Origin of the sequence: Halomonas salipaludis (assembly GCF_002286975.1) — a bacterium.
Classification (GTDB): domain Bacteria; phylum Pseudomonadota; class Gammaproteobacteria; order Pseudomonadales; family Halomonadaceae; genus Franzmannia; species Franzmannia salipaludis.
Genome location: NZ_NSKB01000011.1, coordinates 56196 through 112024 on the forward strand (window position 1 = coordinate 56196; position 55829 = coordinate 112024).

The 55829-nt window shown below is 66.8% G+C and carries 54 protein-coding genes (2 of these 54 cut by a window edge); 30 read left to right on the forward strand and 24 right to left on the reverse strand.

The features are described 5' to 3' along the window. Positions 1-380 carry the 3' portion of a response regulator transcription factor gene (locus CK498_RS22770; RefSeq protein ID WP_095623155.1) on the forward strand. It extends 292 nt beyond the left edge of the window, so the window shows 380 of its 672 coding nt (coding positions 293-672); its start codon lies beyond the left edge, outside the window; the stop codon is at positions 378-380. Continuing rightward, the gene (locus tag CK498_RS22775) at positions 380-1801 is read left to right on the forward strand and encodes a sensor histidine kinase (protein WP_095623156.1); all 1422 of its coding nucleotides are present in this window, start codon (positions 380-382) and stop codon (positions 1799-1801) included. The genes CK498_RS22770 and CK498_RS22775 overlap by 1 nt, the downstream gene beginning before the upstream one ends. Here the strand turns inward: CK498_RS22775 and CK498_RS22780 are convergent. The 4 genes from CK498_RS22780 to CK498_RS22795 are packed head-to-tail and all read right to left on the reverse strand — an operon-like array spanning position 1731 to position 5793. Next, positions 1731-2774, reverse strand: coding sequence for an AbrB family transcriptional regulator (locus CK498_RS22780; protein WP_095623157.1), 1044 nt, complete (start codon positions 2772-2774; stop codon positions 1731-1733). The genes CK498_RS22775 and CK498_RS22780 overlap by 71 nt on opposite strands. Then, positions 2761-4278 (reverse strand): tripartite tricarboxylate transporter permease, encoded by a 1518-nt coding sequence (locus CK498_RS22785; RefSeq protein WP_095623158.1) that lies wholly within the window; start codon positions 4276-4278, stop codon positions 2761-2763. The genes CK498_RS22780 and CK498_RS22785 overlap by 14 nt, the downstream gene beginning before the upstream one ends. A gap of 12 nt (positions 4279-4290) precedes the next feature. After that, positions 4291-4740 (reverse strand): tripartite tricarboxylate transporter TctB family protein, encoded by a 450-nt coding sequence (locus CK498_RS22790; RefSeq protein WP_095623159.1) that lies wholly within the window; start codon positions 4738-4740, stop codon positions 4291-4293. A gap of 54 nt (positions 4741-4794) precedes the next feature. Continuing rightward, entirely contained in the window at positions 4795-5793 is a 999-nt protein-coding gene (locus CK498_RS22795; RefSeq protein WP_095623160.1) for a Bug family tripartite tricarboxylate transporter substrate binding protein, read from the reverse strand. Positions 5794-6043: 250 nt separating this feature from the next. Here CK498_RS22795 and CK498_RS22800 point away from each other — a divergent pair, with 250 nt between their 5' ends. Genes CK498_RS22800 through CK498_RS22815 form a run of 4 tightly spaced genes read left to right on the forward strand, consistent with a single transcriptional unit; the run spans position 6044 to position 9192 of the window. Then, on the forward strand, positions 6044-6964 hold the full coding sequence (locus CK498_RS22800; RefSeq protein ID WP_095623161.1) for a BKACE family enzyme: 921 nt from the start codon (positions 6044-6046) through the stop codon (positions 6962-6964). Next, on the forward strand, positions 6961-7917 hold the full coding sequence (locus CK498_RS22805) for an L-carnitine dehydrogenase (protein WP_095623162.1): 957 nt from the start codon (positions 6961-6963) through the stop codon (positions 7915-7917). The genes CK498_RS22800 and CK498_RS22805 overlap by 4 nt, the downstream gene beginning before the upstream one ends. After that, positions 7917-8372: a thioesterase family protein gene (locus CK498_RS22810; protein ID WP_095623163.1), complete on the forward strand. Its 456-nt coding sequence runs from the start codon at positions 7917-7919 to the stop codon at positions 8370-8372. Before CK498_RS22805 ends, CK498_RS22810 begins: the two co-directional genes overlap by 1 nt. Before the next feature lie 4 nt (positions 8373-8376). After that, a complete protein-coding gene (locus tag CK498_RS22815) occupies positions 8377-9192 on the forward strand; it encodes an alpha/beta hydrolase fold domain-containing protein (protein WP_095623164.1) in 816 nt (271 codons plus the stop codon). 25 nt (positions 9193-9217) lie between these two features. Here CK498_RS22815 and CK498_RS22820 read toward each other — a convergent pair whose 3' ends face one another. Continuing rightward, positions 9218-10162 (reverse strand): ABC transporter substrate-binding protein, encoded by a 945-nt coding sequence (locus CK498_RS22820; protein ID WP_095623165.1) that lies wholly within the window; start codon positions 10160-10162, stop codon positions 9218-9220. Between the two features lie 158 nt (positions 10163-10320). Between CK498_RS22820 and CK498_RS22825 the strand changes: the two genes are divergently transcribed. After that, positions 10321-11304, forward strand: coding sequence for a GlxA family transcriptional regulator (locus CK498_RS22825; protein WP_095623166.1), 984 nt, complete (start codon positions 10321-10323; stop codon positions 11302-11304). A 78-nt stretch (positions 11305-11382) separates the two neighbouring features. Further along, positions 11383-12609: a TauD/TfdA family dioxygenase gene (locus tag CK498_RS22830; protein WP_095623167.1), complete on the forward strand. Its 1227-nt coding sequence runs from the start codon at positions 11383-11385 to the stop codon at positions 12607-12609. A gap of 54 nt (positions 12610-12663) precedes the next feature. Here CK498_RS22830 and CK498_RS22835 read toward each other — a convergent pair whose 3' ends face one another. The 3 genes from CK498_RS22835 to CK498_RS22845 all read right to left on the reverse strand — a co-directional run bounded on the left by CK498_RS22835 (position 12664) and on the right by CK498_RS22845 (position 15522). Next, complete coding sequence (locus CK498_RS22835) at positions 12664-14100, reverse strand: Fic family protein (protein ID WP_095623168.1); 1437 nt, start codon at positions 14098-14100, stop codon at positions 12664-12666. Then, a complete protein-coding gene (locus CK498_RS22840; RefSeq protein WP_217987842.1) occupies positions 14097-14345 on the reverse strand; it encodes a type I restriction-modification system subunit M N-terminal domain-containing protein in 249 nt (82 codons plus the stop codon). The genes CK498_RS22835 and CK498_RS22840 overlap by 4 nt, the downstream gene beginning before the upstream one ends. A gap of 172 nt (positions 14346-14517) precedes the next feature. Next, complete coding sequence (locus CK498_RS22845; RefSeq protein ID WP_095623169.1) at positions 14518-15522, reverse strand: GlxA family transcriptional regulator; 1005 nt, start codon at positions 15520-15522, stop codon at positions 14518-14520. A 114-nt stretch (positions 15523-15636) separates the two neighbouring features. Between CK498_RS22845 and tmpA the strand changes: the two genes are divergently transcribed. From tmpA to CK498_RS22895, 10 genes are all read left to right on the forward strand, one after another. Further along, entirely contained in the window at positions 15637-16749 is a 1113-nt protein-coding gene (gene tmpA, locus CK498_RS22850; RefSeq protein ID WP_095623170.1) for a 2-trimethylaminoethylphosphonate dioxygenase, read from the forward strand. Then, positions 16746-17339, forward strand: coding sequence for an HD domain-containing protein (locus CK498_RS22855; RefSeq protein ID WP_095623171.1), 594 nt, complete (start codon positions 16746-16748; stop codon positions 17337-17339). Before tmpA ends, CK498_RS22855 begins: the two co-directional genes overlap by 4 nt. A gap of 1 nt (position 17340) precedes the next feature. Further along, the gene (locus CK498_RS22860; protein ID WP_095623172.1) at positions 17341-18951 is read left to right on the forward strand and encodes a 5-guanidino-2-oxopentanoate decarboxylase; all 1611 of its coding nucleotides are present in this window, start codon (positions 17341-17343) and stop codon (positions 18949-18951) included. 21 nt (positions 18952-18972) lie between these two features. After that, positions 18973-19911 carry an ABC transporter substrate-binding protein gene (locus CK498_RS22865; protein ID WP_095623173.1) on the forward strand — a complete coding sequence of 313 codons (939 nt, stop codon included), beginning with the start codon at positions 18973-18975 and terminating at the stop codon, positions 19909-19911. Beyond that, positions 19908-20642, forward strand: coding sequence for a class II aldolase/adducin family protein (locus CK498_RS22870; protein ID WP_095623174.1), 735 nt, complete (start codon positions 19908-19910; stop codon positions 20640-20642). The genes CK498_RS22865 and CK498_RS22870 overlap by 4 nt, the downstream gene beginning before the upstream one ends. Positions 20643-20664: 22 nt before the next feature. Continuing rightward, the gene (locus CK498_RS22875; protein WP_095623175.1) at positions 20665-21882 is read left to right on the forward strand and encodes a pyridoxal phosphate-dependent aminotransferase; all 1218 of its coding nucleotides are present in this window, start codon (positions 20665-20667) and stop codon (positions 21880-21882) included. After that, complete coding sequence (locus CK498_RS22880; protein ID WP_095623176.1) at positions 21879-22670, forward strand: ABC transporter ATP-binding protein; 792 nt, start codon at positions 21879-21881, stop codon at positions 22668-22670. Before CK498_RS22875 ends, CK498_RS22880 begins: the two co-directional genes overlap by 4 nt. A 34-nt stretch (positions 22671-22704) precedes the next feature. Then, entirely contained in the window at positions 22705-23478 is a 774-nt protein-coding gene (locus CK498_RS22885; RefSeq protein WP_095623177.1) for a transporter substrate-binding domain-containing protein, read from the forward strand. Between the two features lie 76 nt (positions 23479-23554). Further along, complete coding sequence (locus tag CK498_RS22890) at positions 23555-24262, forward strand: ABC transporter permease (RefSeq protein WP_095623178.1); 708 nt, start codon at positions 23555-23557, stop codon at positions 24260-24262. A gap of 1 nt (position 24263) precedes the next feature. Next, positions 24264-24989: an ABC transporter permease gene (locus CK498_RS22895; protein ID WP_095623179.1), complete on the forward strand. Its 726-nt coding sequence runs from the start codon at positions 24264-24266 to the stop codon at positions 24987-24989. Here the strand turns inward: CK498_RS22895 and CK498_RS22900 are convergent. Genes CK498_RS22900 through CK498_RS22910 form a run of 3 tightly spaced genes read right to left on the reverse strand, consistent with a single transcriptional unit; the run spans position 24986 to position 27821 of the window. Beyond that, complete coding sequence (locus CK498_RS22900) at positions 24986-25981, reverse strand: GlxA family transcriptional regulator (RefSeq protein ID WP_095623180.1); 996 nt, start codon at positions 25979-25981, stop codon at positions 24986-24988. The two genes, CK498_RS22895 and CK498_RS22900, sit on opposite strands and share 4 nt — an antisense overlap. Positions 25982-26015: 34 nt before the next feature. Further along, on the reverse strand, positions 26016-27587 hold the full coding sequence (locus CK498_RS22905) for a phospholipase D family protein (protein WP_229359192.1): 1572 nt from the start codon (positions 27585-27587) through the stop codon (positions 26016-26018). A gap of 6 nt (positions 27588-27593) precedes the next feature. Beyond that, positions 27594-27821: a hypothetical protein gene (locus CK498_RS22910; RefSeq protein WP_095623181.1), complete on the reverse strand. Its 228-nt coding sequence runs from the start codon at positions 27819-27821 to the stop codon at positions 27594-27596. Between the two features lie 124 nt (positions 27822-27945). Here CK498_RS22910 and CK498_RS22915 point away from each other — a divergent pair, with 124 nt between their 5' ends. After that, positions 27946-28746 carry a TlpA disulfide reductase family protein gene (locus tag CK498_RS22915; RefSeq protein ID WP_095623182.1) on the forward strand — a complete coding sequence of 267 codons (801 nt, stop codon included), beginning with the start codon at positions 27946-27948 and terminating at the stop codon, positions 28744-28746. A 136-nt stretch (positions 28747-28882) separates the two neighbouring features. Continuing rightward, positions 28883-31831 carry an RNA polymerase-associated protein RapA gene (gene rapA, locus CK498_RS22920; RefSeq protein ID WP_095623183.1) on the forward strand — a complete coding sequence of 983 codons (2949 nt, stop codon included), beginning with the start codon at positions 28883-28885 and terminating at the stop codon, positions 31829-31831. A 17-nt stretch (positions 31832-31848) separates the two neighbouring features. Here the strand turns inward: rapA and CK498_RS22925 are convergent, their stop codons facing one another. Continuing rightward, entirely contained in the window at positions 31849-32769 is a 921-nt protein-coding gene (locus CK498_RS22925) for a TIGR01777 family oxidoreductase (protein WP_095623184.1), read from the reverse strand. Positions 32770-33136: 367 nt separating this feature from the next. Between CK498_RS22925 and CK498_RS22930 the strand changes: the two genes are divergently transcribed. From CK498_RS22930 to CK498_RS22960, 7 genes are all read left to right on the forward strand, one after another. Then, positions 33137-34048, forward strand: coding sequence for a MerR family transcriptional regulator (locus CK498_RS22930; protein ID WP_095623185.1), 912 nt, complete (start codon positions 33137-33139; stop codon positions 34046-34048). A 69-nt stretch (positions 34049-34117) separates the two neighbouring features. Further along, positions 34118-35530, forward strand: coding sequence for a deoxyribodipyrimidine photo-lyase (gene phrB / locus CK498_RS22935; protein ID WP_095623186.1), 1413 nt, complete (start codon positions 34118-34120; stop codon positions 35528-35530). A gap of 34 nt (positions 35531-35564) precedes the next feature. Beyond that, the gene (locus CK498_RS22940; RefSeq protein WP_095623187.1) at positions 35565-36011 is read left to right on the forward strand and encodes a nuclear transport factor 2 family protein; all 447 of its coding nucleotides are present in this window, start codon (positions 35565-35567) and stop codon (positions 36009-36011) included. 90 nt (positions 36012-36101) lie between these two features. Then, the gene (locus tag CK498_RS22945; RefSeq protein WP_095623188.1) at positions 36102-36902 is read left to right on the forward strand and encodes an SDR family NAD(P)-dependent oxidoreductase; all 801 of its coding nucleotides are present in this window, start codon (positions 36102-36104) and stop codon (positions 36900-36902) included. Continuing rightward, the gene (locus CK498_RS22950; protein WP_095623189.1) at positions 36899-38206 is read left to right on the forward strand and encodes an NAD(P)/FAD-dependent oxidoreductase; all 1308 of its coding nucleotides are present in this window, start codon (positions 36899-36901) and stop codon (positions 38204-38206) included. Before CK498_RS22945 ends, CK498_RS22950 begins: the two co-directional genes overlap by 4 nt. Continuing rightward, positions 38203-38964 (forward strand): DUF1365 domain-containing protein, encoded by a 762-nt coding sequence (locus CK498_RS22955; RefSeq protein ID WP_095623190.1) that lies wholly within the window; start codon positions 38203-38205, stop codon positions 38962-38964. Before CK498_RS22950 ends, CK498_RS22955 begins: the two co-directional genes overlap by 4 nt. Next, positions 38961-40271, forward strand: a complete 1311-nt coding sequence (locus CK498_RS22960) for an SAM-dependent methyltransferase (protein ID WP_095623191.1) — start codon at positions 38961-38963, stop codon at positions 40269-40271. Before CK498_RS22955 ends, CK498_RS22960 begins: the two co-directional genes overlap by 4 nt. A 26-nt stretch (positions 40272-40297) precedes the next feature. Here the strand turns inward: CK498_RS22960 and CK498_RS22965 are convergent, their stop codons facing one another. Then, positions 40298-42127, reverse strand: coding sequence for a putative bifunctional diguanylate cyclase/phosphodiesterase (locus CK498_RS22965; protein ID WP_095623192.1), 1830 nt, complete (start codon positions 42125-42127; stop codon positions 40298-40300). A 226-nt stretch (positions 42128-42353) separates the two neighbouring features. Between CK498_RS22965 and fabA the strand changes: the two genes are divergently transcribed. Together fabA and fabB are read left to right on the forward strand one after the other, a co-directional pair. Continuing rightward, positions 42354-42869 (forward strand): 3-hydroxyacyl-[acyl-carrier-protein] dehydratase FabA, encoded by a 516-nt coding sequence (gene fabA / locus CK498_RS22970; protein WP_095623193.1) that lies wholly within the window; start codon positions 42354-42356, stop codon positions 42867-42869. 12 nt (positions 42870-42881) lie between these two features. Then, the gene (fabB, locus tag CK498_RS22975) at positions 42882-44099 is read left to right on the forward strand and encodes a beta-ketoacyl-ACP synthase I (RefSeq protein WP_095623194.1); all 1218 of its coding nucleotides are present in this window, start codon (positions 42882-42884) and stop codon (positions 44097-44099) included. A gap of 76 nt (positions 44100-44175) precedes the next feature. Here the strand turns inward: fabB and CK498_RS22980 are convergent, their stop codons facing one another. The 4 genes from CK498_RS22980 to CK498_RS22995 all read right to left on the reverse strand — a co-directional run bounded on the left by CK498_RS22980 (position 44176) and on the right by CK498_RS22995 (position 47876). Beyond that, positions 44176-44934 (reverse strand): lysophospholipid acyltransferase family protein, encoded by a 759-nt coding sequence (locus CK498_RS22980; RefSeq protein ID WP_176475887.1) that lies wholly within the window; start codon positions 44932-44934, stop codon positions 44176-44178. Further along, complete coding sequence (locus CK498_RS22985) at positions 44931-45803, reverse strand: sugar nucleotide-binding protein (RefSeq protein ID WP_095623195.1); 873 nt, start codon at positions 45801-45803, stop codon at positions 44931-44933. The genes CK498_RS22980 and CK498_RS22985 overlap by 4 nt, the downstream gene beginning before the upstream one ends. Positions 45804-45805: 2 nt before the next feature. Then, a complete protein-coding gene (gene ssb / locus CK498_RS22990) occupies positions 45806-46423 on the reverse strand; it encodes a single-stranded DNA-binding protein (RefSeq protein WP_095623196.1) in 618 nt (205 codons plus the stop codon). A gap of 67 nt (positions 46424-46490) precedes the next feature. Then, the gene (locus CK498_RS22995) at positions 46491-47876 is read right to left on the reverse strand and encodes an MFS transporter (protein ID WP_095623228.1); all 1386 of its coding nucleotides are present in this window, start codon (positions 47874-47876) and stop codon (positions 46491-46493) included. Positions 47877-48056: 180 nt separating this feature from the next. On the opposite strand from CK498_RS22995, the gene uvrA reads away from it, so the two are divergent. Then, on the forward strand, positions 48057-50927 hold the full coding sequence (uvrA, locus tag CK498_RS23000; RefSeq protein ID WP_095623197.1) for an excinuclease ABC subunit UvrA: 2871 nt from the start codon (positions 48057-48059) through the stop codon (positions 50925-50927). Positions 50928-51245: 318 nt separating this feature from the next. Here the strand turns inward: uvrA and rplQ are convergent, their stop codons facing one another. The 7 genes from rplQ to secY form a co-directional block, all read right to left on the reverse strand. Next, complete coding sequence (gene rplQ, locus CK498_RS23005) at positions 51246-51632, reverse strand: 50S ribosomal protein L17 (protein ID WP_076749583.1); 387 nt, start codon at positions 51630-51632, stop codon at positions 51246-51248. Between the two features lie 39 nt (positions 51633-51671). Beyond that, positions 51672-52670 (reverse strand): DNA-directed RNA polymerase subunit alpha, encoded by a 999-nt coding sequence (locus CK498_RS23010; RefSeq protein ID WP_095623198.1) that lies wholly within the window; start codon positions 52668-52670, stop codon positions 51672-51674. Positions 52671-52751: 81 nt separating this feature from the next. Next, complete coding sequence (gene rpsD / locus CK498_RS23015) at positions 52752-53372, reverse strand: 30S ribosomal protein S4 (RefSeq protein ID WP_095623199.1); 621 nt, start codon at positions 53370-53372, stop codon at positions 52752-52754. A 12-nt stretch (positions 53373-53384) separates the two neighbouring features. Next, a complete protein-coding gene (gene rpsK / locus CK498_RS23020; protein WP_011505752.1) occupies positions 53385-53771 on the reverse strand; it encodes a 30S ribosomal protein S11 in 387 nt (128 codons plus the stop codon). 39 nt (positions 53772-53810) lie between these two features. Then, the gene (rpsM, locus tag CK498_RS23025) at positions 53811-54167 is read right to left on the reverse strand and encodes a 30S ribosomal protein S13 (RefSeq protein WP_095623200.1); all 357 of its coding nucleotides are present in this window, start codon (positions 54165-54167) and stop codon (positions 53811-53813) included. Positions 54168-54434: 267 nt separating this feature from the next. After that, positions 54435-54548 (reverse strand): 50S ribosomal protein L36, encoded by a 114-nt coding sequence (gene rpmJ, locus CK498_RS23030; RefSeq protein ID WP_009099023.1) that lies wholly within the window; start codon positions 54546-54548, stop codon positions 54435-54437. A 28-nt stretch (positions 54549-54576) separates the two neighbouring features. Then, positions 54577-55829, reverse strand: partial view of a preprotein translocase subunit SecY gene (secY, locus tag CK498_RS23035; RefSeq protein ID WP_095623201.1) — the 3' portion only. 79 nt of this gene lie beyond the right edge of the window; only the last 1253 of its 1332 coding nucleotides appear in the window; its start codon lies beyond the right edge, outside the window; the stop codon is at positions 54577-54579.

Genomic DNA, 55829 nt, shown 5'->3' on the forward strand with positions numbered 1-55829 from the left:
ACCTCTGCAAGCCCTTCTCGCTGGACGAGGTGGCCGCCAGGGCCAAGGCGCTGGTGCGTCGCGCCAAGCAGTTCGGCGGCGACACTCTGCGCAGCGGTCGCCTGGAGTTCCACCCCGATGCCATGGAGCTGCGCCTCGACGGCGAGCCGGTGGCACTGCACCGCCGCGAGTTGGAGGTGATGGAGTATCTGCTGATCAACCAGGGCCGCCTGGTCAGCAAGGGGCAGATCGCCGATCGCCTCTCCACCACCGACGACCCGGTCAGCCACACAGCAGTGGAGACCTATGTGTCTCGCCTGCGCAAGAAACTCGGCGTCGATGTCGGTCTCAAGACGGTGCGCGGCCTCGGCTACCTGCTCGACCCCCAGGATGGCGGCTGATGCGTTCGATTCGTGCCCGCCTGCTGATCTGGATCGGCCTGCCCTTCACTGGCCTGGCCCTGTTGGCCCTGCTGGCCAGCCACTACCTGCTGTCGCGCCAGATCAACGAGACCTTCGACGACATGCTGCTCAACGCCGCCGAGCGGGTCGAGCGGCGTATCCACTCGGTAGATGGTGAGCTGCGTATCAATATGCACTATTTCAGCATCAGCACCTTAGGCAGTCGCGGCGACGGCAAGATCTTCTATCGCATCCAGGAGGTCGATGGCAGCATGCTGGCCGGCTTCGCCGGTCTTCAAGGTCCGACTACCGGGCTCGACCAGCCGCTGTTCTACGACGTCGACTATGCCGGCAACGCCCTGCGCGCCGTCGCCCTGACCTTCCCACTGACCCGCGCCAACCAGTCCCGCCAGATCGAGGTGATCGTCGCCGAGTCCACCGAGCCGCGCCGGGCTCTGATCAGCGATTTCATGCTTACGCTGAGCAGCCTGATGGCGGTGGGCGGCCTGCTGGCCATCTCCATCGCCCTGCTCGCCATCCACAAGGGCCTGGCACCGCTGAATGCCATCCGCCGCGCCCTACACCGCCGCTCACAGCATGACCTGGAGCCGTTGGTTGGCGAGGTGCCACGGGAAGTCGCGCCGCTGATTCAGAGCATCAACCAGCTGATGGAGCGCATGCGCCTGAGCATCCAGAATACCCAGCAGCTCAATGCCGATGTCTCGCATCAACTGCGCACGCCGGTCTCGGAGATTCGCGCCCTGAGCGAACTTACCCTGACGCGCAGCGACGAGCCTGAGACCCGCGCCAACCTCGGTGAGATCAGCCGCATCGCCGAGCACGCCGGCCACACCGTCGAGCAGCTGCTCAGATACGCCAAGACGCGCCATGAGCTTGTCGACAGCGCCACCCTGGCCAGCGTCGACCTGGTCGCCATCTGCCGCGACGCCTGCAGCCAGGCTGCCGCAAGCGTCTATCAGCGTGGCCAGGAGCTGGCCCTGGAAGCCGACGAGTCCTCACCGCCGCTACTTGGCGACCCCATCATGCTGCGCTGGATGGTGCAGAACCTGATCGACAACGCCAGCCTCCACGCCGGTGGCGAGCAAGCCTACCGCGGCAGCATCCAGGTCGCCGTCGAGTGCCGTGATGGCCGCTGCTCGCTGGCCGTGCGCGACGACGGAGTAGGCGTCGCTGAGGAGCGCCTGATACGTCTCACTGAGCGCTTCTATCGCGCCGATACGCGTACCCAGGGCAGCGGCCTCGGGCTGGCCATCGCCGAGCAGATCGCCCAGGCCCATGGTGCCCGGCTGATCCTGCGCAACCGTGAGGCGGGAGGGCTCGAGGCCCTCGTCAGTTTTCCGGCCCTGGCTGCGCATAGTGCGTCCGCACCCAGCGCAACATCCACGGCGTCAGCGCGATAAGCAGCAGCAGGCGAAGTACATGGTGTGACACCACATAGACCGGGTCGACGTCAACGGCCACGGCGATGACCGCCATCTCGCCCACCCCGCCGGGCAGCAGCGCCAGCAGCACCGCGACGAAGCTCAGCTCGGTGAGGAATGCCACCAGCAGTGCCACCCCCACCGCCAGGACCACGGCAAACAGTGCAAACAGCAGCCCAACGCGCCCCACCGTCACCACGCGACGCCACGAGGTGGCCGAGAAACGCGAGCCGATGGAGCTGCCGAGGATCAGGAAGGTGGCCAGTAGGCACACGCTGGGCAGCGCCAGCGGCACACCGAGGCTGGTGAGCAGCGCACTCACCAGCAGTGGGCCGAGGAACTCGGCCAACGGCAGCCGCAGGCGACGCCCCAGCCACCAGCTTGCCGGCGCCAGCAGCCACCAGAGTAGATCGAGGGTGAGCCGCCCGGCGTCATCCGCCATGCCGACTTCATCGACCAGCAGCGCCGCCATCAGCGCGGCCGACGACACCACCACCGCCAGGCGCATGGAGTGAGAGATGGCGATCCAGCGCACGTCACCGCCGGCGCGCTCGGCCAGCACCAGGGCCGTATTCATGCTGCCCGGGAAGGCGCAGAACAGGGCGTTGAGCGGGGCGACACCGCCGCGCAGGAAGAGCGCACCGCCGCCGACCAGCAGCAGCACCATATAGAGCAGCATGGCGATCACGCTGGGATACCATGCCGCCAGCTGCACCAACTCGCCGGCATCGACGCGCTGGCCGATGAACACTCCCAGCGTGGCGATGGCCAGGCGGTGCAGCCGCGTGTCCACCGCGGTGGACACCCCCAGCAGCGACACCGCCAGCACCATGAACAGCGCCCCCAGCATCCATGCCAGGGGCAGCGACAGCAGGCTGGCAAGCGCGCCGCCCAGGGCGCCAAGGGCCAGGGTCCGCCCGGTCAGCGGCCGGATCTGCTTAACTCGATGCATCGGTCGAGGTGCGGCGCGTGCGCCCCAGCCGCGCCATCAGTGGCCGACCGAACAGCGACACCAGCATCAGTACCAAGATGCCCATCGCCACCGGTCGCTCGAACAGATAGGTGATGTCACCGCCGCTGATCTGGTGGGAGTGCAGCAGCGATTTCTCGGCCATCGCCCCCAGCAGCATGCCGATCACCATCGCGGGCACCGAGTAGCCGTAGTGGCGGAACAGCCATCCGACCACGGCGAAGATCAGCACCGTCGCCGGCCCGGTCATGTTGCCGGTGAGGCCGAAGGAGCCCATCACCGCCAGTACCAGCACCGACGGAATCAGATAGCGCATCGGCACCTTGATGATATTGGCCAGCAGCGGGATGAACAGCAGCCCGATCACCACCAGCAGGAACACCTGGGCGAAGTTGGCGAAGATGATGGCGTAGACCACATCGGTCTGCTGGCGAATGAACTGCGGGCCGCCGGTGATGTTGTGCATGGCGAAGGCGGCCAGCATCACCGCCGTGGCACCGCCGCCGGGGATGCCCAGGGCCAGCAGCGTCGCCATGGAGCCCGCTTCCGAGGTGCTGTTGGCCGATTCGGACGCCACCACCCCCTTGGGATTGCCCTTGCCGAAGGAGGCGGGGTCAGAATCGCGGCGCTGGGTCTCGACGTAGGAGAGCAGGTTCGACACCGATGACCCCACCCCCGGCACCGCGCCGACGAAGACCCCGATCAGGCCACCGCGGATCATCACCCACGGATAGCGGAGGGCCATGCCAAAGCCCTCGAAGATCTCGCTGATACGCACCTTGCGCGACGCCTCGGACTCGACGATAAAGCCTTTGTTGGCCAGCTTGAACAGCTCGGAGGCGGCGAACATGCCCATCATCGCCGGGATCACCGGCACACCGTCGAGCAGGTAGGTCTGGCCCATGGTGCCGCGCGCCATGCCCAGCTCGTTGAAGCCGATGGTGCCCACCAGCAGGCCGACGAAGCCCGCCATCAGCCCCTTGAGCACCTGTTCGCCCTTGAGGCTGGCGATCAGCGTCATGCCCCACAGGATCACCGCGAACATCTCCGCCGGGCCCAGTTTCAGGACCATCAGCGAGAGCGGCTGGATCATCACGAACAGGATCAGATAGCCCATCAGCACGCCGATCACCGACGACGCCAGGGCGATGCCCAGGGCCTGGTTATGGCGCCCCTGGCGGGCCATCGGATAGCCATCGAAGGCGGTGGCGATCGCCGACGAGGTGCCGGGAATATTCATCAGGATCGCCGGGATGCCGCTGCCGAAAGAGCCGCCGGTGAAGATCGCGGTCAGAAACAGCATCGCCTGGACGAAGTCCATGTACAGCGTCATCGGCAGGAAGATCGCCATGGCCATGGAGATCTGCAGCCCCGGCGTGGCGCCGAAGATCAGGCCGATGATGATCCCCGGCACCACTACCAGCCAGGGGCTGAAGTCGGAAAACAGCAGATTCAGGCCCTGCTCGACGGCCGTGAAATCGATCATGGTGTTACCCCGTTAGCCCTGGAGGATCAGCATGTGCATGGGATAGGGCAGCATCAGCGCGAAGAAGAACGCCACGCCGAAGCCGAAGGCCAGGCTATAGCCGCCGAGTAGCAGCCAGTTGCGCTCGCCCTTCAGCACCAGGAAGGCCGCAATGAAGAGCACCGTGGCCACATCGAAGCCGAGCGTCTCGAGCGAAATCACATAGGCGGCGAAGAGCCCCACCACCGGCAGCGTCTGGCGCAGCGGCTCGGCGTCGGGGCGCACCAACAGCGTGCCCTTGCGCAGCCGTATTGCCAGCTCCAGCAGCACGATGCTCAGCACGATCAGGGCCAGCGGAAGAATCAGCAGCAGGTTCTGGACGGCGGACGACACGCGAATGGCATCGAACAGATACCAGAGCGTAAAGCCAGCCAGGGCCATGAGGACCAGCAGGTCCCCATAGTCGCGATCACGGGTGGTCATCACATCACTCCCAGCCGCCCCATGCAGGGCATGGGGCGGCGGCAACGGATAGCATCAGTTGAGCAGGTGGGCGTACTTCTCGAAGGTCTCGTAGTTCTCGCGCATCAGCGCGTTGGCACGCTCGGGGCCGACCCAAACGCCGCCGATGTCCTGGCTTTCGAGCTGATCCTGCACCTCTTTGCGCGCCAAGGCGTTCTGGATCGCATCGGCCAGCACTTCATAACGCTCGGGATGCTGACGCTCGAATTCGCTGGTCACCGCGAAACCGCGCATCGAGCCCTGAAGTACCGGCACCTCCAGGTCCATCTCACTGAGCGCTTCGTTGATCGGCGGCGCATCCCACTGGTCGATACGCTCATCATTGACGATCGCCAGCGGCGTCAGAAACTCACGAATCCCCTCACTGCCCTGGGCGCTGATCGATACGAAATCGACCTGCTGGCCGGCGACCGCCGAGCGCGCCTCACCGCCGCTGTTGTAGGTCACCAGGTTGAGATTGTCCTGCGGAATACCGGCTTCATCGAGCAGCAGGCGCACCATCAGATGACCCGCTGAGCCCTGCACCACCGAACCACGCACCTGGCCGGGGTTGTCGCGAATGGTCTCGAGCAGCGTCGGCAGGTCCTCGAAGCCACTGTCCTTGTTGGCCGCGATCAGATCGAGATCGAACCACTGGAAATTGAGGTAGGAGAAGTCATCGATGCTGTAGTCGGCGCCGCCACTCAGGATGGTGTTGGTCAGGTAGGGAGCGAACGTCGAGGCGTACAGCGTATAACCGTCATCCGGCATGTTGAGGATGTAGTTGGCCGATACCTGGGTACCGGCCCCGGGGCGATTGGTCACCTGCACCGGCACCCCGAGCTCCTCGGAGACAAAGCTGGACATGGCCCGAGTCATCCGGTCGGCGCTGCCCCCGGTGCCGAAACCGACCACCATATTGATGGGGCGATCGGGAAACTCCTCAGCGGCCACCGGCAGCGCCAGCGTGGTAAGCATGGCGGCAGCGCCAATCAGCAGCGACTTCCCCTTGATGATATTGAGCGTATTGAGCATGACGTTTCGCCTCTTGTAAGCATTTATTGTCACAGGCGAGCACCTGTGTGGGAATGCACGCTATCCGACGAAGCTGTCACCAAGCTTGCACGGCGCCAGATATAGACCAAAGTTCAAGGCATTCACCACTCTCCTCGTCACCCTACCGACATGACGTATTACGCCAACTAATCGACGCTTAGCGTAGCGTCGGCACGCCGCAGCTCGGCGACACTCCCTGCATCACATCCATCGCGGGAGGAGCCTCTCCATGAATCGCAACGTCATCCTGACCTGTGCCGTTACCGGCGCCGGCGACACCACCGCCAAGAGCGACAAGGTCCCCGTCACCCCCAAGCAGATCGCCGATGACTGCATCGCTGCGGCCCGGGCTGGCGCCAGTATCGCGCATATCCATGTGCGCGACCCCGAGACCGGCGGTATCAGCCACTCCGTGGCGCACTTCCGCGAGGTGATGGAGCGGGTCCGCGAGGCAGACGTGGATATCGTCATGAACATCACCGCCGGCGGCGGCGGCGACTGGATCCCCGACGCCGCGGACCCCACCCGTGGCGGCCCGGGCAGCGATATCCAGACCCCGGCCCAGCGCCACGAACCGGTCGCCGAGCTGCTGCCGGAGCTGTGCACCCTGGACTGCGGCAGCCTCAACTTCGGCGACATGATCTACGTGAACAGCGCCGACTGGCTGCGCGAGCATGCCAGGCTGGTGCAGGCCGCCGGGGTCAAGCCTGAGCTGGAGTGCTTCGACCTGGGCCATGTGTGGTTCGCGCGCCAGCTGCAGCAGGAGGGCCTGATCGACGGCGACCCACTCTACCAGCTATGCCTGGGCATCCCCTGGGGCGCTGAGGCGGACACCGAGACCATGCTGACCATGCGCAATAAACTACCCGAGGGTGCCCACTGGGCAGCCTTCGGCATCGGCCGCCAGCAGATGCCGATGGTCGCCCAGGCGGTGTTGCTGGGCGGCCATGCCCGGGTCGGCCTGGAGGACAACCTCTATCTGAAGAAAGGGGTACTGGCCAGCAACGGCCAGTTGGTGGAAAAGGCCGCCACGCTGATCGACAACCTCGGCGCTCGGGTGATGACCCCCGCCGAGACCCGCGCTCACCTGTCGCTGCGCGACCCACGCAGTGGCCAGATCGTGGAGAACGTCGTCGGAGGTGACGCATGAGCCGCCAACTCAGCGTGATCGGCACCGGGGTGATCGGCAACGGCTGGATCGCCCGCGCCCTGGCCCAGGGTTGGGATGTAGTGGCCTTCGACCCGGCCCCTGACGCCCCACAGCGCACCCGCGCCTTCGTCGACAACGCCTGGGCCTCGCTTTCGCGCCTGGGCCTGGCCGAAGGCGCCAGCCCGGCACGGCTCACCTTCGTCGATAGCCCCGAGGCTGCCGTGGCCGGCGCCGACCTGATCCAGGAGAACGTGCCGGAGCGCCTCGATCTCAAGCGCGAGATTCTTGCCGCCCTCGACGCCGCCGCCGAGCCCGAGGTGCTGATCGGCTCCTCCACCTCCGGCTTCAAGCCCAGCGACCTGCAGCGCGACTGCACCCGGGCGCCGGGGCGGGTGATCGTCGCCCACCCCTTCAATCCGGTCTACCTGCTGCCGCTGGTCGAGCTGGTGGGCGGTGACGCCACCAGCGCCGAGCATACCCGGCGCGCCCAGGCGCTATACCGCGAACTGGCCATGCGTCCGCTGGTGGTACGCCGCGAGATCGAAGGGCATATCGCCGACCGCCTGATGGAAGCGCTGTGGCGCGAGGCCCTGCATCTGGTCAACGACGGCGTGGCCACCACCGAGGAGATCGATGCCGCGGTGGTCTACGGCTGCGGCCTGCGCTGGTCGCTGATGGGTACCTTCCTGACCTTCCACCTGGCCGGCGGCGAGCCGGGTATGCGCCATATGCTCGAGCAGTTCGGCCCCGCGCTGAAGCTACCCTGGACCAAACTCGAGGCCCCCGAGCTCACCGATGAGCTGATCGACAAGGTGGTCGAAGGCTGCGAGCACCAGGCCGCCGGCCGGCCGGTCAGCGAACTCGACCGCCGCCGCGACGACTTCCTGGTCGAGCTGCTCGACCTGGTGCACAAGTACTGGCCGGAAGCGGAAGGTCTGGAGGGGCGCATCTGATGGTGATCCTCGAGACCCGGGTGGCCCCGGCGTGGGTCGACTACAACGGCCATATGAACGACGCCGAATACGCCAGGGTCTTCTCCCTGGCGGTGGAGGCGCTGATGGACCATATCGGCCTGGATGCCGTGGGGCGTAGCCGCCATCGCTACACGCTCTACACCCTGGAGACCCACCTCTGCTACCGCCGCGGCGCCCTCCAGGGCCAGCCGCTGCAGGTGGCGCTGACCTTGCTGGATCGCGACGCCAAGCGGCTGCACGCCTTCTTCGAGCTGTTCGACGAGGAGCACAACCTGCTGGCCAGCAGCGAGCAGATGCTGATGGGCATGGACCAGCAGAGCGGCCGCCCCGACGCCTTCCCGGCGCCGGTGACCGAGACCATCGCCGCGCTACCTCACGCCGAGCAGGGGAACTGGCCGGCGCTGGCCCAGCGCAGCATCGCTATCCGGCGCTGAGCGGATGGATATCGAAGCCTTTATCCAACGCTTTGCCGCCGGCCTGGACGAGCTAGAAGGGCTTGCACCAGCGGCGGCGAGAGCTCGCTACGACGCACTCTGTGCCGGCCTCGCCCCGCACGACCCGGCGGGCCTGCGGGTCGAGGACACGCGGCTCGGTGGAGTGGCGGTGCGGCGTTTTCTACCCGATGGCGCCCGGCCCGGGCGGGTGCTCTTCGTACATGGCGGCGGCTTCACCATCGGCTCGATTAGAAGCCACCATGGCGTAGCGGCGAGTCTCGCCGCCCACCTCGATCGCGAGGTCATCAGCGTCGACTACCGCCTAGCCCCGGAGGCGAATTACGCCATGATGCTCGCTGACTGTCGCGCCGTGGCCGAGACCATCGCCCCGCTGGCGATGGTCGGCGACAGCGCTGGCGGTCGGCTGGTCATGGATCTCGCCGCCAGCTGCGCGCACGCTCCTCCCCTGGGGCTGATCTACCCCCCGGTGGGCGGTCTCGACGCCTCGACGCTGGGTCCCGACGCCCCTCTACTCAGTCGCGATGACGTGCTGTCGATTGGCCACAGCTGCCCAACAGCGCTGCCTGTCGCCGCCGCGGCGCAACCGCCCGGACTGACCCTGCACGTCTTGAGTGTGGAACACGACCCACTCACTGCGCCGCTGGAAGCAGCCATCGAGCACTGGCGCGATGCCGGGGCAAGCGTCGACTACCGCTGTGCCCCGGGCATGGTGCATGGCGCCCTGCATGCTCACGCCCTGCTGCCCGAAATGCACAGCGCCTGGCAGGCGTTCTGCCAGGCGCTGAAGGGTAGTCTCTAGTCACCCCACCACAGCGGCAGGCACATCAATCGTAGCTAGCGCTCACCGCTTCGATAGCCGGTGTACCGTCGCGTGCCTCGACGCCATCCAGCCACTCCGCCACGGTATCGAGGTTAGCGCCGATCCACTCGCGGGCCACCTCGTCGGCGGGGCGGTCCTCGTAACTGTAGCCATTCACCCAATCATTCTGGTCTTCGATATCGACCACGAACTGGGACAGGAAGCGGTGCAGTTCAGGATCATTGCCAGCCAAGCTGGCGGGCACGATGGTCCACACGGTACTTTCGATCGCGGCGATACCAGCATCGTCGGCATCCTCGAGATAGACGAGATCGAAGCTGACGTTCATCCAGTGGGGTTCCCAACCGACGAAGGTCACCCACTCTTCGTCGGCCATCATCTGCTCGGCTTGAGCCAGCATCGCCGCGGTAGAGCTTTCGCGCAGGTTCCAGTCGCCAAGCCCCGCCAGATCCTGGTCGATGGCCGCGAGGATGGCGTTATTGACCCCGGTGCCGGCCTCGATTCCCTGAATCTCACCGCCGAAACGCTCCCGATGTGCTGCCAGGTCAGCCACCGAGTCGATCCCAGCCTCATGAACGTAGCGCGGCACCACCAGCCCGGAGTTGGCGCCCTCGATATTCGACACCAATTTCTCGATCTTACCGGCGTCGACCAGCGGCTCGACCATATCGGTCTGTACCGGGTACCAGCCGCCTAGATAGACCTCCAGGTCATCCCCTGCGAGTCCTTCGAGAATCACGCTCACGGCCAGTTCACGCTGACGCGTATCGTAGCCCATGGCCTCCATCAGCTGTGCCGCCACCTCCGACTTGACGGTAACGCCGGGCCAAGGCGGCACCCCGAAACGCACCTCGTCCACATCGGCCTGAGCCTGGCCAGCGATCAGTAGTGGAGCCAGCAGAGCGGCACCGCACAGTACGCGCGGCGACAAAGCGACATTAGCGAACATGGGGCTTGCCTCTTGTTGAAAGTGTAAAAACCAGTCTGCACGCTTCAGGAGAACAAACTTGACCCAAGACGACATCTTCACCACGCTATACGCCCTGCTCAGATGGCCATGAGCTGCGTCTTGGCATTGGCAGCCAAACGCACCAATAATGCCCGATCATGAGACTCCACTACTGCGGCCCCGAGCCGGAACCCATCGGATTTCTGCTGCTACCGCGCTTCGCCATGGTGGCGCTATTTTCCGCCATCGAGCCGCTGCGGATTGCCAACCGCATGGCGGGGCGCGAGCTGTTCCGCTGGCAGTTGATCAGCAGCGACGGCGCCCCGGTGGAGGCCAGCAACGGCATGCCCCTGGGGGTCGAGATGGCCCTGCAGCAGGCACCCGACTTTCCCAGCCTGGCGGTCTGCGCCAGCTTCGCCCCCGAGGTGGGCCTGACCCCATCGCTGCTGGCTGGGCTCCGCGAACGGGCGGCTCGAGGCGGCGTGCTGGGCGGCGTGGATACCGGCTGCGTAGCGCTGGCCGCGGCAGGGCTACTCGACGGCCAGACCGTGACCCTGCACTGGGAGAGCCTGCCCGACTTCCGCCGCCGCTTCCCCACCATCGACGCCGTGGAGTCGCTCTACGAGGTGGATAGCCGGGGCTTCTCCTGCGCCGGCGGCAGCGCCGCCATCGACATGGCCCTGGACCTGGTGCGACGGCGTCACGGCGACGCCCTGGCGGCGCGGGTCAATGCCCAGCTGGTGCACGCCCGGGCTCGCCTGCCCGCCAGCCGCCAGCGCCCCGGCGCGCCGCCTCACCTGCCCACCGAGCTGCGCCGCGCCATCGGCCTGATGGAGGCGAACCTGGAGTCGCCGCTGGCCATCGCCGACCTGGCTCAGCGCCTGGCGCTCTCCTGGCGTGGCCTGGAGCGCCTGTTCCTGCGCTACCTGCAGCGCTCGCCCCGCGACCACTACCTGGGGCTGCGCCTCGACCACGCCCATGGCCTGCTGCTGGAGACCCCCCACCGGGTGCTGGATATCGCCCTCGCCTGCGGCTTCGCCTCTGCCTCCAGCTTTACCCGCGCCTTCCGCCAGCGCCACGGCCTGACGCCCAGCCAATTGAGGCGCCAGCAGGATCAGGCCTGGCTGTCGAATGGTGCATAGTCGGCGTCGAATGGTGCTGCTTCCCGCGGCGGCGGTGCAGACAAGCTAGGCGACTCCATTCCCTCAAGAGAGGTCGCCATGAACTCGTTCTCGTCCCTGCCGCTCACCCCGGACTACGACAGCTGGCCCATCGAGGCCGATATTGTCTCGGTCGACCACGACGCCCGGGGGGTCACGCTGGGCTGGAGCGACGGTCGCAAGAGCCGCTACCACGGCATCTGGCTGCGCGAGAACGCCGCCGACGAAAGCACCGTGAACCCGGCGACCCGCGAGCGCATCCTCGACCTCTCCCGTCTCCCGGGCTGGCCAGAGATCGCCGCCGCCGAGATCGATGACGCCGGCGCGCTGTGCGTGGCCTTCGCCGCAGAGGATCGCCACCTGCGCTTCCACCCCGGCTGGCTGCGCGCCCACGACTACGACAACGCCGGCGACCCCGAGGCGCCGCTGGTGCCGGTCAGGCTCTGGCACGGCGGCCCCGGCGCAGATCCAGACAGCCTCGAGGCCAGCGGCCTGCTCGATACCGAACCGGCTGGCGATGCCGAGGAGGCGATCCTCGCCCCCGCCCTGGAAAGCGTGCTGGGCAAGGGGCTGGTGCGCCTGCACGGCCTGCCTACCGAACCCGGTTCGCTGGAGGCCATCGCCCGGCGCATCGGTCCGGTCCGGCCCACCAACTTCGGCCTGCTGTTCGACGTCAAGGCCAAGCCGGACCCGGACTCCAACGCCTACACCTCCATCGCCCTGCCGCCGCACACCGACCTGCCGACCCGCGAATATCACCCCGGCTTGCAGATGCTGCACTGCCTGGAGAACAGCGTGGCGGGCGGCGAGGCAGTGATGCTCGACGGCTTCGCGGTGGCCGAGGCGCTGCGCCAGCGTGCCCCAGCTGCCTTTGCCACGCTGACCCGGGTGCACTGGTGTTACGCCAATACTGCCAGAATCACAGACTACGTCTGGTATTCGCCGATGATCCGCCTCGACGCCCGCGGCGAGCTGCTCGAGGTGCGTATCGCCGACTTCCTGCGCGGCCCCCTGCAGGCCCCCTTCGAGGAGGTGGAGCCAGCCTACGAGGCGCTGATGACGCTGCAGGCGATGCTGCGCGAGCCGCACTTCGCGATCCGCTTCACCTATGCGCCCGGCGACCTGGTGATCTTCGACAACCGCCGGCTACTGCACGCCCGCGACGCTTTCGAAGGCAGCAGCGGCCACCGCTGGCTGCAGGGCTGCTACATGGAGCGCGACGAGATCCGCTCGCGCTATCGCATGATTCAGCGCGCCCGGCGTCAGAGAAGTCACTGCCATAGATGATGCAACCGCCGTTTCAGCTAGTCGGCGGTGGTACTTCTCTGTAGGGGCTCGGGCTTATCGCGCGTTCTTGTCATTCTGCCCCGAGGCTCGTTCCTCAAGGTAGCGTTGGCCGCGTTCGGTCAGCCGGTAACGCTGTTTGCTGCTGCGGGGCTTGTCCGGCAGGGTCATCTCGATCAACCCCCTTGCCAGGGCAGGTCCCAAATAAGCTTTACGGAAGTATTCGGCATCCTTCAAGGACAGCGACGCCTGGAGCGCCTGCCGCGACATTTCCCCTTGCAGGACCCCACACAAGCGAGCTTCCGGGGTGACTTCCGGGGTGACTTCCGGGGTGACTTCCGGGGTATCGGGATTCAGTCGCACCTGCCCCCTCTCCTCGGCTACGTCCGGCCGCGGGAAACGCAGCACGAACCAGTGCGGCGAAACCTCGATCTCGGGTTCGGCCACACCATACTCATCACACAGCCGCCGGATGCGCCGGATGCCGGAGCCGATATGCTCCACGGCTTCCATGCGATGCAGCATGCCGAACAACAGCGGGTTGCGCGGAATGCTCTTGATGCCCAGGTCTGACTCGCTCATACCGGCGGGTAGGCCGCCAGGGCTGACCACCTCGACCCGATCCTTGAACACGTAGACATGCACGTTGGCAGTGGAACGGTAGTCGCGGTGCACCAAGGCGTTGACCACCGCCTCACGCAGCGCCTCCTCGGGAAGCTCGGAGCGCTCCTCGCGCTTCACGTGCTTGATGATGTAGGCGACGTTAAGCTTGGAAAGCAGCCAGGCCATCACCTCGTCGATCATCGAATAGACGTCGCCATTGAAGCCGCGACGGTCGAGGATATGCACCTTGTCGGTGCCCATGAACAGAGCACAAGCCACGTCGGCACTAATCGAGAATGCCTGGATGTCGCGGGCCAGCAGCCAGGCACCAGCGTGGGTCATCCTGCCGTCGTCGGTCAGCAAGTGTAGGTTCTTGAGTGCGGTGTGTGGCGGCATCTCAGCGGGGATGCGCGCCCGGCGGCGGAAGGTGTCCCAGACCTCGTCGGTCAGGTCCTCCTCCAGGGAGAAACGCTCGCAGGGCGTCTCGTCGAAGTGGATCAGCCCCTCGCAGTAGAAGAACTCGCGGATTTCCTGGCGCGACATCTGCTGGGAGGAGGCGCCCTCGCGCAGGTAAAACTTGCCGCCGAAGGAGTAGGGTTTGCTGTGCTGGGCCGGCACGGTTACGCACAGTACCGCGCCTGCGCTCTCCACCTCCACGGCGATGGGTGGCTCGGCGGAGCGCGCCGTGGCCTGCACGTCGGACTTCAGCTTGTTGTGGTCGGCCACGCCGACCACCTCGCCGGCGTCTGTTACGCCGATCAGAATCACCCCGCCGGTGGTGTTGGCGAAGGCGCAAATCTCCCGCCCCAGGCCGGAGGTGCCGGCCTTCTTGAACTCGGTGGTAAAGCCCTCCCCGAGCGCGAGCAGGTCGTTCAGCGCCTGGCGGTTCATGCGGCGAGCTCTCCGCTCATCAGCTTGGGCAGCAGCAGAACCTGGGTCTTGCCGCCTCGCGACGGAAGACTGGCCTCGATCTCCTCCTTTACCGCCAGGTAGCGGCTGAAGCCATGACGCAGGAAGACCAAGCCCATCACCGGCAGAAAGTATTCGTTGCTGGCATAGTTCGAATTGGCGCGCAGGTTGTCTGCGGCACTCCACAAGCGCTTCTCCAGCGCCTGAATATGTTCCAGTTGGGGCAAGACCTGCTCCGTTAGCTGTTCCCTGTAAACCTGGGCGGTTTGGCACCGACCAGGCAAGCATGCAATCAAATGAGCAAACAGTACCATCGAACGCCGATGGCGGCAGCACGAGCATCGCGGTCTGGTAGGACCTCAGCCTGAGCAAGCACTACTATGCGGGGCCGGGCGATATTTACAGCGAGCCGCGCTCGGCGGTGGTACTCGGGGCCTCATTGAAGCGGCGCCGATAGGCCCGCGAGAAGTGCGCCAACTGAGTAAACCCCGCGGCCATGGCCGCCTGGGTAACGCGGCAGCGGCTGTCGGCGAGAATCCGCCGCGCCTGATCGAGACGCAGCCCCAGGTAGCACTGCTTGGGGCTCTCGCCGAAGTGGGCCATGAACAGCCGCGTCAGCTGGCGCTGGGACTGGCCCACCAGGCGACACACCTCGGGAATCGGCAGCGCCTGGGCCAGGTTGGCCTCCATCACTGCCAGCGCGCGCACCACGCTGCGCGGTAGCTCTTCATAGAGGTGGCGCTGGGCCAGGGAGGCCTCGCCCCGGGCCCGCTGGTGGACCAGCTGGCGCCCCACCGCATTGGCCAGGGCCGGCCCGTAGGCGCGTTCGATCCAGTCCAGCATCATGTCGATGCTAGCGGAGCCCCCGGAGCCGGTCAGCCGCTCGCTGCCGAACTCGTAGCGGGCCTGGCTGATCGCCAGGTGGGGAAACTCCTGGCGAAAGGCCGGCACGCTCTCCCAGTGCAGCGCCACCCGATACCCCTCCAATACCCCCGCCCGGGCGAGGATGAAGGGCGCCGTATCCAGCCCACCCAACCAGCCGCCATGGGCAGCGATGCGCCGCAGCACCGCGCGCTCCGTCGCCCCTACCGTCAGCTCCGCCTCATAGGAAGAAACTACCATCAGGCCGGCACCGTCGGTGAGTGTCTCCAGCGAGTCATCCACGTCGATACGCACCCCGTTGCTGGCCACCACCGACTGCCCGCTGGCGGAGCGCAGGCGCCAGGCGAAGAGATTGCGGCCGAAGCGGTTGGCCACCCGCAGCGGCTCGAGCAGACAGAACAGCGTCAGCATCGAGAATTTGGGCACCAGCCACACGTCCATGGTGTGCTCGGCCTCATCGGGGGTCAGCAGCGGCGGGGAGTCGGGCCGCGGATAGGGCCACTTGTCGGGGTAGATATCCATTGTGGCCAATAAAATCAAGCATACGGCCAATTTTATCAAGTCCATATCCGCAACCGCGGATATGGTAATAGCACTCACCCAACGCCAGTGACCGAATCTTGTGGAGACGCCGTCATGACTCACGTCAGGCTCCAGTCCGAAGGCCAACGCCTGGTCCTCGACCAGTGCGATCAATCACGGGAGTTCACCGCCCTGTGGCTGCGCGAGCGCAGCTCCGACCCCCAGACCCGGGACCCGCGCACCGGTCAGCGCCTGATCGAGGCCGCCGAGCTGCCGCTGGACCTGCGCCTGGAGTCGGCGGAGAGCGTCGATCACGCCCTGAGGCTGCACTTCAGCGATGGCCACCGCTGCGACTTCCCGCTGCAGGAGCTGCTCGACGAGGCCGTCGACCCGCCCCAACGCCTGTGGGACGCCGCCAGCGCCCCCGCACCCCGCGCCGACTTCAGTGCTGCCCTGCATGACGACGCTGCCCTGCTGGCCATGCTCGAGGCGCTGCAGCGCGACGGCTTCGTGATGGTCTCCGGGGTGCCCGGCGAAGAGGACGGCATGCGCCCGCTGATCGACCGCATCGGCCCGCTGCGGCGCACCAACTGGGGCGGCATCGCCGACGTCAAGTCGGTGGCCAATGCCTACGATTTGACCATGACCCAGCGCGGCCTCGAGCCGCATACCGACAACCCCTACCGCGACCCCATCCCCGGCTATATCTGGCTGCACTGCCTGGCCAACGCCGCCGAAGGAGGCGACAGCACCCTGGCCGATGGCTTCATGGCCGCCCGGCTGCTGCGCGAGCGCAACCCTGAGGCCTTCGACTGCCTGAGCCAGGTGCGTCCCGGCTTTCGCTACCGCGACGACACCACCCACCTCGAGAGCGAGGGACCGCTGATCGAGCTGGATAGCCACGGCGAGCCCATGCGCGTGCGCTACTCCAACCGCACCGAACGGATGCCGGCTCTTGCCCCCGACGTGCTCGATGCCTACTTCGCCGCGCGCCGCGCCTTCCATGAGCTGATCACCGGCGAGGAGCTGACCCTGCATCTCAAGCTCGATCCGGGGCAGATGCTGATCATCGACAATTACCGGCTGCTGCACGGGCGCCGCGCCTATCAGCTGGCCGGCGGCGTGCGCCACATGCGCCAGGGCTATGTCGACCGCGACAGCACCGCCAGCCGCCGGCGGGTACTACGCCGCCAGGCCGAGACCAACGCCTCAGGAGAGCCCGCATGAATCAAGCTCGCTTCCGTCACTTCGGCGAGGCCCAGCGCGACGACTGGGCACTGATCGACGCCCGCTTCCGCGACTACGTCGAGGATGCCCCGCGCCGGGTGCTGGCCCATCTGCACAACCTCGCCGGCGACACCCACGGCTACCCGGTGGACCGCTACCAGCACTGCCTGCAGACCGCCACCCGGGCGCTGCGCGACGGTGCCGATGAAGAGATGGTGGTCTGCGCCCTGCTCCACGATATCGGCGACGACCTGGCCCCGGCCAACCACGCCGAGGTCGCCGCGGCCATCCTCGAGCCCTTTATCGACCCCCTCAACACTTGGATGATTCGCCACCACGAACTCTTCCAGGGCTACCACTATCGCCACTTCTTCGGCCAGGATCGACACGCCCGCGAAGCGTATCGCGATCATCCGGCCTATGCGCGCACCGTGCGCTTCTGTGACGACTGGGACCAGGCCAGCTTCGACCCCGACTACGACACCCTGCCCCTGGAGCACTTCCTGCCCATGGTCGAGCGGGTACTGGGTCGTACGCCCCGCGGCGGGCTGCCCGAGCCGCTGGCCAAGCACCGCGTGGAGCACGACTGACATGCCCCAGACCTGTGCCAACTACCTGCTGCGACTGCTCGAAGCGTATGGCGTGGACACCGCCTTTGGCATTCCCGGGGTGCATACCATCGAGCTCTACCGCGGCCTGGGCGACAGCGCCATCCGCCACGTTACGCCGCGCCATGAGCAGGGCGCCGGTTTCATGGCCGATGGCTATGCCCGCGCCAGCGGCAAGCCCGCGGCCTGCTTCATCATCAGCGGCCCGGGGATGACCAATATCGCCACCGCCATGGGCCAGGCGCTGGCCGACTCGGTGCCCATGCTGGTGATCTCCAGCGTCAACCGTCGCGACACCCTGGGGCGCGGCCAGGGACGGCTGCACGAGCTGCCCAGTCAACAGCAGACCCTGGCCGGCGTCAGCGTCTTCAGCCATACCCTGCTCGACCCGGCGGCGCTGCCGGAAGTGCTGGCGCGCGCCTTCGCGATCTTCCAGAGCGCCCGGCCGGGACCGGTGCATATCGAGATCCCACTAGACCTGCTGGCTGCGCCTCTGGAGGCCCCGCCACCGCGCCCGCTACGGGTCTACCCGCCGACAGCCCCGGCGGCCGCCATCGCCCAGGCCGCCGACTGGTTGGCCGGGGCCGAGCGCCCCCTGCTGCTGCTGGGCGGCGGCTGCGCCAGCGCCCCGCAGGCGGCCCGCGCTCTGGTCGAACGCTTTCAGGCCCCGGCGCTGACCACCATCAACGCCAAGGGGGTCCTGGGTCAGGACCACCCGCTGGACCTGGGCGCCACCGCCAGCCTGCCCGCCACGCGCCGCCTGGCCGCCGAGGCGGACGTGATCCTGGCCCTCGGCACCGAGCTCGGCGAAACCGACTACGACCTGGTGTTCGATAACGGTTTTCGCCTCGACGGACGGCTGATCCGGGTCGACATCGATCCCCAGCAGCTGGGCCGCAACCAGGCCGCCGACCTGGCGCTGCTGGCCGACGTCGGCCAGGTGATGCACGACCTCGCCGAGGCGCTACCACTGCGCGCCGACGACGGCCGCGCCGCGGCGGTGCGCGACGCGCTGGCCCTCGAGGCGGACCCGGAGCTCGCCCCCTATGTGCCGCTCTATGCCACGCTACGGGCGACGCTGCCCGACGCCATCCTGGTGGGCGACTCCACCGGGCCGGTCTATGCCGGCAACTTCCTCGCCTCGCTGCCGGCACCGCGGTACTGGTTCAACGCCGCCACCGGCTACGGCACCCTCGGCTACGGCCTGCCGGCGGCGCTCGGCGCGGCGCTGGCCTGCCCGCAGCGCCCGGTGGTGGCCCTGGTCGGCGACGGCGGTCTGCAGTTCGTGCTCGGCGAACTGGCCACCGCCCGCGATCTGGGGCAGCCCGTGGCGGTGGTGATCTGGAACAACCACGGCTACGACGAGATTCGCCGCTATATGGCCATGCACGAGGTGCCGCAGCTCGGCGTCGATCTGGCACCGCCGGACTTTGCCGCCCTGGCCGACGCCTACGCCTGCCGCTACCGGACGGTGGGTGACCCCGCCTCCCTCGGCGAGGCACTTGCCCTTCTCGGCGACGACGACTCAGCGTTGCTGATCGAAGTGGACGCGGCGGCCTGGATGGCGGCCACCGCGCCACCCTCCCATCGATAACCGACAACAAGGATCCCTGACATGCGCAATACCACCCGACTCACCGGCCTCATCCTCATCGGCCTGCTGCCGCTCACCGCGCTAGCCCACCAGGACGCCAGCGATGAGCTGCGTCTCGTCGTGCCCCCCTGGCCGGGTGTTACCGTCAAGTCGGAGATCTTCGCCCAGCTGGCGGAGCCCCTGGGGTATCGGGTCAAGGCGCTGGAGGTCAGCTCAACCGTGGGCTACCAGACTCTGCAGAGCGGCGACAGCGACGCCTTCCTGGCCGGCTGGTTACCCGCCCAGCAGCAGAGCTACGACGCGGCCATGGCGGCTGGCGCCATTGTCGATCTGGGCAACAACGTCACTGGCGCTCGCATGGGCTTCGCGGTGCCGGGTTATGTGGCTGAGGCTGGCCTGACCAGCGCCGAGCAACTCGCCGATGCCGAGATTGCCGAGCGCTTCGATCATCGTATCTACAGCATCGAGAGCGGCTCGACGGTTACCGATATGCTTGAGGGTGCCATCGAGGCGAATACCTATGGCCTGGGTGACTGGGAGGGAAAGCCCTCTTCCACGCCAGGTATGCTCAGCGAGGTGGCCGCCGCCGTGGACGAGGGTCGCTGGATTCTCTTTTATGGCTGGACACCCCACTGGATGGTGCCGGAATACGACGTGCATATCCTTGACGATCCGGCAGGCGTCTACGGCGACAATAATGGCCGCAGCGACGTCAAGACCATCGTCGCCAAGCGTTACGCCGAGGCGAACCCCAATCTGACACGGCTGCTCGATCAATTCCGCTTCTCAGCCGACGAGCAGAGTGAGTTCATCAGTGCCTTCAGTTTGGAGGAACGCGAGCTTGAGGTCGTTGCCCGCGAGTGGCTTGACAATCATCCTGAGCGCGTAGCGAGCTTTCTGGAAGGCGTGACTACCCGCGACGGTAAAGAGGCAATCGCTGTTGTCGAGGCCGAGCGATGAACGCGGCGACGCCCGAGGAGCGCGATATTCGCCATGACCTAGCGGCCGCCTATCGGCTGATCGCTCTGGACGGCATGGACGACGGCATCGATACGCATATCTCAGCGCGCCTACCCGGCGAGCGCTTTCTGCTCAATGCCTACGGGCTGCGTTTTGCCGAGGTGCGCGCCGACAGTTTGGTAACGGTGGACGCCGACGGCCAGGTGCTCGATGACCCCACCGGGCTGGGCATCAACCCGGCGGGCTTCACCATACACAGCGCGCTCCACGCCGCCCGTCCCGAGGTCAACTGCGTACTGCATACCCATACCGTGGCCGGCGTTGCCGTCTCGTGTCTTGAGGCGGGTTTACTACCGCTCAATCAGTGGGCGCTGCAGTTCTACCACCGGCTGGCCTACCACGACTTCGAAGGCATCGCGCTGGCACTCGATGAACGCGAGCGGCTAGGCGACGACCTCGGCAATCACTCCGCGATGATCCTGCGCCAGCACGGCCTGCTGACCTGCGGAAAAAGCGTCGGTGAGGCCTTCCTGCGCATGCGCGACTTGGAGCGCAGCTGCCAGGCACAACTGGCAGCTCAGGCCACTGGTCAGCCGCTGCGTCAAGTATCGCCGTCCATGGCCGAGCACGTGGCAACACAATACGAAACCTGGGCAACGTCGTCGGTCGGCGGCGACCGCGCCTGGCAGGCCGAACGGCGCCGCCTTAACCAGGCCGACGTTTGCGGCTAACCGACATCACAACGAGAGCCCTATGCACTATTCACGACTGACCGACCGCATCGCCGGCGAAGGGGCCGCGGCCTGGGATATCCACTACCGCGCCCTGGCCCGCCAGGCCGCCGGCGAGGTAATCACCGTGCTTTCGGTGGGCGATCCCGACTTCGCCACCCCGGCACCCATCGTCGAGAGCGCCGTGACCAGCCTGCGCGGCGGTGCCACTCACTACCCCAACGTGCAGGGCAAGCTGGCGCTGCGCCAGGCCATCGCCGACGACTACCGTCGTCTGGGCCTCGACATCGGCCCGGATAACGTCATCGTCATGGCTGGCGCCCAGTGCGGCCTCTATGCCGCCGCCCAGTGCCTGCTCGACCCCGGCGACGAGGTGCTGGTCCCCGAGCCCAGCTATGTCACCTACGAGGCGGTGCTGCGCGCCACCGGTGCCGAGCTGGTGCAGGTACCGCTGGACGGCGAGGCGGCGTTCCGCCTCGACCCGGCGGCCCTGGAGGCGGCCATCACCCCGCGCACCCGGGCCATCCTGCTCAACAGCCCGCACAACCCCACCGGCCAGTTGATCGACGCCGAGAGCTGGGCGGCGATCGCCGCGCTGTGCCGCCGCCACGATCTGTGGCTGATCTCCGATGAGGTCTACGCCGAGCTGATCTTCGAGGGCGAGCATATCTGTCCCGCCAGCCTGGTGGGCATGGCCGAACGCAGCGTGGTGATCAGCAGCCTTTCCAAGTCGCATGCCATGACCGGCTGGCGGCTGGGCTGGGTGCTGGGCCCCGAGGCGCTGATCCAGCACCTGACCCACCTGGCGCTGTGCATGCTCTACGGCTGCCCCGACTTTATCCAGGACGCCGCCTGCGACGCCCTGACCACGCCGCCCACCGAGCTGCAGGCGATGCGCGAGGTCTATCGGGCGCGCCGCGACGCCGTCTGCGCGGCCCTCGCCGAGAGCCCGGCGGTGACGGCGATCCGCCCGCCGGCGGGGATGTTCCTGATGGTGGATATCCGCGCCACCGGCCTCTCCTCCCAGGCCTTCGCCGACCGCCTGCTCGACGAGGAGGGCATCTCGGTGCTCTCCGGCGAGGCCTTCGGCCCCTCGGCGGCGGGCTTCGTGCGCCTCAGCCTGACCGTGGAGGCCGAACGCCTCGCCGCGGCCAGCCAGCGCCTGGCGGCCTGTGCGCAACGCGCCCGAGATGAGCGCGCCCTGTCACCGTCCCCGGCCCCGGAGGCCGATTGCCTATGACATCATCATTCGAGCGTCCCCTCCGTCCCCAGGCCGCCCCCGCAGTGGCGGCCGACCACCTGATCAAGCGTTTTGGCGAATTGGAAGTACTCAAGGGCGTCTCGCTGAGCGTCGCCGAGGGCACCGTCACCTCGATCATCGGCGCCAGCGGCTCCGGCAAGAGCACCCTGCTGCGCTGCATGAACCTGCTGGAACGCCCCGACCGCGGCGAACTGGCGATTGCCGACGAGGCGATTCGCTTCGCCCGCAATCCCCAGGGCGACATCGTCGGCCTGGACCGGCGCCAGCTGCAGCGGCTGCGCGCCAAGGTCGCAATGGTCTTCCAGCAGTTCAACCTGTGGCCCCACCTCAGCGTGCTGGGCAATGTCATCGAGGCCCCCATGCGGGTCAAGGGGCTCTCCCGCAAGCAGGCCACCGCGCTGGGCGAGCACTACCTGGAACGGGTCGGCATGGCCGACAAGCGCGACGCCTATCCTGCCTTCCTCTCCGGCGGCCAACAGCAGCGGGTCGCCATCGCCCGCGCCCTGGCCATGGAGCCGCGCCTGCTGCTCTTCGACGAGCCCACCTCGGCGCTGGACCCGGAGCGGGTCAACGAGGTGCTGGGGGTGATCCGCGGCCTCGCCGACGAGGGCCGCACCATGCTGCTGGTCACCCACGAGATGCATTTCGCCCGCGAGGTTTCCGACCAGCTGGTCTACCTCGACCAGGGCTGCATCGCCGCCGAAGGCACGCCGCAAGACGTTTTCGACGATCCCCGCTGTCGCCACTTCGTGGCGCCCGCGGCCTGAAGGCTCCACCTAACCATAACGACAGGAGAAGACCATGAAGTTCCCCCTGATGATCGCTAGCGCCGCGGCCGCCATCAGCCTCGGCCTCACCGCCCAGGCCGCCGACCCGCTCAAGGTAGGCATCTCCGGCGAGCCCTACCCGCCCTTCACCTACAAGGCCGCCAGCGGCGACTGGACCGGCTTCGAGGTAGAACTGGCCCACGCCATCTGCGACGCCATGGGCCGCGACTGCGAGATCACGCCCACCGGCTGGAGCGGTATCATTCCCGCCCTCAATGCCGGGCGCATCGACATGATCATGAACTCCATGTCGATCACCGAGCAGCGTCAGCGGGTCATCGACTTCACCCGCCCCTACTACTTCACCCCCGGCGCCTATGTCGCCGCCAGCGACCTGGCGCTGGACATCCCCGATGACCTGGACGGCCTGATCATGGGGGTGCAGAGCGCCACCACCAACGCCACCTATGCGCGCCGCGAGCTAGGCGATAGCGGCGTGGACATCCGTCTCTACGATCAAGCGGAACAGGTCAACAACGACCTGCTGGCCGGTCGCCTGGACCTGATCCTCGCCGACGAGATCGCCATGCTGCAGTTCCTCGACCGGGACGAGGCGAGCGGCTTCGAGGTCAAGGCCACGGCTCCCCATCACGAGGCCTACGGCGAGGGCATCGGCATTGGCCTGCGCCAGGAGGAGGACGATCTGCGCGAGGCGCTCAACGCGGGCATCGCCGCGGTGATCGAGGACGGCACCTGTGGCGACCTCTCCGAGCAGTACCTGGGCACCGACGTCTGCGTCTACGACTGAGCCGTCAATGGCTGCCATACCCCCGGCGCCAGCGGCGCCGGGGGACTTCGTTGTGTGACCGAGGAAAAGCTCAACCATGACTGCGATGACACCGGAGGGGCTCGGCGACTGGGCCGGCCCGATCATGGCCGGGGCCCTGACCACGCTGCAGATCGCCGTGCTGGCCTACGCCATTGGCCTGCTGCTGGGACTGCTTGGCGCAGGCGCCAAGCTCAGCCCCTGGGCGCCGCTGCGCGGCCTGGCCACCGGCTACTCGACGCTGATTCGCGCGGTGCCCGAGCTGCTGCTGATCATCCTGCTCTACTATGCCGGCGCCCAGGCGCTGGAGGCTCTACTGGCGCATCTGGGCATGGCCGGCGCCGTGCAGATCACCGGCTTCGCCACCGCCGTGGGGGTGCTGGCCTTCGTCCAGGGCGCCTACATGACCGAGGTGTTCCGCGGCGCCATCCTGGCCATCCCGCAGGGCCAGCTGGAGGCCGCCGACGCCTTCGGCTTCTCGCGCTGGACGCGCTTCCACCGCATCGTGCTGCCGGGGATGCTGCCCAACGCCCTGCCGGGCATGTCCAACCTGTGGCTGATCCTGATCAAGGACACCGCCCTGATCAGCGTGATCGGCTTCAACGAGCTGTTCTTCACCATCCAGCAGGCCGCCGCCAGCAGCCGCGCCTACTTCCTCTTCTACGCCGCCGCCGGCGTCATCTACCTGCTGATGACGCTGACCTCCACGGCGCTGTTCGCCCGCCTCGAGCGCCATGTGCGCCGCGGCCAACCCACGGAGGCTTGAGATGGACTTTTCCTGGCTGAGCGATCCCTTCTACCAGGCCTATCTGTGGGAGGGCTTCGTCAATACCCTGTGGCTGCTGCTGGTCTCGGCGCTGGGCGGCATGCTCCTCGCCGTGGCGGTGGCCCTGGCCCGGCTGCGCGGCCCGCGCCCGCTGGCCTGGCTGGCCTGGGCCTTTACCACCGTGATTCGCGGCACCCCGCTGCTGGTGCAGTTGTTCTTCTTCTACTACGGGGTGGGCCGGCTGCTGGAGGGGGTCCCGGGCATCCGCGACAGCCTCTTCTGGCCGCTGCTGCGCGAGCCCTTCTTCTTCGGCGCCCTGACCTTCATCCTCAGCGTCGGCGCCTACTCCGGCGAGGTGATCCGCGGCGCCATGCAGAGCGTGCCGCGGGGCGAGCTGGAAGCCGGCCGCGCCTTCGGGCTGTCGTCCTTCCAGGTGCTGACCCGGCTGTGGCTGCCGCGGGCCATCCAGCTCTGCCTGCCGACCCTCACTGGCGAGATGATCCTGCTGCTCAAGTCGGTGCCGCTGGTCTCCACCATCGCCCTGATGGACCTGCTGCAGGCGGCCAATATCATCCGCGACGAGACCTTCCTGGTCTACGAGCCGCTGCTGCTGATCGCCGGCATCTACCTGGCCACCACCGTGGTGCTGACCCTGGTACTGCGCCTGGTGGAGCTGAATTTTCCCGGCATGCAGCCGACCCGGCGCCGCTGGCTGCCCACTCGCTAAGCACGCCGCGGCTTGCTGCCACTGCCGTCCGGCCGGTTTCGCACCTCCCGTGGCGACATGCCAAACTGGGCGCGGAAGGCGCGGGCGAAGCTCGAACTCGAGGTGAAGCCACAAGCGAGCCCCGCCGCGAGCACGTCGAGGTCGGTCTCCTCGAGCAGCTGCCTGGCGCGCTCGAGCCGCCGCCGCAGGTACCACCGGCGCGGCGAGGTGGCGAGATGCTGCTCGAAGAGCCGCTGCAGCTGGCGCGGCGAGACACCGCTGCGGCGTGCCACCTCGGCGAGGCTCAGCGGCTCCTCGAGGTGGCGCTCGATCAGCGCCACGGCCTCTATCAGACGACGATTATGCGTCCCCAGGCGGCGTACCAGCGACATGCGCTGCTGGTCATCGCGGGTGCGCATGCGCTCATGCACCAGCTGCTCAGAGACGTCGATGGCCAGCTTGGTGCCATGGCGCCGGGCGATCACCTCCAACGCCATGTCCATGGCCGCGGCCCCGCCGGCGCAGGAGAAGCGCCGCGTACCGAGCTCGAACAGCTCGTCGGAGGTGGCGATCGCCGGAAAGCGCTCACGAAAGGCCGGCAGGCTCTCCCAGTGCAGCGTCACCCGCTCGCCGCCGAGCAGCCCCGCCGCGGCGAGCAGGAAGCAGCCGGTATCGAGCCCGCCCAGCACACAGCCGGCCTGGTCGAGGTGGTGCAGCCAGGCCAGCAGCGGGCGCTTGAGGTGTTGTTCCGGCGCAAAGCCGCTGCACACCGCCAGCGACGGCAGGTCATGTACCTCGCCGATGGCCTGATCGACGAGCAGGGTCATACCGTTGGAGGCGGTGACCGGCTCGCCGTCCTCGCTGATCAGCGTCCAGTCGAACAGCGGCCGGCCGCTGAGGCGGTTGGCAATGCGCAGCGGCTCCACCGCGGCGAAGAAGGCCATCATTGAGAAGCTCGGCAAGAGCAGGTAGCCGACGGTTTCGGGTAGCGCACCGCGATAATCGAGTCGCAATCTCTCCTCCTCCCGGTGGACGCCCAACAGGCGCCTAGAGCCAGTCCTCAAGGCGCAGTGCCCGACTGCTCCAGGCGCCCAGCCGGCGCAGCCAGCTGCCCGGCTCGCGGCGCAGCACCTCGGGCTGGTCGGCATTATCGGTATGCCACTCGAGGCTGCCGGCCTCATCCAGGCCCACGGCATAGCTCAGCGAAGGGCTCATGCCCAGCTCGGCCAGTGCCCATAGCTCACGATTGAGGGCCTGGCTTTCCACCAGCACACCTACTTCGCTGTTCCACCAGATCGAGCGCGGGTCGATATTATAGCTGCCCACGAATAGCTGATCGCGGTCGAAGCCCAGCGCCTTGATATGCAGGCTCGACGACGACGCCCCCGGCACGCCGAGGCTGGCGCTCTCCTGGTGATCGGCCCGCAGTTCATAGAGGCGCACGCCGCTTTCGAGCAGCGCCGGGCGATAGCCGGCATAGGCACCGTGCACCGGCGGCACGTCGGTGGCTTCCAGCGAGTTGGTGATCACCGCCACCTCGACGCCATCCCGTGCCAGGCGCTGCAGCTGGGCGGCGCCCTGGGGAGTGGGGATGAAGTAGGCCGAGATGATCAGCAGTCGCTGCTCCAGCTCATCGATGACCTCGACCAACTCCCCGGAGAGAGTCTCCTCCAGCGCCGGCCGCCCGCGCCCCGCCAGCTTGGCCGGCGGATCCCACAGCGCTTGCCCGGGCGCCCAGGTCAGCGGCGCCAGCAGCGCCCCAGGGGTGGCCTCAGCGAAGCGCTGGCGCAGCGTCACCAGGTAGGGCGAATCGTGGCGCTGCTCCTCGAGCCACGCCGCCAGGTCGTCGCGCAGTTCGCGCCAGGCGTCGGGCTCGGCCTGGCGGAAGCGCGCCATCGGCAGCGCCAGGTGATGGCGCCAGTAGTCGTCGAAGCTGCGCGACAGGTCACGCGCCACCGGCCCCACCGCCAGCAGGTCGAGGTCGGCGAAGTTGCGCTGCTCATCGGCGTTGAAGTACTCGTCGCCGAGGTTGCGCCCGCCGGTAATCGCCACCGCGCCATCGCTCAGCCACAGCTTGTTGTGCATGCGGCGATGCTGGCGGCGCAGGTCGGCGGCCATCATCACCCCGCGACTCAGCAGCGTGCCGCGCCCCCGCAGCAGCGGATTGAACAGCCGCACCTCCACCTGTGGGTGGCTGTCGATGGCGGCCAGCAGGGCTTCGTTGTTGAGGCTGGCCAGGTCGTCGAGCAGCAGCCGCACCCTGACACCGCGCTCGGCGGCATCCAGCATCTGCGCCAACAGCACCCGCGAGGTGAGGCCATCGTCGGCGATATAGGTCTGCACGTCGAGGGTGCGCTCGCTGCGCGCCAGCAGTGCGGCACGCAGGGCGAAGGCCTCGTCGCCGTCGACCAGCAAGCGAAAACCACTCTGCTCAGGGGCCTGCTGCGCATGCTGCTCGGCCACCCAGCCGCCCAGCGCGGTCGCCTCGCTCTCGTGCAGCGGTAGGGCCCAGGAGTGGCTGCGCGCTACCGGTACCGGAGCGCAGCCCGCCAGCAGCAGGCAGGTGGCCAGCAGCGCTGTCAGGACGAGGCGTGCGCCGGTGCTGGCGCGACCAATCACCGCAGGTCACTCGTCATGCTGATGCGCCACCTGCTGCTTGCGTCGCTTGTTGCGTCGGTAGAGCCGCGCTAGTGCAATGCCCAGCGCCGCCACCACCATCAGCGCCAGGGTCACGCCCTGCCAGGCACGCGCGGCATCGCCGAGCAGCGTCTCCAGGGTGATGATCACGATGAAGCCGAGTGCCTGGCTGGCGATCGCCAGGGCGCGCAGAATATCGAAGGCAGGCTTGGCCATGTGCAGCTCCGGGGGTGACAGTCGGGCGCAGCGTCAGTACGCTTCTAGCGCATGGCGCTACGCGCCCTAGTGTAACAGCGGCCGCCCGAGGCCGCCGCCCCCCTGACCCGTTGGAGCTTGCCGGATGGACGCCATCGCCATTGGCCCAGTGCTGCTTTCCCTGCCCCGCCTGTATGCCTTCGGCGCAGGGCTGATCCTGCTGCTGGCCAGCCTGATGCTGCTTGGCCTGCCCAAGGGCACCCATGCCCGCTGGTTCAACGTGCTGGTGATCGTGTGGCTGATCGGTGCGCGGCTCGGCCATGTGCTCAGCCACCCCGACGCCTACGCCGCGGCGCCGCTGGATATCGTCAAGTTCTGGCAGCCCGGCTTCCATGGCCTGTGGGGGCTGCTGGCGGCACTGATCTGGACCGCCTGGGCGCTGCGCGAGCACCTGATCAAGATGCTCGGCGGCATGGCGCTGGTGATCGGCAGTTCGGCGCTGTGGCTTGCCGTGGTCACCGTCTCGCCGTTGGGTGGCGAGATCGCCCTGCGCGAACTGCCCGACCTGACCCTGGACAACCTCGACGGCGAGCCGGTCACCCTCAGCGAGATCCAGGACGAGCTGGTGATCGTCAACCTATGGGCCACCTGGTGTCCGCCCTGCCTGCGCGAGATGCCGCTGCTGGTCGAGGCCGACCAGCGCGACGGCGTCAGCGTGGTGATCGCCAACCAGGGCGAGGACCTGATGCAGGCCATGCGCTATCTCGATGAGCAGGAGTTCGTGCTCAGCTACCCGCTGCTCGACCCGCATCAGGAGCTGACCGTGCTCAGCGAATCGCCGGGACTGCCCACCACCCTGCTGTTCGACGCCGATGGCCGCGTCCTCGAACAGCACATCGGTGAGCTGACCCGCGCCCAGCTCGAGGACTGGCTCGACCGCCACTGAGAGGCGTATCAGCCGTACGCGCCACGATCAGCGCTTAAGTGCCGCGCCAGTTTCCGTTACCATACCGCGCCCCGCCAGCGTCGTCGGCCCACCGCCGCGACAGCGGGGCGCGTTTTCGTTGAGCATCCGAGGCATCATGAGCGAATTTTCTCCCGGTCAGCGCTGGATCAGTGACGGCGAAGCCGAGCTGGGCCTGGGCACCATCCTGAACGTCGATTTCCGCAGCGTCACCGTGCTATTCAGCGCCAGCCAGGAAACCCGCACCTACAGCGTGCATCAGGCGCCGCTGACCCGGGTGGCATTTGCCCCCGGCGATCGCGTGCAGTCCGCCGAGGGCTGGCAGATGACCGTCGACGACAGCAAGGAGCTCGACGGCCTGGTGGTCTACATCGGTGAGGACGACCAGGGCAACCTGCGCGAGCTGCCCGAAGTACGGCTCGCCGACAGCATGCAGTTCGACCAGGCCCGCGACCGCCTGCTGACCGGCCAGGTCGACCGCAACGACTGGTTCGACCTACGCTTTCGCACCCTGCACCACCATCAGCGCATCGAACAGAACCCGGCACTGGGCCTGGCCGGGCCCAAGATCGACCTGATCCCTCACCAGCTCTACATCGCCGACGAGGTCTCCCGGCGCCACGCCCCGCGGGTGCTACTGGCCGACGAAGTGGGCCTGGGCAAGACCATCGAGGCGGGGCTGATCCTGCATCGCCTGCTGCTCACCGGCCGCGCCGAGCGCGCCCTGATCCTGGTCCCCGACAGCCTCACTCACCAGTGGCTGGTCGAGCTGCTGCGCCGCTTCGCCCTCGACGTGCGGCTGCTCGACGAGCACCAGAGCCTGGCCCACCTCGACGGCAATCCCTTCGAGTCGGCGCAGCTGATCCTGGCCAGCCAGCAGTGGCTGTTCGCCAACCCGCAGCGCCAGACCCAGGCCCAATCCTGCGACTGGGACCTGCTGATCGTCGATGAGGCCCACCACCTCGACTGGCATCCCGAGCACGTCGGCCCCGGCTACGCCTGCGTCGAGGCGCTGGCGGCGCGCACCGAAGGCGTGCTGCTGCTCACCGCCACCCCGGAGCAGATGGGGCTGGAGAGTCACTTCGCGCGGCTGCGCCTGCTCGACCCCGAGCGCTATCAGGATCTCGAGCATTTCAAGGCCGAGGAGCTCGGCTATGCCCAGGTCGCCGAGGCAGTGGACGCCCTCGAACGGCTGGCCGGCGAGGACGCCCCCCGCGACGCCGACCGCGACAGCGTGGCGGCGGTGATCGACGACAACGACAGCCAGGCGCTGCTGGCGGTGCTGGTCTCCGCCGAGAGTAGCGTTGAGCAGCGCCAGGTGGCGCACCGCGAGCTGCGCGAACAGTTGCTCGACCGCCACGGCACCGGACGGGTAATGTTCCGCAACAGCCGTCGCCACGTCGGCGGCTTCCCGGCGCGCCGGCTACACGTCACGCCGCTGGCGCTGCCCTCGGCGTATCGCCGCGTGCTGCGCCGTATCGAGCGCGACGAGGACGCGCTCGACGAATTGCTGATCGAAACCGGCCTCGACCACCCCGAGGTAGTGCTCTATCTCGACGCCATGTATCGCGCCCTGCCTCACGATCCGCTCAACGAGGAGCCGTGGTGGCGCATCGACCCCCGCGTCACCTGGTTGCTCGAGCTGCTCACCGAGGTCGGCCGCGACAAGCTGCTGGTGATCGCCCACGACCGCGACACCGCCACCGACCTGGCCAAGGCGCTGCAGGCGCTGGGCGGCATCCACGCGCCGGTGTTCCACGAGGGGCTGTCGCTGATCGAGCGCGACCGCGCCGCGGCGGCCTTTGCCGACCTGGAGGACGACGGCTGCCAGGTGCTGGTATGTTCCGAGATCGGCTCGGAAGGCCGCAACTTCCAGTTCTGCCGCCACCTGGTGATGTTCGACCTGCCGCTACACCCCGACCAGCTCGAGCAGCGCATCGGCCGCCTCGACCGCATCGGCCAGCGCCACGCCATCGAACTCCACGTGCCGGTGTTCGAGACCAGTCCGGGGGAGCGCCTGCTGCGCTGGTACCGCGACGGCATGGATGCCTTCAGCGCGCCCCACGGCATCGGCAGCGACCTGTTCGCGGCCTTCGGCGACGCCCTCGCCGACGCCCTGCTCGACGAGGAGAGCCTCGCCGAGGTCATCGACGAGACCCGCACCCTGTTCGAGGCGCGCCTTGCCGAGCACGATGCCGGCCGTAACCGCCTGCTGGAGTGGGGAGCGTGTCGCCCGGCCCGCGCCGATGCGGTGATCGACGCCATCCGCGAACTCGACCACGACAAGGCGCTACCGCGCTATCTCGACCAGGCCATGGATATCTTCGGCGTCGACAGCCAGGAGCTCGGCGGACGGGTACTGCACCTGCAGCCCAGCCAGCACATGCTCGACGGCCTGCCGGGGCTGGTCAAAGGCGAAGAGGGCTTCTCGGCGACCCTATCGCGCAGCGTGGCGCTGGCCCGCGACGACGTCCAGCGCCTCTCCTGGGAGCACCCCCTGCTGCGCGAGATGATGGGCCGCATCCTCGACGGTCAGATGGGCAACACCGCCCTGGCGCTGCTCAAGCACCCGGCGATCCCCGCCGGCCGGCTGATGGTCGAGCTAGTGTTCCGCACCCACTGCCCGGCGCCCCGGCGGCTGCATCTCAACCGCTTCCTGCCGGCCACCGCGGTGCGTGTGCTGCTCGATGAGTCCGGTGCCAACCTCTCCGACAAGGTGTCGTTCAGCGGGCTGTCCAAGAACCTGCAGAAGGTCAAGAAGGCGGTGGCCCGCGATCTGATCAAGAGCCGCCACGACCAGCTGCGCGGTCTGCTGATCCAGGGCGAAGCCGAGGCCGAGCGCGAACTACCCAGCATCGTCGAGGCGGCGCAGACCCGCATGCGCGAGGCGCTCGACGGCGAGCTGTCGCGCCTGCAGGCACTGGCCGAGCGCAACCCGGCGGTACGCGCAGATGAACTCCAGGCACTGGTCGACGAACGCCGCGCCCTCGACGCTGCCATCGAAGGCACGCGCCTGCGCCTCGACGCAGTGCGCGTGATCGTCACCGTGGACCATGACAGCCGCTGAGGCGACGCGGGCCACGGCTAGTCGAGGATCGCCGCCAGCGCCTTGTCCAGGGTCGGGTAGGTGAAGGTGAAGCCGGCCGCCTCGAGGCGCGCCGGGCGCATGTCGGCACCGGTCAGCAGCAGCCTCGACATCTCGCCGAAGGCGGCCTTGAGCACCATCGCCGGCACCGGAAAGATGGCCGGACGCCCCAGCTGGCGCGCCAGGCTGCGGCTGAAGGCGGCGTTGGTCACCGGGTGTGGCGCCGAGCCATTGAAGGGCCCCTCGAGGTCGTCGCGTTCGAGCAAGAACTCGATGGCGCGTACCAGATCCTCGCGGTGCACCCAGGGCATGAACTGGCGGCCATCGCCGAAGCGCCCCCCCAGCCCCAGCTTGAACGGCGGCAGCATCTTCTGCAGGCTGCCACCGCCCTGGTCGAGCACCAGGCCGATGCGTAGCAGCGCGACACGGGTACCGTGCTCCGCCGCGCCGCGTGCCACGCTCTCCCAGCGCTCGCACAGCCGGTGGGCGAACTCGTCGTGGGGCGCGGTCTCCTCGGTGACCGGCCGCTGGCCAGGCTCGCCCTGCTTCGGCTGGGCACCGTAGTAACCCATCGCCGAGGCCGATACCAGCACGCGCGGCGCCTGGCCGTTGGCCGCCAGCTTGGCGCACAGCATCACCAGATCCTGGGTGACGTCGCTCCGCGAGTCGATCAGGCGCCGTTTCTGCTCGTCGCTCCAGCGCTTGGCGGTGATCGATTCCCCGGCCAGGTTGACCAGTGCCTCAGGCGCCGCGTCGAGCGCTTCCAGCACGTTGGCGATGACCTGGGCGCCCTCGGGCAAACGTTGGCGGGCAGCGGCCGGGTCGCGGGACACCACCACCAGTGGGTGCCCGGACTCAGCCAGTCGCTGGCACAGTCGCTGCCCCACGAAACCGCTGCCGCCGGTGATCAAGATGCGCATGGCCAAGCTCTCCTTGCCAAGTCAGTGGCGAGTTCGCCAAGGATTATACAAAAGCTGTACTATACCTAATAATCTAACCGACATTCTCACACCGACATGGATAACGCCATGCCTCCGCTCTCTTCAAGCATAGCGGTGATTGGCGCCGGCATTGCCGCACGCTGGCTCGAGGTGCCCGACTGACCGGACACCAGTGCATTGAGCGTTAACACAACAAGCCTCGCCGTTGGCCGGCGGCAGCGCTAGAATAGCCTCGCTTTGTACAGGGGCATTGCCTTGTACAACATTTTGCACCATCCTGAACATCATATACGTTAAGGTGATCGCCGCCATTGATCACCACTATGAACGAGAGGCATCAGAGCGCATGAGTGACAAGGCGACCCATCCGGCCGATGCGCCGCTCTACCCGATCCGCGAAGTCTCGCGCCTGACCGGCGTGAACTCGGTCACCCTGCGCGCCTGGGAACGCCGCTACGCCTTGATCTGCCCGCAGCGCACGCCCAAGGGTCACCGCCTGTATGCCCGCGATGACATCCAGCGCATCGAGAGCATCCTGCAGTGGCTCAATCGCGGGGTGCCGGTCAGCCAGGTGCGCGAACTGCTCGACCAGCCCAGCACCGTCGAGGCCCCGGAGCCCGCCGCCGGTGACTGGCCCAGCCAGCGCCAGCAGCTGATCGCCGCCGTCGAGAGCCTCGACCTGGTGCGCCTCGATAGCCTCTATAACCAGTGCATGGCGCTCTATCCGGTCAGCACCTGCCTTAGCGAACTGTTCAAGCCGGTGGTCGAAGCGCTCGAGGAGCACTGGGACGAGCAGCTCGGCGCCGCCCTGCAGCGGCGTACCTTCGAGGCCTTCCTGCGCACCCGCATCGGCACGCGGCTCTACCACGCCAACCTCAATAGCCAGGGCGCCACGCTGCTGATCAACCGCCTGCCCGACGATCACGGCACGCTGTGGGATCTGCTGGTGGCGCTGGCCGCCAGCCAGGCCGGTTACCGGGTGCAGCTGTTCGATGCGCCGCTGCCGCTCAACGAGCTACCGCTGGCGGTGGAGCGACTGCGCGCTGGCGCGCTGCTGCTTTGCAGCGGCCACTCCGAGCGCGCCGACCTGGTCCGCCGCCAGCTGCCGCGCCTCGCCGAGCAGCTCGAGGTGCCGGTGGGGCTGTGCGGGCCCATCGCTCGGATCCGCGCCGGTGATCTCGCCGACAGCCAGGTGGCGGTGCTTGGCGATGACCCGCTGCAGGCCATGTCGCGCCTGGCGCCACTGCTGCGCGCCTGAGCCACGCCCCAGCCCCGCAGCATCGCCGGCCGCCATGTCGAACACGACTGCCGCACAAGGATGCCCGCCATGACGCCTCGCCTAGTCTGGTTTCGCAGCGACCTGCGCACCCATGACAACACCGCCCTAGCCGAGGCCGCCGCCCGCGGCCCGGTGATCGCCGTGTTCCTACGCTGCCTCGACCAGTGGCAACAGCATGGCCACGGTGCCAACAAGCTCGACTTCTGGGCGCGCGGCGTGGCCGCGCTGCGCGACGACCTGGCCGGGCTCAACATCCCCCTGCTGTATCGCGATATCGGCCACTTCGACGCCGCCCCCCAGGCGCTGCTGGCAATCGCCCGCGAGCACGCTGCCGAGGCACTCCATGTCAACGCCGAATATCCCCTCGACGAACGGCGTCGCGACGAACAGGTGGCCGCCGCCTTCGACGAGGCTGGCCTGGCCTTTCATGCCCACCACGATGCCGTGGCCTTCGCCCCCGGCGAACTGCTCACCGGGCAGGGCGACTACTACAGCGTGTTCACGCCCTTTGCCAAGGCCTGGCATCGCCAGGTCGACGCGAAGCGCCTCGCCCTGCGCGAGACACCCGCTCCCCAGGCGAGCCTGGCGATCGACAGCGATCCGCTACCGGCCCTGCCGAGCCTCGCCGACACCCCCATCGACGGCCGCCACTGGCCGGCAGGCCAGAGCCCCGCCGTCGATCGCCTGGAACGCTTCCTGCGCTACCGCGGCAAGCACTATCACCAGCAGCGCGACTTCCCAGCGGTGCGCGGCACCAGCGAGCTATCGCCCTACCTGGCGCTGGGCATGATCTCGCATCGCCAGTGCCTGCAGGCGGTGATGAGTGACAACGGCGGCCGGCTGGCCGACGGCGACGCTGGCCTCAGCGCCTGGGTCAGCGAGCTGATCTGGCGCGAGTTCTACCAGCACATCGTGGTCGGCTTTCCCCGCGTGTGCCGGCACCGCGCCTTTCAGCAGCACACCGAAGCCCTCGCCTGGCGCAACGACGATGCCGGCTTCGCCGCCTGGTGCGAAGGGCGCACCGGCTATCCGCTGGTCGACGCCGCCATGCGCCAGCTGGTGCAGACCGGCTGGATGCACAACCGCTTGCGCATGGTCACGGCAATGTTTCTGACCAAGCACCTGCTGATCGACTGGCGCCGCGGCGAGCGCTTCTTCCTGCGCCACCTGGTCGACGGCGAGTTTGCCGCCAACAACGGCGGCTGGCAGTGGGCGGCCTCCACCGGCACCGATGCCGCACCCTATTTCCGCATCTTCAACCCCACCACCCAGTCGACGCGCTTCGACCCGCAGGCCAATTTCATTACTGAATTTGTACCGGAGTTGTCCAGCATAGCGGCCAAGAAGCGTCACGCCCCCGTGGGCGACCTCCTCGACAGCGCCGCTTACCCGGCCCCCATCGTCGACCACAAGGCCGCCCGGGCGCGCGCACTGGGCGCCTTCAAAGCCCTGAAGGACTGAGCCCTACCCCAGCCACCTCGAACGGAGCCCCGCCATGCACCAGGATCCTGCCCTGGAGTCGTTCTGTGACTTCTACAATAAGCTAGACAAAGCCTCTACAAATCTACTGCCAGAGGTATACACTAGGGACGTGGTGTTCCAAGATCCGCTGCATCGCCTCGACGGGATCGCGGCCCTGACCGGCTACTTCGAGCGGCTCTACGCCAACCTCGAAACCTGTCGCTTCGCCTTTGGCGAGCGCCAGCGTCTGGCCGACACCGCCTTCGTAACCTGGACCATGACGCTGCGTCATCCCAGGCTCGCCGGCGGACGGGACTACCACGTGGAGGGCTGTTCGCGGCTGCGTTTCGCGGCCAGCGACGGTCCCCACGGCGAGCGGGTCTGCCAGCATCGCGACTACTTCGATGCCGGCGCCCTGCTCTACGAGCGGCTACCGCTGCTGGGCAGCGTGATCCGCCAGGTCAAGCGTCGCGCCGGCTAGGCACTGAGACTGGTAGTGCATCCAGCCTCGCCCTGGCCGCGTAGATGACCAGGACGGCCGGCGCCGTCGAATCGCTGGCCAGGAGGAGGCATGACCACACTGCAACGACCGCGGCGCATCTGGTTGACGGGGGCCACGTCCGGCATTGGTCTGGCGCTAGCCGAACGGCTGCTGGCTGACGGCCACCGCGTAGCGCTGAGCGCGCGCAATGTCGATAAACTCAATGCCCTGGCGGCGAGCTCCGACAACGCCCTGGTGGTCCCCCTCGACGTCGTTGATCACAGCGCCGTACGCGCCGCCGGCCAGCGCCTCGAGGCTCAGCTCGGCGGGCTCGACATGGCGATACTCAACGCCGGTACCTGCGAATATCTCGATGCGCGCTGCTTCGATGTGGACCTGGTAGAGCGAGTCTTTGCGCCCAATTTCTTCGGCGCCCTGTACGCCATGCAGGCGGCGCTGCCGCTGCTGCGCCGCGCCCGCGATCATGACGGCATTCGCCCGCTGCTGGCCGCCACCTCGAGCGCTTCAGCCTATGTGCCGCTACCCCGCGCCGAGGCCTATGGTGCCTCCAAGGCCGCCCTCAGCTACTTCCTGGAGTCGCTGCGCCTCGATCTCGACGGCGAGGGCATCGACGTTAGCGTGATCCATCCTGGCTTCGTCAAGACGCCGCTCACCGACCGCAACGACTTCCCGATGCCGATGCGCATCAGCACCGAGCAGGCCGCAGCGGCCATCATCAAGGGCCTCGACCGGCGTCAGCTCGACATCCATTTCCCACGCCGTTTCACCAACCTGGTACGGCTGATGGGCATCCTGCCACCGCGACTGCGGCGGCGCCTCGGCCTGCGCATGGTGCAAGCCAACGGCCACAGCAGCGGAGGTGACGCATGACGTCGCGACAGCGTATCGCCATCGTCGGTAGCGGCATCAGCGGCATGGCCTCCGGCTACTACCTCACGCCTCGGCATGAGGTAACCCTATTCGAGGCCGAGACCCGGCTCGGCGGCCATACCGCGACCATCGACGTCAGCCTCGACGGCCGCGATTACGCCATCGACACCGGTTTCATCGTCTTCAATGACTGGACCTACCCGCATTTCCAGCAGCTGCTGGCCACCCTGGGGGTGGCCAGCCAGCCCACCGAGATGAGCTTCTCGGTGCACGAGACCGGTCGCGACTTCGAGTACAACGGCCACACCCTCGCGTCGCTGTTCGCCCAGCGGCGCAACCTGGTGAGCCTGCGCTTCCATCGCATGCTGCGCGACATCCTGCGCTTCAACCGCCAGGCCAGCGCCGACCTCGACGCCGAGCGCCTCGACCCGGCCATGACCCTTGGCGACTATCTCTCGGCCGGCGGCTACGGCGAGGACTTCCGCACCCGCTACCTGCTGCCAATGGGTGCGGCGATCTGGTCGGCGAGCATCAGCGACCTGATGGCCTTTCCGCTGCAGTTCTTCGTGCGCTTCTTCCGCCATCACGGCCTGCTGTCGGTCAGCAACCGTCCCCAGTGGCACACCCTGGTGGGCGGCTCACGCGCCTACATCCCGGCACTCACAGCGCCCTACCGCGAGCGCATTCGCCTGGCGAGCCCGGTACACGCGATACGCCGCGACGCCCGGGGCGTGACCCTGACCAGCCGTCACGGCGAGGAGCGTTTCGACCAGGTAGTGCTGGCCTGCCACGCCGACCAGGCGCTAGCCATGCTCAGCGACCCGAGCGACGCCGAGCGCGAGATCCTCGCGGCGCTGCCGTATCAATCCAACGACGTGGTGCTGCACACCGATACCCGCCTGCTGCCACGCCGCCGGCGCGCCTGGGCCAGCTGGAACTATCGCCTCGACGGCCGCGACGCCGGTGCCCGGGTCTCGGTGACCTACGACATGAATATCCTCCAGCGCCTCGAGAGCCCACACACCTTCTGCGTGACGCTCAACGACAGCCAGGTCATCGACCCGCACAAGGTGCTGGGACGTTTCGACTACGCCCATCCCCAGTTCACCCTCGCCGGTGAGGCCGCCAAGGCGCGCCATGGCGAGATCTCCGGCAGTCAGCGGCGGACCCACTTCTGCGGCGCCTACTGGCGCAGCGGCTTTCACGAAGACGGCGTATGGAGCGCGCTGCGCGTGGCCCAGTCGCTGGGCAGCGACGCAGCATCGTCGGCCGGCACCCAGCCCTTGGCCGAGGAGCGCGCATGAGTCAGCCACACTCGCGCATCTACCGCGGCGAACTGCGCCACCGGCGCTTCACTCCGCGCGCCCACGCCTTCAGCTACCAGGTGTGGATGGCCTGGCTCGACCTCGACGAACTGCCAGCACTGTTCGACGGCGTGCCGGGCTTCAGCGCCCGCCGCCCGGCCCTGGCGCGCTTTCGCCGCCAGGACTACCTGGCGCCCCACGACCGCCCGCTGGCGACGCTGGTGCGTGAGGAGCTCGAGCGCCAGCTCGGCGCTGCCCCGGGCGGACGCATCTGCGTGCTGACCCAGCTGCGCACCCTCGGCATGGGCTTCAACCCGATCTCGGTGTACTACGCCTACGATCGCGACGGCGCCCTGCGCGCGGTGCTCGGCGAGGTCAGCAACACCCCCTGGGGTGAGCGGGTGCGCTACGCCTGCGCGGTGGACCCAAAGCGCCACAGCCACGCCGCCGAGTTCGCCAAGGCCATGCACGTGTCGCCCTTCAACCCCATGGACATGACCTACCGCTGGCGCTTCAACACCCCCGGTGAGCGGCTGCTGCTGCACATGGAGAACTGGAAGGACGAGCGCTGTCACTTCGACGCCACCCTGACCCTCGAGGCCCACCCGGCGACCCGCGGCGTGCTGCTCGCCAGCCTGGCGCGCCAGCCGTGGATGAGCCTCAAGACCCTGGCCGGCATCCATTTCGAGGCGCTGCGGCTGTGGGCCAAGGGCGTCCCCGTTCATGATCACCCCCAGCGCGAGGAGACACCGTCGTGAGTACGACACGCTCTGCCACCTCACAGGACCTGTCGCGCCACGGCAGCCGTCTGATTCGTCTCGTCAAGCCGCGCCTGCTGGCCCAGCTGGACGCCCTGGAAGGCGGTCAGGTCACCTTGATCGAGGGCGACCACTGCCAGCGGCTGGGCCGCGGGGGCTCGCTGCACGCCACGCTACGGGTACACCGCCATGCGGCCTGGAAGCGCCTGGCGCTGGGCGGCACGGTGGGTGCCGCCGAGGCTTACATGGACGGCGACTGGGACTGCGACGACCTGGTCGCCCTGACGCGGCTGTTCGCCATCAATCTGGCGCGCGTCAACGGCGAGGTCGAGAACGGCAGCGCACGGCTCGGGCGCTGGCTGCTGAATGCGCTCTACGGCCTGCAGCGCAACACCCTACGCGGTTCGAAGCGCAATATTTCGGCGCACTACGACCTCGGCAACGAGCTGTTCGAGACTTTTCTCGACCGCCAGCACCGGATGTACTCGAGCGCGCTGTTCCCCCACGCCGAGGCAAGCCTGGAGCAGGCCTCGACCCACAAACTCGACGTGATGCTCGGTAAGCTCGATGTCGGCCCCCAGCACCACCTGCTGGAGATCGGTACCGGCTGGGGCGGCCTGGCGATCCACGCCGCCAAGACCCGCGGCTGCCGGGTGACCACCACCACCATCTCCGCCGAGCAGTACGCGTATACCGCCCGGCGCATCGCCGCGGAAGGCCTTGGCGATCAAATCACCCTGCTGCAGCAGGATTACCGCGAGCTGGAGGGGCGCTACGACCGGCTGATCTCGGTCGAGATGATCGAAGCGGTCGGCCATCAGTACCTCGATACCTACCTGGCGACCCTCGACCGTTTGCTCAGCAATGACGGCCAGGCGATGCTGCAGGCCATCACCATTCGCGACCAGCGCTTCGAGGCCGCCAAGCGCGACATGGATTTCATCAAGCGCTATATCTTTCCCGGCGGGTTTCTTCCCTCGCATCACGCCATCCTCGCCAGCCTTAGCCGACGTACCAGCCTCAACGTGCTGGCGCTGGACGAGATCGGCCTGCACTATGCGCGCACCCTGCGCGAGTGGCGCCAGCGCTTCGAGGCCAGCCTCGATAGCATCCGTCGCATGGGCTACGACGAGCGCTTCATCCGCATGTGGCGCTACTACCTATGCTACTGCGAAGGGGGCTTCCTGGAACGCACCATCGGCACCTGCCACCTGCTGCTGGCCAAGCCCGGAGCGCGCCCGGCACCGCTGACCGGCGCGGTAGGAGCCTGGCACGCCTACAGGCCCCGCAGGTACACCGGGCAGTGAATAAGGTGGCGCCTCGGCTGAGAGGCTCAGGCCGACTGCGGCTCGCCCAACTGATGCGCCTCGACCTCTGCCGCCGGCAACGGCCGGGAGAACAGGAAACCCTGCACCAGCGGGCAGCCGTGCTGGAGCAGGAACTGGCGCTGAGCCTCGGTCTCCACCCCTTCGGCGATGACCTCGAGATCGAGGCCGCGAGCCATGGCCAGTACCGCGCTGACGATCGAGGCATCGGCCGGATCGTCGGGCAGGGCGCTGACAAAGGCGCGGTCGAGCTTGAGCTTGTCCACCGGCAGGCGCTTCAAGTAGCTCAGCGACGAATAGCCGGTGCCGAAGTCGTCGATGGCGATCTGATGGCCCAGCGCACGCAACGCCGCCATGCGCGGATAGATATCACCGGCACGCTCGTCGAGCAGCACCGATTCGGTGAGCTCTAGCCCCAGCATGCTGGCCGGCAGCTGATGCTGCGACAGGCAGGCCGCCAGCCGCGACTCGAGATCGCCCTGGATCAGCTGGATCGCCGAGATATTGACCCATACCGGCACCGCCGGCATGCCGGCCAGGCGCCAGTTGGCCAACTGCGCCGCGGCGCGCTCGACCACCCAGTTGCCCAGTGCACTCATCATGCCGTGGCGCTCGGCCAGAGGAATGAAATCACCCGGCGAGATCATGCCGTGCTGCGGATGGCGCCAGCGCAGCAGCGCCTCCATACCGACCAGCTCGCCACTGTCGAGACGGTGCTGGGTCTGGTAGTGAAGCTCGAGCTGGCCGCCGCTGGCCAGGGCTGCGCGCAGGTCGTTGACCAGCGCCAGTTGGCGGTCACCGGCGACGTCCAGCGACGGGCGGAAGCGCTGGTCGTGATTGCGTCCGTGACGCTTGGCGCTGTACAGCGCCGACTCCAGGCGCTGAAACAGCACTCCGGAGTCGCGACCGTCCTCCGGCGCGCGGCAGCTGCCGATGGTCAACCCCAGGCGCAGGCTATCGCCGTTGAGCTCGAACGGCTCGCTGAGATGCGCGCGCAGGCCGGCGACCCACTTGTCGTGATCATCGAAGGTGGTGGTACGAATCACCATGAACTCGTCGCCGCCGAGCCGCCCGACCACTCCACCGGCGACGTGCCCGGCCAGGCGCTGGCCGAAGCGCGCCAGCAGCCGGTCGCCGAGATCGACGCCCATGGCATCGTTGACCGCCTTGAAGCCGTCGATGTCGATCAGGGCGATATCCAAACCCTCGCCGGCGCGCAGGTGGCGCAGCCGCGAGGTCATCAGGTCATGCAGGCGGCGGCGGTTGGGCAGGCCGGTAAGCGGATCCTCGAAGCCGATCCGGCGCAGATCCTGCTCGCGGGCCTTGTGGCGGGAAATATCGGTAAACATGCCGACATAGTGGCTGATGCGGCCGCGCTCATCCGGGCAGGCCTGGACGCGCAGCCACTCGGGGTATTCGTCGCCGTGCTTGCGGCGGTTCCAGATTTCGCCTTCCCAGCGGCCGGTGGTGGTCAACGACTGCCAGTAGCGCTCGTAGAACACCTTGTCGTGACGCCCGGCAGAGAGCATCGACGGATCCTGGCCCTCGACGTCATCGCTGGCATAGCCGGTGATCTTGGTAAAGGCGGGGTTGACGGCAACGATGCGATTGCGCGCATCGCTGATCATCACGCCATCTTCGGAGAGCATCAGCGCCGCCTCGGAAAGCCGCGCACGGCGATGCTCGCGGCGCACCTGGCGCCAGGCATCGAACAGGCCCAACGCAATGATCGCCACCACCGTCAGCCGCAGCCACACGCCCGGCAGCCAGCTCACCGCCGCCAAGCCAGCCAGGGCCAGCCAGACTAGCGGCCGGCTAAGCGAGAAGTGTGGCCACATGGCACAGTGTCATGAAATCGGGGATCAATGCGTTGCCCTGCCTCGTGGCGGTTTGTCATCATCACTGGATTATCGGCATCATGCCCCCAGGCTGAAGGGCAATGCAAAAAATGCCCGCCAACGCAGCGACATACGGCCGGCGTGCAATCGCTGCCCGCTGTCAGTAGAATGCAGCCAGTCCGCGTGCAGCGCGCTCCACAATAAATTCGACTCTCGGAACGACTCAGTGACCAAGCAAGAATCCTATAGCCGTGACGAGCTGCTGGCATGCAGCCGAGGCGAACTGTTCGGCCAAGGCAATGCTCAGCTGCCGGCCCCCAACATGCTGATGCTCGATCGCATCGTGCGCATCAACGAGGCAGGCGGTGATCACGGTAAAGGCGAACTGATCGCCGAGCTCGATATCAGCCCCGACCTGTGGTTCTTCGACTGCCACTTCCCCGGCGACCCGGTAATGCCCGGCTGCCTGGGCCTCGACGCCATGTGGCAGCTAGTCGGCTTCTATCTCGGCTGGCTTGGCCACCCCGGTCGCGGCCGCGCCCTGGGCTGCGGTGAGGTCAAGTTCACCGGTCAGATCCTGCCCGAGGCCAAGAAGGTCACCTACCATATCAATATCAAGCGCATCATCACCCGGCGCCTGATCCTGGGCATGGCCGATGGCACCGTGACCGTCGACGGCCGCGATATCTATCAGGCCAACGACCTGCGGGTCGGCCTGTTTACCTCTACCGCGAATTTCTGACAGGAGGCTCCCATGCGACGAGTGGTAGTCACCGGACTGGGCATCGTGTCCTGCCTCGGCAACGACCAGCACCAGGTCCTCGATGCGCTCAAGGCAGGGCGCTCGGGTATTCGCTTCAAGGATGAATACGCCGAGCGCGGCTTCCGCAGTCAGGTCGCTGGCGTGGTCGATATCGACCTCGATGCCCTGATCGACCGCAAGCTGCGCCGCTTCATGGGCGATGCCGCGGCCTACGCCTACGTCTCCATGGCCCAGGCCATCGAGGATGCCGGCCTCAGCGAGGCCCAGGTCTCCCACGAGCGCACCGGCCTGATCGCCGGCTCCGGCGGCGCCTCCAGCGCCAACCAGGTCGAGGCCGCCGACGTGATGCGCGACAAGGGCCTGCGACGCGTGGGGCCCTACCGGGTGACGCGCACCATGGGCAGTACCGTCTCGGCCTGCCTGGCCACGCCGTTCAAGATCAAGGGCGTCAACTACTCGATCTCCTCGGCCTGCGCCACCTCGGCGCACTGCATCGGCAGCGCCGTAGAACAGATCCAGCTCGGCAAGCAGGACGTGGTCTTCGCCGGCGGCGGCGAGGAGGAGCACTGGACACTCTCCTGCCTGTTCGATGCCATGGGCGCGCTCTCGACCCACTATAACGACATGCCGGACAAGGCCTCACGTCCCTACGACAAGGCCCGCGACGGCTTCGTCATCGCCGGTGGCGGCGGCATGCTGGTGCTCGAGGAACTCGAGCACGCCAAGGCGCGTGGCGCCAGAATCTACGCCGAGGTCACCGGCTACGGCGCCACCTCCGACGGCCACGACATGGTGGCACCGTCCGGCGAGGGCGCGGCGCGCTGCATGCGTCAGGCACTGGCCACCGTCAACGGCAGCATCGACTACATCAATACCCACGGCACCTCAACGCCGGTGGGCGACGTCGCCGAGCTCAAGGCGGTACGTGAAGTGTTCGGCGACCGGACCCCGGCGATGAGCTCGACCAAGTCGCTGACCGGCCACTCGCTGGGCGCCACCGGCGTGCAGGAGGCGATCTACTCGCTGCTGATGATGGAGCACGACTTCATCGCCGCCTCGGCCAATGTCGATGACCTCGACGAGCAGGCCGCCGGCTTCGATATCGTGACCCAGCGTCGTGACGATGCCCAGGTCAACCGCGTGCTCTCCAACAGCTTCGGGTTTGGCGGCACCAACGCCTGCCTGGTACTGGAGACGCTCAGCGACTGAGCGTCACGCGTAGCAACCGCATGACGACGAACGGCGCCCCTCGGGCGCCGTTCGTCGTCAAGGCCCATGCAACCGCTCAGCCGGGCAACGGCTCTCCACGTCCGACGGGAGCTGCGGGCCGCGGCACTTCGGAAATCTCCGCCAGCTGGCCCTCGATCCACGCCTCGACCTCGACCAGTACGTCTTCCGGCGTACGCCCGCGGGTGTCGATCGGCTCACCGACGCGTACCGACAGCCGCCCGGGGTTCTTCACCCAGTGGCGCCCCGGCCAGCGCTCTCCGGCATTATGCGCCACCGGCAACACTGGCATGCCGGCGCGGCAGGCGATCACTGCCCCACTCTTGTTGTAGTGGCGACGCTGGCCCGGTGCAACCCGTGTGCCCTCGGGAAAGATCAATACCGACAGGCCTTCCTCCAGGCGCTGCTTGCCTTGGGTCAGCACCTGGCGCATGGCACGGGCCGGCTTGGAGCGATCCAGGGCAATGGGGTGTAGCAGCCGCAACCCCCAGCCGAACACCGGAATATTCAGCAGCTCGCGCTTGAGCACCGTGCACACCGGCGGCTTGAGCACCTGCAGGAACAGCGTCTCCCATTCGCACTGGTGGTTGGAGAGGACCACGCAGGGCGCATCGGGCAGGCGCTCGCGACCGCGAATGTCATAGCGCACGCCACAGCTGATCCGAAACCAGGCAATGATGGCGTGGTTATACAGGTTGAGCAGGCGGTAGCGCCCGGCCAGCGGCAGCAGCGGCGCCAGCGGCAGGAACAGCACGCCGCACACCAGCATGGTCAGGAAATACCCGGCATAGAACAGCAGACTACGCAGCAGGTTCATGATGCCGCTCCACCGCTGCGCCCGCGGCACCAGGTGTCGAGCATGCGCCCCACCTCCAGCCGCCACGGCTTCTGGTGCACGCCGAAGGCTTCCAGTACCCGCCGGCAGTTGAGCACCCGGCGCAGCGGCTGGTCGTGGTGGTGATTGAGCGCCTTGAGCGGCCCCAGTTCGACCTGCTCGCCAAGCCCTTCGAGGCGCGTGGCAAGCTGGGTGCGCACCATCGAGGCAAAGGTGTAGCCACTGACCGGCTCGGTGCCCGCCAGGTGGTAGGCGCCCCACGCCTTGGCACCGCAATGCTGCTGGTGCAGCATGCCAAGCAGCGCCATGGCCGCGGCATCCGCCGAGGTCGGACAGAAGATCACATCCTCGGCCACTCGCACCTCGTCGCCGGCCAGCAGGCTATCGATCAGCTCGCTGAGCCAGGCGCTGGCGCCATCCAGCGCGAACAGCGGCCCCAGGCGCACGATCAGGTGCTCGGCGTGCTGCTGGCGAATCCGGTCGCCGACCTGGATCAAGCGCCGCAGGCTCTCGTCACGCGGCGCAGGTATCACATGTTCGTCGATAGGCGCATCGTGGCCATCCTCGTAGAGCTGGTCGGAGACACACCACACCAGCGGCGTACGCGTGGCACGACACGCCACCAGGCACGCTTCCACCGCCTCGGCGTGGGCGACTACCGCCGCCGGCTCGGCGCTGATCGGCCTGGCCAGCGGCGGGATCACCAGCGCGTCGGGGGCCAGCTCGGTGAGCGCCTCGGCGCTGATCGCCGGGCGCTCCTCGATCATCAGCCGGGTATCGCTGCGCCGATTGGCCTCACGCGCCAGTGCCAGGCTCAGACAGTGGCCGGCATCGAGTATCAGCAGCCTCACGATCAGAACGGGATTTCGTCGTCGAAGTCGTCGAAGCTACCCGGTGCCGGCGCCCCATAGTTATTGCCCTGCTGCTGGCCGCCCTGGGCCGGCGGCTGCTGGGGAGCAGGTTGCGGTGCCGGCTGCGGTGCCGGCTGCTGCGGCCGCGGCTGGCCCTGGCCAAACCCACCGCCTTGAGGCGGCGGCTGCGGCGCATTACCACCCTGCTGAGGGTAGCCGCCCTGCTGGGGCATGCCGCCGGCGTAGTTGCCCTGCTGCTGGAAGTCGCCGCCCTGGCCAGCACCGCGACTATCGAGCATCTGCATGTCGTTGGCGACGATCTCGGTGCTGTAGCGATCCTGACCGTCCTGGCCCTGCCACTTGCGCGTCTGCAGGCGCCCTTCGATATAGATCCGCGAGCCTTTCTTGACGTACTGCTGGGCGATCTCGGCCAGCTTGTTGAACAGCACCACGGTGTGCCATTCGGTGCGCTCCTGACGCTGGCCGCTCTGGCGGTCGGTCCAGCTGTCGGTGGTGGCAATGCGCAGATTGGCCACCGGGTTGCCGGAGGGCAGGAAGCGCACCTCCGGGTCCTGACCGAGGTTACCGATCAAGATGACTTTATTCACTCCACGAGCCATGTCTCGCTCCTTGATTGCCGGGCGACGTCATGACGCCCCCAATGTCTTGTTGACCACCAGCCAACGGCTAGTGGTTTCGCTTGATCCCCACCACGCGTGCCAGGGCATCGCTGTCGAGGCGCTGGCGGTCGACCTTGAGATAGGCCAGCCGCTCTTCCGGCACCACCAGTACGTCCTCCACCCCAGCCACGTCGGCAAAACGCTCCATCAGCGTCTCCAGGGCATCACCATGCGCCTGCTCGTCCAACGCTACCACTTCACTGGCCAGATGGCGCGGCGCCGGCATCCGCCAGATCGCCGCCAGCCAGCCCAGCCCAACCAGCGCACTGCCATAGAATACCGCATCATAGCCCCACTGTTGGGCCAGGGCACCGCCCATGACGCCACCCAGGAAGGCACCCAGGAACTGGCTGGTGGAGTAGACCCCCATGGCGGTGCCCTTGGCCCCCGCCGGCGCCAGCTTGCTGAGCATCGACGGCAGCGTCGCCTCGAGCAGATTGAAGGCGGTGAAGAAGCCCAGCAGCAGCAAGCTCATCGACACCAGGCCGACGGGCAGCGCACCGAGCCCCAGCAGGCACAGCGCCATGCCGGCCACCGCCAGCAGGAACACGCCGCGCATGCGGTGACGCTTCTCGGCAAAGATCACCAGCGGCACCATGACCACGAAGGCCAGCGCCATGACCGCGAAGTAGACCCAGCCGTGATGCGGCAGGGCGATGCCCACTTCCAGCAGGCGGAACGGCACGGCAACGAAGATCGCCATCAGGATCAGGTGCAGGGCAAAGATCGAGATATCCAGTCGCACCAGGTCGCTGCGCCCCAGGGTCGCCTTGAGCTGGGCGCGGTCGAGCAGCACGTCGCGATGGCGCAGCCGGCGCGGCGCCTGGGGCACCAGCCGCCACAACACCAGCAGACTCAACGCCGCCAGCAACGCGGTGAACCAGAACACCCCGGATAGACCGAAGCCGCTGGCCAGCCACGGACCGATGACCATTGCCAAGGCGAAGGCCAGGCCGATCGACATGCCGATGGTGGCCATCGCCGCGGTGCGCACCTGCTCGCGAGTCTGGTCGGCGAGCAGCGCCATGATGGCCGCCGCCACCGCCCCGCTGCCCTGCAGGCAGCGGCCCAGAATCACCCCACCGATGCTGTCGGCCAGTGCGGCGACCACGCTGCCGAGCATGAACAGTACCAGCCCGGCGGCGATCACCGTCTTGCGTCCAATGCGATCGGAGAGCAGCCCGAAGGGAATCTGCAGGATCGCCTGGGTCAACCCGTAGGCACCCAGCGCCAGGCCGATCAGCAGCGGCGTGGCGCCGGCCAGGTCGTCGGCATATAGCGCCAGCACCGGCAGCACCATGAACAGCCCCAGCATGCGTGAGGCATACAGGCTGGCCAGGCCGATGATGGCGCGGCGTTCGGTGGCTAACAGCAGACCAGAGAGCATGCGCAGTGCAACGTGTCGAACTCGTATGGACGGGCGCGGGACGCCCGAGGATGATGGACCGAGTATTCTACCGACTCGCCGCCGTACAGGGAATCCATGCCGTAATGCCGCTGCATGATATGCGCCTTTGCCGCGACTCATGGCGGGGCCGTATAATCGAGCTTTTGCGCTGCGCATGAGGTGGTAATGGACAGGATTCTGGTCAGGGGTGCGCGCACCCACAACCTCAAGCAGGTCGACGTCGAGCTACCCCGCGACAAGCTGATCGTGGTCACCGGGCTGTCCGGCTCCGGCAAGTCGTCGCTGGCCTTCGATACGCTCTACGCCGAAGGCCAGCGCCGCTACGTCGAGTCGCTCTCGACCTACGCCCGGCAGTTCCTGTCGATGATGGAGAAGCCCGACGTCGACCATATCGAGGGTCTCTCGCCGGCCATCTCCATCGAACAGAAGTCCACCTCCCACAACCCGCGCTCCACCGTCGGCACCATCACCGAGATCTACGACTACCTGCGCCTGCTGTTCGCCCGCGCCGGCACCCCACGCTGCCCGGAGCACGGCGAAGATCTCGAGGCCCAGACCATCTCGCAGATGGTCGACCAGGTGGTGGCACTGCCCGAGGGCAGCAAGCTGATGCTGCTGGCACCGGTGATCAGCGGCCGCAAGGGCGAGCACCTGCAGTTGCTCGCCGAGCTGCGCGCCCAGGGCTTCGTACGCGCCAGGATCGACGGCCAGATCCTCGAGCTCGACGACATCGCGCCGCTGGACAAGAACAAGAAACACGACATCAGCGTGGTGGTCGACCGTATCAAGGTCCGCGACGGCCTGCAGCAGCGCCTCGCCGAGTCCTTCGAGACCGCACTCGGTCTGGCCGACGGCGTGGCGGTGATTCACTTCATGGACGGCGAGCACGAGGACATCAACTTCTCGGCGCGCTTCGCCTGCCCGGTGTGCGGCTACTCGATTGCCGAGCTCGAGCCGCGCATGTTCTCGTTCAACAACCCCGCCGGCGCCTGCCCGAGCTGCGACGGCCTCGGCGTTCAGCAGTTCTTCGACCAGGCCAAGCTGATCAGCCACCCCGAACTGTCGCTGGCCGAGGGCGTGATCAAGGGCTGGGACCGGCGCAGCGTCTACTACTTCAACCAGCTGCAGGCGGTGGCCAGCCACTACCGCTTCGCCCTGGAAACCGCCTGGCAGGATCTCGCCCGCCACGAGCAGGAGGTGATCCTCCACGGTAGCGGCCATGACGACATCGCCTTCAGCTACGTCAACGACCGCGGTCGCAAGGTCACCCGCGAGCACCCCTTCGAGGGCGTGCTGCCCAACATGCAGCGCCGCTACCGCGAGACCGAATCCAACATGGTGCGCGAGGACCTGGCCAAGTACCTCGCCGTACAGCCCTGCCCCAGCTGCCACGGCACCCGGCTGCGCCAGGAGTCACGCCACGTCTATATCGACGATCGCACGCTGCCGGAGATGGTGCGCATGCCGATCGGCGAGGCGCTGCGCTATTTTCAGCAGCTGGCGCTACCCGGGCGCAAGGGCGAGATCGCCGTCAAGATCGTCAACGAGATCCAGGCGCGCCTGGAGTTCCTGGTCAACGTCGGCCTCGACTACCTCAACCTGGAGCGCAGCGCCGAGACCCTCTCCGGCGGCGAGGCCCAGCGCATCCGCCTGGCCAGCCAGATCGGCGCCGGCCTGGTGGGGGTGATGTATATCCTCGACGAGCCCTCCATCGGCCTGCACCAGCGCGACAACGACCGCCTGCTCAAGACCCTGGTGCATCTCCGCGACCTGGGCAATACCGTGATCGTGGTCGAGCACGACGAGGAGGCGATCCTCGCCGCCGACCATGTGCTCGACATCGGCCCGGGCGCCGGCGTCCACGGCGGCCAGATCGTCGCCCAGGGCACCCCGCAGCAGATCAAGGCGTGCAAGCAGTCGCTGACCGGCCAGTACCTGGCCGGCACCCGGCGCATCGAAGTGCCGCCGTGGCGGATTCCCGGCAACCCCGAGAAGCAGCTGCGCCTCACCGGCGCCACTGGCAACAACCTGCAGGACGTAACCCTGACACTGCCGCTGGGGCTGCTGGTCTGCATCACCGGCGTCTCCGGCTCCGGCAAGTCGACGTTGATCAACGGCACCCTGATGCCGATCGCTGCACGCGAGCTCAATCGCGCCACCACTCTGACCCCGGCTCCCCATGTCGGCATCGAGGGCCTCGAGCAGCTCGACAAGGTCATTGACATCGACCAGAGCCCCATCGGCCGCACCCCGCGCTCCAACCCGGCCACCTACACCGGCATCTTCACGCCGATCCGCGAGCTGTTTGCCGGCACCCAGGAGGCGCGCTCGCGGGGCTACAAGCCGGGGCGCTTCAGCTTCAACGTCAAGGGTGGGCGCTGCGAGGCGTGCCAGGGCGAGGGCATGATCAAGGTCGAGATGCACTTCCTGCCCGACATCTACGTGCCCTGCGACGTCTGCAAGGGCAAGCGCTACAACCGCGAGACGCTGGAGATCAACTACAAGGGCAAGAGCATCCACGAGGTGCTGGAGATGACCGTCGAGGAAGCCCTCGAGTTCTTCTCACCGGTACCCGCCATTGCCCGCCGCCTGCAGACCCTGCTCGACGTCGGGCTCTCCTACATTCGCCTCGGCCAGAGCGCGACCACGCTCTCCGGCGGCGAAGCGCAGCGCGTCAAGCTGGCCCGCGAGCTGGCCAAGCGCGATACCGGCCAGACGCTCTACATCCTCGACGAGCCCACCACCGGCCTGCACTTCGAGGACATCCGCCAACTGCTCACCGTGCTGCACCGCCTGCGCGACCACGGCAACACCATCGTGGTAATCGAGCACAACCTGGATGTGATCAAGACCGCCGACTGGATCATCGACCTCGGCCCGGAGGGCGGCTCCGGCGGCGGCCAGATCATCGCCGAGGGCACCCCGGAGCAGGTTGCCAAGATGGCCGGGTCCCACACCGGCCACTTCCTCAAGCCGCTGCTGGAAAGGCAAGCCACGCGCTCCGAGCCGCGGGCCACGAGCACGGCGGAAACCTGACAAGCGGGAAGCCACCAATGGTGAGCGGCGCCGGGGACAGGTCGTAGCGGGGGTCCGATTCCAGGGGTGGGGAGCACTGCTCCGAACGGGCTGGCCATGGATGGCCAGCACCGGTCCTGCGAGCGGAGCAAGATGCGAGAGCGAAGCAGGGAATCGGTAGCCTACAGGGAAGTATTTATAGCGCCCCCGCGGAGACCTGTCGGCGAGCAAGCCGCGACTCAAGGCCATCAGGATCAGCAACAGTCAAGCCAGAGACAAAAAAACCGGCTCCTCGAAAGGAGCCGGTTTTGTCTGCCGTGCCGAAGGCAACGCCGGGGATCACTCCTCGGCGGCAGCCTCTTCGGCGATCGGACGATCGACCAGTTCGACATAGGCCATTGGCGCGTTGTCGCCGGTGCGGAAACCGCACTTGAGAATACGGACGTAACCGCCCGGACGCTCGACGTAACGCGGACCCAGCTCGTTGAAGAGCTTGCCGACCGTCTCTTTCGAGCGAGTGCGGCTGAAGGCCAGACGACGGTTGGCGACGCTGTCCTGCTTGGCCAGGGTGATCAGCGGCTCGATATGACGACGCAGTTCCTTGGCCTTGGGCAGGGTAGTCTTGATCATTTCATGCTCGACCAGCGACACGCACATGTTCTTGAACATGGCCTGGCGATGCGAGCTGGTACGGTTTAAGTGGCGACCACTCTTACGATGACGCATGGTTGTGATTCCTTACCAAACTGGGACTCGAGTCGACGCTCACGCGGAGGCCTTGTCGTCCTTCAGGCTTGCTGGCGGCCAATTCTCCAGCCGCATGCCCAGGGACAGACCGCGCGCTGCCAACACGTCCTTGATTTCATTCAATGACTTCTTGCCGAGATTCGGGGTCTTCAACAGCTCCACCTCGGTGCGCTGGATCAGATCGCCGATGTAATAGATATTCTCGGCCTTCAGGCAGTTGGCACTGCGGACGGTCAACTCGAGATCGTCTACGGGACGCAGCAGGATGGGATCGATATGATCCTCCTCCTCCTCCACTTCCTGTTCCTTGTCGGCTTCCAGGTCGACGAACGCACCCAACTGCTCCTGCAGAATGGTCGCGCTGCGACGGATCGCCTCTTCCGGATCCAGGGTGCCGTCGGTTTCCAGGTCGATGACCAGCTTGTCGAGGTCGGTACGCTGCTCGACACGCGCCGCTTCAACGGCGTAGGAAACCCGGCGAACGGGGCTGAAGGTCGCATCCAGCTGCAGGCGACCAATGGCCCGTGATTCGTCATCCGCACCAAGGCGGGTATCCGCCGGCTCATAGCCACGGCCGCGAGCGATCTTGAGCTGCATCTGCAGCTCGGCGCCCTCGTTGACGTGGGCGATGACGTGCTCGGGGTTGACGATCTCGACGTCGTGGTCGGTGGCGATGTCACCCGCGGTCACGATGGTCGGGCCCTGCTTGTTCAGCGAGAGCACCGCCTCGTCGCGGCTGTGCATCTTGATCCCCACGTCCTTAAGATTCAGGAGGATCTCGATGACGTCTTCCTGGACCCCTTCGATCGCACTGTACTCGTGGTCGACACCCGCGATCTCGGCTTCCACCACGGCACAGCCGGGCATCGACGAGAGCAGGATGCGACGCAGAGCATTCCCCAGGGTGTGACCGAAGCCGCGCTCGAACGGTTCGAGCACGATCTTCGCGTGGTGCGCGCTGATCTCTTCGACCTTGATATCGCGAGGACGGAGAAACTCTGTCACTGAACGCTGCATATGAACACCTTTCAGGCTGCCAAACGGATACTCGGTACTCTGCTCCGGGCCCTTGCGGGCCCGGCATCACCCGTCGGGTGATTACTTCGAGTACAGCTCGACGATCAGGTTTTCGTTGATGTCGGCAGACAAGTCGCCACGTTCAGGCAGGGCCTTGAAAGTGCCTTCCATCTTCTTGGAGTCGACGTCGATCCATGCCACATCGCCGCGGTTGGCGGAGATCGCCAGTGCGGACTGGATGCGGGCCTGGTTCTTGGCCTTCTCACGAACGGACACCACGTCACCCGGCTTGACCTTGTAGGACGCCACGTTGACGGTCTTGCCATTGACGACGATCGCCTTGTGGCTGACCAGCTGACGCGCTTCAGAGCGAGTCGAGCCGAAGCCCATGCGGTAGACGACATTGTCCAGTCGGGATTCGAGCAGCTGCAGCAACACTTCACCGGTCGCGCCCTTGATGCGGGCCGCTTCCTTGTAGTAGTTGCGGAACTGCTTTTCGAGTACGCCATACATACGACGCACTTTCTGCTTCTCACGAAGCTGCAAGCCGTAGTCGGAAAGACGCTGACGGCGCTGGCCGTGCACACCCGGGATCTGCTCGGATTTGCACTTTTTCTCGAAGGGAGTGACACCGCTCTTCAGAAAGAGGTCGGTACCCTCACGACGAGACAGTTTGCACTTCGGTCCAATGTAACGAGCCATGAATCTGTCTCCTTAAACGCGGCGTTTCTTCGGCGGACGGCAGCCGTTGTGGGGAACGGGCGTCGCGTCGGTGATGCTTTGCACGCGGAAACCGGCGGCGTTGAGCGCGCGCACGGCGGATTCACGGCCTGGACCGGGGCCCTTGACCAGCACGTCGACGTTTTTCACACCATACTCGGCTGCAGCAGTCGCTGCACGTTCGCTTGCCACTTGAGCAGCGAACGGGGTGCTCTTGCGAGAACCACGAAAACCCGAACCACCGGCAGTCGCCCATGACAGAGCGTTGCCCTGGCGGTCTGTGATCGTCACGATCGTGTTGTTAAAAGAGGCATGGATGTGGGCAACCGCATCCACTACCTGCTTTTTCACCTTTTTACGGTTACTACGCGGGTTAGCCATGTTGATGTTTCTTCCTGTCTTAACGCCAGAACATGCGTGTTATTTGCGGATCGGCTTGCGCGGGCCCTTGCGGGTACGCGCATTGGTCTTGGTACGCTGACCACGCAGCGGAAGACCACGACGATGACGCAGACCACGGTAGCAACCCAAGTCCATGAGACGCTTGATATTCAGCGTCACATCACGACGAAGGTCACCTTCTACGGTGTACTTGCCGACTTCAGAACGCAGGGTGTCCAGCTCTTCGTTGGACAGCTCCTGGATCTTGGTGGTCGGCGCAATACCGGCAGCAGCACAGACTTCCTGTGCACGAGTGCGGCCAATCCCGAAGATATAGGTCAGCGAGATCGCCGCATGCTTGTTGTCCGGGATATTGACGCCTGCAATACGGGCCATCAGCTTACTCCGAAGTTTGCGAAAAACCGCTTGAATGGCTGCGCGGGCGAATCGCTGCGTTGCGCGGTGCTCGAAACCCTCACCTATACCAATAGGCTCTGGTTCCTGCGCGCCGTGCGCCTAGCGCTTCACTCCGCTCGCCGATTCAGTCGGCGTTTTCTGAGCGGCTTGCTCGATTAATCATCTACAAAAGGCGCAACAGCATACCCCTTTCCCTACCAGAGGGCAAGAGGCATGCCGGCACCCGGTTGAATCACAGACCAGGGATCAACCCTGGCGCTGCTTGTGCCGCGGTTCGATGCAGATGACACGCACAGCGCCATTGCGTCGAATGATCTTGCAGTTACGGCACATTTTCTTTACGGAAGCTCGAACTTTCATCGTTCTCTCCAAATCGCAACGGCGCGCCTCAGCGCATGATGCCGCCGCTACCGTAGCCTTTCAGGTTGGACTTCTTCATCACCGACTCATACTGGTGCGACATGAGATGCGACTGCACCTGGGCCATGAAGTCCATGATGACCACCACCACGATCAGAAGCGAGGTACCGCCGAAGAAGAACGGCACGTTCCACGCCACGATCAGGAACTGGGGCATCAGGGAAACCGCAGTGATGTACAAGGCACCGAACAGGGTCAGACGGGTCATGACCTTGTCGACATAGCGAGCAGTCTGCTCACCAGGGCGTATGCCCGGCAGGAAGGCCCCTGACTTCTTGAGGTTGTCAGCGACATCCTTGGGGTTGAAGACCAGCGCTGTGTAAAAGAAGCAGAAGAATATCACCGCCGCGCCGAAAAGCAAGATATACAGTGGCTGTCCTGGCCCGAGAGCCAACGACGCCGTCTGCAGCCATTCCATGCCCTCGCCGGCGCTGACCCACTGGCCCAGCGAGGCGGGGAACAGCAGGATGCTGGAGGCGAAGATGGCCGGGATGACACCCGCCATGTTGACCTTCAGCGGCAGATAGCTGCTCTGGCCGGCATACATCTTGTTTCCCACCTGACGACGCGGATAGTTCACCGTGATGCGGCGTTGGCCGCGCTCGATGAACACCACGAACGCCACGGTGGCGATACCCAGTACCGACAGCGCCAGCAGCGGCAGTACGTTCCAGGCGCCTTCGTTGCGCGCCAGCTCGAACGCCTGGCCCACAGCACCCGGCAGACCTGCGACGATCCCGGCGAAGATCAGCAGCGAAATGCCGTTGCCGATGCCCTTCTCGGTGATCTGCTCGCCCAGCCACATCATGAACACGGCGCCAGCGACGAAGGTCGTCACCGCCGTGAAATAGAAGCTGAAGTCGGGAGTATAGGCGATGCCCTGCCCGGCCAGACCGACGGACATGCCGACTGCCTGGATGAAGGCCAGCAGCACCGTACCGTAGCGCGTGTACTGGCTAATCTTGCGGCGGCCGGCCTCGCCTTCCTTCTTGAGCTGTTCAAGATGGGGCGAGACCGCAGTCAGCAGCTGCATGATGATCGACGCCGAGATGTACGGCATGATGCCGAGGGCGAAGATACTCATGCGCTCCAGGGCGCCACCCGAGAACATGTTGAACATGCCCAGGATGGTGCCCTGCTGCTCCCTGAACAAGGCAGCAAGCTGGTCAGGATTGATACCGGGCACGGGGATGTGGGCACCGATCCGGTACACCACGATGG

Excerpts from the sequence above, each read along its gene's own strand:
- CK498_RS22775 (WP_095623156.1), top strand. The coding sequence starts at position 380 with ATGCGTTCGATTCGTGCCCGCCTGCTGATCTGGATCGGCCTGCCCTTC.
- CK498_RS22780 (WP_095623157.1), bottom strand. The coding sequence starts at position 2,774 with ATGCATCGAGTTAAGCAGATCCGGCCGCTGACCGGGCGGACCCTGGCC.
- CK498_RS22785 (WP_095623158.1), bottom strand. The coding sequence starts at position 4,278 with ATGATCGATTTCACGGCCGTCGAGCAGGGCCTGAATCTGCTGTTTTCC.
- CK498_RS22790 (WP_095623159.1), bottom strand. The coding sequence starts at position 4,740 with ATGACCACCCGTGATCGCGACTATGGGGACCTGCTGGTCCTCATGGCC.
- CK498_RS22795 (WP_095623160.1), bottom strand. The coding sequence starts at position 5,793 with ATGCTCAATACGCTCAATATCATCAAGGGGAAGTCGCTGCTGATTGGC.
- CK498_RS22800 (WP_095623161.1), top strand. The coding sequence starts at position 6,044 with ATGAATCGCAACGTCATCCTGACCTGTGCCGTTACCGGCGCCGGCGAC.
- CK498_RS22805 (WP_095623162.1), top strand. The coding sequence starts at position 6,961 with ATGAGCCGCCAACTCAGCGTGATCGGCACCGGGGTGATCGGCAACGGC.
- CK498_RS22810 (WP_095623163.1), top strand. The coding sequence starts at position 7,917 with ATGGTGATCCTCGAGACCCGGGTGGCCCCGGCGTGGGTCGACTACAAC.
- CK498_RS22815 (WP_095623164.1), top strand. The coding sequence starts at position 8,377 with ATGGATATCGAAGCCTTTATCCAACGCTTTGCCGCCGGCCTGGACGAG.
- CK498_RS22820 (WP_095623165.1), bottom strand. The coding sequence starts at position 10,162 with ATGTTCGCTAATGTCGCTTTGTCGCCGCGCGTACTGTGCGGTGCCGCT.
- CK498_RS22825 (WP_095623166.1), top strand. The coding sequence starts at position 10,321 with ATGAGACTCCACTACTGCGGCCCCGAGCCGGAACCCATCGGATTTCTG.
- CK498_RS22830 (WP_095623167.1), top strand. The coding sequence starts at position 11,383 with ATGAACTCGTTCTCGTCCCTGCCGCTCACCCCGGACTACGACAGCTGG.
- CK498_RS22835 (WP_095623168.1), bottom strand. The coding sequence starts at position 14,100 with ATGAACCGCCAGGCGCTGAACGACCTGCTCGCGCTCGGGGAGGGCTTT.
- CK498_RS22845 (WP_095623169.1), bottom strand. The coding sequence starts at position 15,522 with ATGGATATCTACCCCGACAAGTGGCCCTATCCGCGGCCCGACTCCCCG.
- tmpA (WP_095623170.1), top strand. The coding sequence starts at position 15,637 with ATGACTCACGTCAGGCTCCAGTCCGAAGGCCAACGCCTGGTCCTCGAC.
- CK498_RS22855 (WP_095623171.1), top strand. The coding sequence starts at position 16,746 with ATGAATCAAGCTCGCTTCCGTCACTTCGGCGAGGCCCAGCGCGACGAC.
- CK498_RS22860 (WP_095623172.1), top strand. The coding sequence starts at position 17,341 with ATGCCCCAGACCTGTGCCAACTACCTGCTGCGACTGCTCGAAGCGTAT.
- CK498_RS22865 (WP_095623173.1), top strand. The coding sequence starts at position 18,973 with ATGCGCAATACCACCCGACTCACCGGCCTCATCCTCATCGGCCTGCTG.
- CK498_RS22870 (WP_095623174.1), top strand. The coding sequence starts at position 19,908 with ATGAACGCGGCGACGCCCGAGGAGCGCGATATTCGCCATGACCTAGCG.
- CK498_RS22875 (WP_095623175.1), top strand. The coding sequence starts at position 20,665 with ATGCACTATTCACGACTGACCGACCGCATCGCCGGCGAAGGGGCCGCG.
- CK498_RS22880 (WP_095623176.1), top strand. The coding sequence starts at position 21,879 with ATGACATCATCATTCGAGCGTCCCCTCCGTCCCCAGGCCGCCCCCGCA.
- CK498_RS22885 (WP_095623177.1), top strand. The coding sequence starts at position 22,705 with ATGAAGTTCCCCCTGATGATCGCTAGCGCCGCGGCCGCCATCAGCCTC.
- CK498_RS22890 (WP_095623178.1), top strand. The coding sequence starts at position 23,555 with ATGACTGCGATGACACCGGAGGGGCTCGGCGACTGGGCCGGCCCGATC.
- CK498_RS22895 (WP_095623179.1), top strand. The coding sequence starts at position 24,264 with ATGGACTTTTCCTGGCTGAGCGATCCCTTCTACCAGGCCTATCTGTGG.
- CK498_RS22910 (WP_095623181.1), bottom strand. The coding sequence starts at position 27,821 with ATGGCCAAGCCTGCCTTCGATATTCTGCGCGCCCTGGCGATCGCCAGC.
- CK498_RS22915 (WP_095623182.1), top strand. The coding sequence starts at position 27,946 with ATGGACGCCATCGCCATTGGCCCAGTGCTGCTTTCCCTGCCCCGCCTG.
- rapA (WP_095623183.1), top strand. The coding sequence starts at position 28,883 with ATGAGCGAATTTTCTCCCGGTCAGCGCTGGATCAGTGACGGCGAAGCC.
- CK498_RS22925 (WP_095623184.1), bottom strand. The coding sequence starts at position 32,769 with ATGCGCATCTTGATCACCGGCGGCAGCGGTTTCGTGGGGCAGCGACTG.
- CK498_RS22930 (WP_095623185.1), top strand. The coding sequence starts at position 33,137 with ATGAGTGACAAGGCGACCCATCCGGCCGATGCGCCGCTCTACCCGATC.
- phrB (WP_095623186.1), top strand. The coding sequence starts at position 34,118 with ATGACGCCTCGCCTAGTCTGGTTTCGCAGCGACCTGCGCACCCATGAC.
- CK498_RS22940 (WP_095623187.1), top strand. The coding sequence starts at position 35,565 with ATGCACCAGGATCCTGCCCTGGAGTCGTTCTGTGACTTCTACAATAAG.
- CK498_RS22945 (WP_095623188.1), top strand. The coding sequence starts at position 36,102 with ATGACCACACTGCAACGACCGCGGCGCATCTGGTTGACGGGGGCCACG.
- CK498_RS22950 (WP_095623189.1), top strand. The coding sequence starts at position 36,899 with ATGACGTCGCGACAGCGTATCGCCATCGTCGGTAGCGGCATCAGCGGC.
- CK498_RS22955 (WP_095623190.1), top strand. The coding sequence starts at position 38,203 with ATGAGTCAGCCACACTCGCGCATCTACCGCGGCGAACTGCGCCACCGG.
- CK498_RS22965 (WP_095623192.1), bottom strand. The coding sequence starts at position 42,127 with ATGTGGCCACACTTCTCGCTTAGCCGGCCGCTAGTCTGGCTGGCCCTG.
- fabB (WP_095623194.1), top strand. The coding sequence starts at position 42,882 with ATGCGACGAGTGGTAGTCACCGGACTGGGCATCGTGTCCTGCCTCGGC.
- CK498_RS22980 (WP_176475887.1), bottom strand. The coding sequence starts at position 44,934 with ATGAACCTGCTGCGTAGTCTGCTGTTCTATGCCGGGTATTTCCTGACC.
- ssb (WP_095623196.1), bottom strand. The coding sequence starts at position 46,423 with ATGGCTCGTGGAGTGAATAAAGTCATCTTGATCGGTAACCTCGGTCAG.
- uvrA (WP_095623197.1), top strand. The coding sequence starts at position 48,057 with ATGGACAGGATTCTGGTCAGGGGTGCGCGCACCCACAACCTCAAGCAG.
- rplQ (WP_076749583.1), bottom strand. The coding sequence starts at position 51,632 with ATGCGTCATCGTAAGAGTGGTCGCCACTTAAACCGTACCAGCTCGCAT.
- CK498_RS23010 (WP_095623198.1), bottom strand. The coding sequence starts at position 52,670 with ATGCAGCGTTCAGTGACAGAGTTTCTCCGTCCTCGCGATATCAAGGTC.
- rpsD (WP_095623199.1), bottom strand. The coding sequence starts at position 53,372 with ATGGCTCGTTACATTGGACCGAAGTGCAAACTGTCTCGTCGTGAGGGT.
- rpsK (WP_011505752.1), bottom strand. The coding sequence starts at position 53,771 with ATGGCTAACCCGCGTAGTAACCGTAAAAAGGTGAAAAAGCAGGTAGTG.
- rpsM (WP_095623200.1), bottom strand. The coding sequence starts at position 54,167 with ATGGCCCGTATTGCAGGCGTCAATATCCCGGACAACAAGCATGCGGCG.
- rpmJ (WP_009099023.1), bottom strand. The coding sequence starts at position 54,548 with ATGAAAGTTCGAGCTTCCGTAAAGAAAATGTGCCGTAACTGCAAGATC.